We start from the raw sequence: 57,236 nt of genomic DNA, 5'->3' as shown, positions 1-57,236 counted from the left end.
ACGAGGTAATGACCATCATCTACACCTCAGGATCCACCGGCAACCCCAAGGGCGCGGTGATGACCTTCGGCGCCTTCAGTTGGGCTGCCGACCGACTCACCCAGCACCTGGGCGGCACCCCCAAGGACCGGGTGATCTCCTACCTGCCCCTGGCCCACATCACCGAGCGCGCCTACATCTTCGGCAGCTCCATCGCCGGCGGCTGTACCGTCTATTTCGTCGAGAGCCTGGATACCTTCGTCGAGGATGTGCAGGTGGCCAACCCGGACTTCTTCCTGTCGGTGCCACGGCTGTGGACCCTGTTCCAGAAGAACATCATCGCCAAAGTGGGGGAGAGCAAGCTCAACCTGCTGTTGAACATTCCCGTGGTCAATGTCCTGATCGCCAGGAAGATTCGCAAGCAGTTGGGGCTGAATAACGCCCGCATCCTAGGCTGCGGCTCCGCCCCGGTCTCCCCGTCCCTGCTCAACTGGTACCGCCGCCTCGGCATGAACATCACCGAGGCCTGGGGGATGACCGAAAACGGCGCCTACGCCACCCTCAACTACCCCTTCAGGGCAGACAAGATCGGCACCGTCGGCGCCCCAGGGGTGGATTGCGAAGTGAAGCTGGGCGACGACCATGAGTTGCTGTTCAAGAGTCCGGGGCTGTTCCGCGAGTACTACAGGCAACCTGAGGCCAGCGCCGAGGCGTTCGACCAGCAGGGCTTCTTCCGCACCGGCGATCTGGCCGAGATCGACGATGACGGTTACGTCACCATCACCGGCCGGGTCAAGGACAACTTCAAGACCGCCAAGGGTAAGTTCGTCGCCCCGGTTCCCCTGGAGCGCAAACTGGCCCAGGAGAGCCGCATCGAGTTGCTGTGCGTCATCGGCTCCGGCCAGCCCTACCCGGTGGCCCTGGTGCAGCTCTCCGAAGCCGCCAGGAGTGAGTCCCGCACCGAGGTGGAGATCGCCCTGCGCAGCCTCTCCCGCCAGGTTAGCGGCACCATGGAGAGCCACTCCACCCTGGGCGGCATCCTGATCGTCGACGAACCCTGGACGGTGGAGAACGACGTGCTCACCCCCACCCTGAAGATCAAACGCCACGTGCTGGAGAAGCGCTATGGCCCGCTGATCGGCCACATGCGTGACGACATGGTGGTGTGGGAAGACCAGCTGGCCAAGGCCGCCAAGGCCAGCTAGGACACCGACTGCACCGCGGGGGCCCTATGGGCCCCCGCCTGTTTGCGTCGCCTAAGGGGCTGATTCCCTGAGGCAGGGCTGCTATTATCTGATCATATTTACAGTATTGATGGATCACTGAGTGACGGATCTGGCGGCACTGCCGGTGACCTCCCTCAAGGGAGTGGGCAGCAAAGTAGCGGAGAAACTGGCCAAGCTTGGCCTCGAATCGGTGCAGGACCTGCTGTTCCACCTGCCCCTGCGCTACGAGGACCGTACCCGGCTGTGGGCCATTGCCGAGCTGATGCCCGGCATCCATGGCACGGTGGAGGGCGAGATCCTCTCCAGCCAGGTGACCTACGGCCGCAAGCGGATGATGACCGTCAAGATGATGGACGCCAGCGGCAGCCTCACCCTGAGGTTTTTCAACTTCGCCATGGCCCAGAAGAACAGCCTGCAAAACGGCAAACGCATTCGTGCCTTCGGCGAGATCCGTCGCGGACTGCATGGGCTGGAGATCATCCACCCGGAGTACAGCCTCTCCGACGAGGCGGACGCACTGGCACTGCAGGAGCGGCTCACCCCCATCTACCCCACCACCGAAGGGCTGAAGCAGCTGAGCCTGCGCAAACTGGCCGAGCAGGCGGTGGATAAGCTGCGCTCCGCCCGGGTGCCGGAACTGCTGCCCGAGGGCCTCTACGACCAACAGGTGAGCATGGCCCAGGCTCTGGAGTATGTCCATCGTCCCCCCGCCGACGCCGACGTGGAGCTGCTGGCCCAGGGGCAGCACCCCAACCAGCAACGTCTGGCGATGGAGGAGCTGCTGGCCCAGAACCTCTCCATGCTGCAGCTGCGCCAGAGCGCCGACCAGCACCGTGCCCAGCCCCTGGCCCTGGATCCCTCCCTGGAGCAGGATTTCCTGGCCCGGCTGCCCTTCGAACCCACCGCCGCCCAGAAGCGGGTGGTGGCCGAGATCCGCGCCGACCTGGCCGCCCCGCAGCCGATGATGCGCCTGGTTCAGGGTGACGTAGGCTCCGGCAAGACCCTGGTGGCCGCGCTGGCGGCCCTGACCGCCTTGGGACAGGGACGCCAGGTGGCGTTGATGGCCCCCACCGAACTGCTGGCCGAGCAACATGCCCTGGCCTTCGCCAACTGGCTGGAGCCCCTGGGTTATCCGGTGGCCTGGCTGGCGGGTAAGCTCAAGGGCAAGGCCAGGGAGCAGACCCTGGCCCGGGTGGCCGATGGCACCGCCAGGATGATCGTTGGCACCCATGCCATCTTCCAGGACCAGGTCAGCTTCGACCACCTGGCGCTGATCATCATCGATGAGCAGCACCGCTTCGGGGTGCACCAGCGACTGGAGCTGCGGGAGAAGGGGCTCAAGGAGGGGAACTACCCCCACCAGTTGATCATGACCGCCACCCCCATCCCCCGCACCCTGGCGATGACCGCCTACGCCGATCTCGACACCTCGGTCATCGACGAGCTGCCCCCGGGACGCACCCCGGTGACCACAGTGGCCATCGGCGACAACCGCCGCCACCAGGTGGTGCAGCGGGTTCGCCAGGCCTGCAAGAAGCAGGGACGTCAGGCCTACTGGGTGTGCACCCTGATCGATGAGTCCGAGGTGCTCCAGTGCCAGGCCGCCGAGGACACCGCCCGGGAGCTGGGGGAACAACTGGCGGATTTGCGAGTCGGACTGGTACATGGACGGATGAAGCCGGCGGACAAACAGCAGGTGATGGAGCAGTTCAAGGGGGGAGAGCTGGATCTGCTGGTGGCCACCACGGTGATCGAGGTGGGGGTGGACGTGCCCAACGCCAGCCTGATGATCATCGAAAATCCGGAGCGGCTGGGCCTGGCCCAGTTGCACCAGCTTCGGGGCCGGGTGGGCCGGGGCAGCACCGCCAGCCACTGCGTGCTGCTGTATCATCCCCCGCTGTCCAAGACCGCCCAGGCGCGCATCGGCGTGCTGAGGGAGAGCAATGATGGCTTTGTCATCGCCCAGAAGGATCTGGAGATTCGTGGCCCCGGCGAAGTACTGGGCACCAAGCAGACCGGCTTGGCGGATCTGAAGATCGCCGACCTGGTTCGGGATGGCGCCCTCATCCCCCAGGTGAAGCGGCTGGCGGAGCACCTGATGCGGAATCACCCCCAAAATGTGCAGCCGCTTATAGATAGGTGGTTAAAAGGGCGAGAGATTTACAGCCAAGCCTAGACAGCCCGGAGTAATTTTGCACAATGGGAAACCGGGTCGGCAGAGGAGCAGAGACACCAGATGAATTCCAACGAACGCGACACCTCCAGTTCCAGCAACAACACCCTCGTCATGGGCGCGGTGGCGCTGGTGATCCTGCTCAGCATCGGCGCCTGGGTCTACCTGGCGGGCGAGCCTGAGTCCCCCAAGGTGACCGCCGATCCCATTGAGCCGGTGATCGAGCCTGCGGTGGAGGTCCCCACCGAGCCGCTGCCGACGGAACCTGTGGTGGAACCGGAGCCGCAGCCCGAGCCCGAACCTGAGCCGGCAGAGCCGGAACCCCAGCCGGAACCCCAGCCGGAACCCCAGGTGGTGCTGCCCAGCCTGGCCGAATCCGACGATTTCGCCAAGGGCGAACTGAACAAGCTGGCCGATGGCATGCAGCTGGGGCAGCTGCTGGTGTCCGACAGCCTGGTGCGCCGCTTTGTCAGCCTGGTGGATAACCTGGCCCAGGGCAATGTGCTGCGTACCCAGGGGCCGTTCAAGAAGCTCACCGAACAGTTCAAGGCGGTGGACGTGAACGGCCAACTCTACCTGGATCCCGATGGCTTCCACCGATTCGATGCCTACACCAGCTTCCTCTACCGCCTGGATGAGCAGGCGCTGCGGGACAGCTACCTGCTGATGGAGCCCCTGTTCGAGCAGGCCTACGCCGAACTAGGCTACGAGGACGGCTTCCGGGCACGGATGATGGAGGCGATCAACCTGATGCTGGCGGCCCCGGAGATCGACACCGCCATCGCCCTGGAGAGTCACTCGGTGAACTACACCTTCCAGGATGACAAGCTGGAGGGACTCAGCGATGCCGCCAAGCTGATGCTGCGCATGGGCCCGGACAACGCCGGCAAGCTCAAGTCCACCCTGCGCCGATTCAAGGCCGCCATGAACGACTGAGTCTCCCAACAACAGCAAAAAGCCCCGCTTTGCGGGGCTTTCTTTTGGTCACGCACCGGGCCCGGGCGGCAACACCGCAAACAGCGCCTCCAGGGTCAGGCCGTCGGCCAGCTGAACCGTCAACGGCACCTTGGCGTTGCGCCCCTGGCTCAGGGGGGAGAGATCCAGCTCCCCGGCCTCGACCCAGGCATGGGGAGAGTGGCGCACCGGCCTGCTGTAGTTGACCTCGGCCCTGGCCAGCACGATCTCCCCCTCGACGCCCTGGAGCTGCAGCTCCAGCCACACCCGCCCCCAGCCGGTCAGAGTGGCCTGGCTGTAGCCCGCCCCGGCAAACAGGGTGCCATGCAGGTTGCGGCCACGCTCGAAGCTGGCGCGGGTCTCGAACCGGTGTCCGTCAAAGCCGTGCGCCTCCACCTGCATGAACTCGGACAGGGGGATGGTGGCATGCCAGGTATCGGTGAGCCGCGTCACCGCCGCCGGCAACAGCTTGGCCATGCGGCGGTGGGGCACGGCACCGAACAGGGTGTGCCCCTGCCCCAAATCGCGGTAGCCCCTGGCCAGATAGAAAGGCGCCTGCTCCTCCCTGGCCTGCAGCTCGATCGCCTCCAGGCCCGAGGCCTGTGCCGCCTGCTCCAGCGCGTGCAGCAGACGGCCGCCCAGGCCACGGCCCTGCCACTCAGGCTCCACCGCCATAAAGCGGATCTGGCCACGCCGGCACGACAGGGGGTGCAACCGGCCGGTGGCCAGGATGCGGCCGGATTGATCCGACAGTGCCCGATGCACCGCCTCCCCTTCGAGCTCATCCTGCTCACTGCCCCTGGGCTGATCCCAGGGGGCGCGCAAGACGCGATATCTCAGGTCGAACACCTGGGACAACTGCTGGTGGCTGGGGGCGAAGATCTTCATGGCTGGGTCCATAACCTGTTCCAGAACAAATTAGCGATGAGAATATCATAGATAGGCTGGACACCCCGGCCCGACCAAGGCATCTTGGGCGGACCGCGGGCTCAAGCCTGGGCCGCGTTGGTCGATATAGAGTTAAGTCTGTCGTCAGTTGGGATTTTTGGGATGACTCAAGAGAACAATCGCCAGGAGTTTCTGGTTTTTACCCTGGGCCCTAAACGTGCTTTCGCCATCACCACCCTGAAAGTGAGGGAGATCGTCACCACTCGCCAGTTCAACCAGATCCCCGGCAGCCATCCCTGCGTGGTGGGCACCATGCCCCTGCGCGGCCACACCCTGACGGTGATCGATCTGGCCAGCGCCATCGGCATGCGATCGGACGAGTGCCGGCAGGTGGTGGTGTGCGAGGTCCAGGGCAAGCTGTTTGGCCTGCTGGTCACCGGCATCGACACCATCCACTATTGCAACAGCAACGATGTAGCCGCCATGCCCAGCAGACTGGGGGACTCCAGCTACAGCTCCGGCGTGATTCGCCGCGACCACGACCTGGTGCAGGTGCTGGATCTGGAGCGCATCCTCAACGAGACCGTCGGCCTCAATGCCAACCGGCAGGTGGAGGATTTCATCCTCACTCCGGAGACCCTGTCGGAGATTCGCGGTCAACGCATCCTCATCTGTGACGACTCCCGCTTCGCCCGCCGTCAGTTGGCGATGGTGCTGGAGCAGCACGGCATCGACTACCACAGCGCCCCCAACGGCCGGGCCGCCCTGGAGACCCTGCAGCGTCAGGCCAACGCCGGTGTACCGATCCAGATCCTGGTGTCGGACATCGAGATGCCGGAGCTGGACGGCTACCAGCTGGCCACCACGGTGCGCGGCGAAGAGTGCCTCAAGGAGACCTACATCATCCTGCACACCTCCCTCAACAGCGATGTTTGCCGCCGCTACACCGAAAGCAGCGGCGCCAACGAGGGGCTCTGCAAGTTCGATCCGGAAGCGCTGCTGGCCGCCATCGCCCGGGGCGCCCACCACGACTGATCCGGCTCGGCCGGAAACAACAACGCCGCGGAGTCCGCGGCGTTGTCCGTTGGGGTCCAGGGCCCGTCTGCCCCCTAGACCTGCAGGTGAAAGGTCACCGGGCCGTCGTTGGTCAGGGACACCTGCATGTCGGCGGCAAACTCACCGGTCTCCACCTCCATGCCGCTGCTGCGGCAGTAGGCGACGAACTCCTGGTACAGGGCCTGGGCCTGGTCCGGTTTGCCGGCGCCAGAGAAGCTGGGACGCAGCCCCTTGCCGGTGTCCGCCGCCAGGGTGAACTGGCTCACCACCAGCAGCTTGCCGCCCGCCTGACGCACGTTGAGGTTCATCTTGCCCTCATCGTCACTGAAGATACGGTATTTCATCACCTTGTCCGCCAGCTTGCGCATCCGCTCACCGTCGTCCTGCCGCTCTACCCCCAGGAGCACCAGCAGCCCCCGGTCGATCTCGCCGGTGACCCGCCCCTCCACCTCCACTTTGGCGGTGGAGACCCGCTGCACTAATGCGATCATCTGTTACCTCGTCTGATTCAGCGCAACAGTTTGGCGAACCGCGCCGGTGAACTCAAGGCGATCTTTGCTCCCTAGAGATCGACCAACGTCACCTCAGGTCATGGGCTTGCCTGAGGAAACGACTGACGCAGCAACAACGCCTCCAGTTTTATGACTCCGCGTCCTTTTGTGGTTCGGTCACGGCGAAAAACTCCGGCAGGGACGCGGTGACCTCGGCCCCCAGCAGCAGGATCATCCAGGACAGATAGACCCAAACGAACAGAATGGGGATCACCGCCAGGGCGCCATAGATCGCCTCGTAGGAGGGGAAGGTGGTGATGTACCAGGCGAAACCGCGCTTGCCCGCCTCAAACAGCAGGGCCGCCACCACCGCCCCGGCCAGGGCATGATGGAAACGCACCCGGGTGTTGGGCACCAGGGAGTAGATCAGCACAAAGGCCAGCACCGACAGCAGGAAGGGCAGCTTGGCCATAAAAAAGGGCAGCATCCCCGACAGCCCCACATCAGACAACAGCTTCAGGGAGACCAGGTAGGAGGTCATTGCAATGCTGGCGCCCATCAGGATCGGTCCCAGGGTGAGGATCATCCAGTACATGGAGAAGGAGTAGACCCAGCGGCGCCGTTGGCGGATACGCCAGATCTGATTCAGCGCCTTGTCGATGGCGGAGATCAGCGCCAGCGCCACCACCGCCAGGAACACCACCCCCACTGCGGTCATCCGCGAGGCGTTGGCCACAAACTCGGTCAGATACTGCTGCACCACGCCGCTGGCGGTGGGGACAAAGTTGGTGTAGATGAACTGCTCCACCTGCTCCTTGACCCCCACAAACCCCGGAAAGGCGGAGAAGATGGAGAGCACCACCGCCATCAGCGGCACCAGGGAGAGCAGGGTCATGTAGGCCAGGTAGCCGGAGGTCACCTGAAGCCGGTTCTCCATGCTACGCCGGAACAGGAAGCGAAAGTAGGCGGGGATGCGCCGCCAGGGAAAGCTCTGCCACTGCAGCCGCGCCCGGGTGATGATATTCATAGTAATCCTGTGTTTATACCAAGTGCATTAAATATCTGGTCATTCATCTGAAATTTAACGGGCTTTAGGCAAGGCAGACAAGCGAAGCTCTAGTGGCTCTAAAGTAAGATTGCCTAACGCAGCATAAAGCCCGTTAAAATCCTCCCGGAGGGAACGCCTCTCTGCCACTGACTCGTTGTTTTATCCACTCGAAAGAGGCCCACTATGCCATAGCGGTTGCGCCTAGATTCTGTGGCAGAGAGACGTTCTGAATGGAGCAAATGCCTAATGCACTTGGTATTATCTCTATAAATGGATCATAACACCGGCTGAGGTGCTGTACAGTGCTGTCTCGGTTGACCCGGGTCAGGCCAGCTCCTATAGTGCGCCTCTCATCTCTCCAGGGAATCTTCGGCAAATGCCCAGCACCCGTGCCACTCCTCAGACCCACGCCGTCTATTATGCCCTGCTGTCCGCCCTGGGGTTCGCCCTGATGTCCGCCTGCGTCAAGCTGGCCAGCGCCCGCGGAGTCCCGGTGCTGGAGATCGTCGCCGCCCGGGCCCTGGTGTCGGTGTTGCTCAGCTACCTGGATATCCGTCGCAAGGGGATCGCACCACTGGGTCACAACAAGCCGTTGCTGCTGGCGCGGGGCGCCACCGGCGCCCTGGCGCTGATCTGCGTCTACTACGCGGTCACCACCCTGCCCCTGGCCGAAGCCACCCTGCTGCAATACCTGCATCCGGTGTTCACCGCCCTGCTGGCGTTTCACTTCCTGGGAGAGCGGATCCACCGCTTTACCCTGATCTGCATTGCCCTCTCCCTGACGGGCCTGGCCACCATGATGGTACCGGTGTGGTCCAGCACCGACACCCCCCTGCCCCTGCTGAGCCTGACCGCCGGCCTGGCGGGCGCCGGTGGCAGTGCCATCGCCTACATCCTGGTGAAAACACTGAGCAAGACCGAGGACAGCTCGGTGATCATCCTCTACTTCCCGATGCTGGCCCTGCCCCTGTCCCTGCTGTTACTGGGGGATGATCTGGTGATTCCTGAACCGGAGACGCTGGGGCTGCTGCTGCTGGTGGGGGTGTTCACCCAGGTGGGCCAGGTGGGGCTGACCAAGGCACTGCAGGGAGAGGTGGCCAACCGGGTGGTGGCCTACTCCTATGTGCAGGTGCTGTTCTCCCTCGCCCTGGGGTGGCTGGTGTTCGCCGAGCTCCCCTCCCTGTGGACCCTGGCCGGTGGTGGCCTGATCCTCAGCGGCGCCCTGTTCAACCTGCTGGCGCGCCGTGGCTGACACAGCCGTCTTGCTCATGGTGGCTCTGGTGGTAACATGGCAATCTAAACGACTGAGTTATCAATGCCCTCACTCAGCAATCCGGACGAGGGAAGCAAGGAGGTTCACATGTCCCGACAGGGTTCCGCCGGCAACGTCATCGCCGCCATCTGCAGTTTCTTCATTCCCGGACTGGGACAGCTGGTACAGGGGCGAATCCTGCCGGCGCTGCTGTTCTTTGTCTTCGTCAGCTCAGGCTACTTCTTCTATTTCCTCATCGTTCCCGCGGTGATCGCCGCACTGCTGCACCTCTGGTGCATCATCGACGCCGCCCGCTTTCGCAGCTAAGGAGCCCCCATGCGCTTTGTTGTTCTCACCCTGGCCCTGCTGCTGACCGGCTGCCAGTCCGCCTACTACGCCGCCGCCGAACAGGTGGGCTACCACAAGCGGGAGATCCTCACCGACCGGGTGGAGAGTGCCCAGGAGAGCCAGCAAGAGGCCCAGAAGCAGTTTAGCTCCGCCCTGGAGCAGCTGAAGACCCTGGTGGATTTCGACGGCGGCGATCTGGAATCGGTCTACGATCAGGTGCGGGACGAGTACCTGGCCTCGGAGAAGGCCGCCGACCAGGTGTCGCAGCGCATCGACGCCATCGACCATGTGGCCGGCGCCATGTTCGACGAGTGGCAGGATGAGCTTGAGCAGTACAGCTCCGCCAGCCTGCGTCGCACCAGCGAGAAACAGCTGCAGTCCACCCGCCGTCAGTACGACAAGATGCTCAGGAGCATGCGCCGGGCGGAGGAGAAGATGGTGCCGGTGCTGGCTCGCCTCAAAGACAACGAGCTCTACCTCAAGCACAACCTCAATGCCCGGGCGGTGACCGCCATCGGCAGCGAGTTCGGCAGTCTCAAGCGGGAGATCCAGTCTCTTATAACCGAGATGAATCGTGCCATTGCTGAATCTGATCAGTTCATTCAGACCCTGGGACAATAGAGTTTTGGTTTCGGCGCCAAACTGTTAAATGGGTCTAAAATCCACAACTCAGCCCCTGCTTTAACCGGCGAGGGCTGAGATACTGATGGCCATCTGAATCTGTATGGATGGCCCATGTCCTTTCTCGAGTCCCTTCTGTTGCTCACCGGCTGCACTGTGGCCCTGGGCATTCTCATCACCCTGAGCCGCACGCTCGGGGCGGTCGCCACTGTGTTGACCGCGGGACTGGGGTTGTTCATGGCCAGGGACGCCCTGCTACTGCTGGCGGCGCTGTGCTTCCTGATGACCCTGGGCGCCGGACGTCAGCTGATGCCCAACCGCCGCCCCTCCCGCACCCTGGATCACTTCGATCGACTGCGACAAATGACCCAGAACGCCTTTGCGGTGGCCATGGTGGTGATCGCCGTGCAGTACGGCCTGTACGCCATGCAGATGGAAGCCGGCAGCGTGTGGCTGACCCGCCCCAGTGTGGTGGACATCTACCTGCCGGTGACCGCCGGCATCTCCCTGCGCGCCTGGATAGAGCAGGGGGTGCTGGACCATCAGCACCCCGCCGCCCTGGTGATGTTCCTGGCCCTGATGGCCTCGGCCCTGGTGACCAAGCGGGCCTTCTGCAGCTGGATCTGCGCCGTCGGCTTCATCTCCGAGGTGATCTACCGTCGCGGCCACGACGCGGTCAAGCACGGCATCCGGGTGCCCAACTGGCTGGACAGCGGCCTGAGGATGACCAAATACGGCGTGCTGATCTGGCTGCTGACCCTGGTGCTGGAGCAGCCCTCGGCGGAGCTGGTCTCCTACCTGGACAGCGACACGCACCTGATGGCGGACCTCTCCCAATGGCAACAGTTTACCCACCCCAATGTGGTGGTGATGGTGCTGCTGGCGATGCTGCTGTTGCTGTCGGTGGTCAAGCGCAACGCCTTCTGCCGCTACTTCTGCCCCTATGGCGCCCTGATGGGGGTGCTGTCACTGTTGAGCCCCTTCAAGATCCGCCGTGACCGTGCCACCTGCTTGCGGGAGAGCGAGGGCAAGGACTGCAGCAAATGCCACCAGGCCTGCCCGTCGCAGATCCCGGTGCACCGGCTGGACACCGTCAACGTCGATGAGTGCCATGCCTGCCACCGCTGCGCCCAGGCCTGCCCGCAGAAGGGCGCCCTGACCCTGTCCCTGCCGGGGCGTTACCTGCCGCTGAAACCCTCGGTGATCCTGTTTATGCTGCTGATGTTTGTCGCCGTGGTACCCCTGCTCAGCTACCTGAGCGGCTACTGGCAGAGCAGCACTCCGGAGCAGGTCCGTCAGTCCATTCTGCCCCAGCTGGAGCAGATGCGGGTGCTGCCCCAGGCGGAGTAGCCAGCTTCAGCCACCGACAAAAAAGGGCCGCAGAGGCGGCCCTTTCTGATTCCTTGAGAGGAATTACTTCTTCGCTTCCCGGGAAGCGCGCTTGCGATCGGACTCGGTCAGCAGCTTCTTGCGGATGCGGATGCTCTCAGGGGTCACCTCGACCAGCTCGTCGTTGTCGATGAACTCCAGAGCCTGCTCCAGGGTCATCTTGATGGGCGGAGTCAGTACCTGGGCGTCGTCAGTGCCGGACGCACGGACGTTGGTCAGCTGCTTGCCCTTGAGCACGTTGACGGTCAGGTCGTTGTCGCGGCTGTGGATACCCACCACCATCCCTTCGTACACCTCGACACCGTGGCCGATCATCAGGCGACCGCGCTCCTGCAGATTGAACAGGGCGTTGGTCAGGGCCTTACCGGTGGCGTTGGCGATCAGCACGCCGTTGATGCGCTGGCCGATCTCGCCGCCCTTGTGGGGGCCGTACTTGAAGAAGGTGTGGTAGATCAGGCCGGTACCAGAGGTCAGAGTCATAAACTCGGTCTGGAAGCCGATCAGGCCACGGGAGGGCATGATGAAGTCCATGCGGATGCGACCCTTGCCGTCAGGGGCCATGTCGGTCAGCTCAGCCTTGCGCAGACCCAGCTTCTCCATGATGCTGCCCTGGTGCTCCTCCTCCACGTCCACGGTGACGGTCTCGTAGGGCTCCTCCAGCACACCGTCAACGGTACGCAGGATCACCTCGGGACGGGATACCGCCAGCTCGTAACCTTCACGGCGCATGTTCTCGATCAGCACACCCAGGTGCAATTCACCCCGGCCGGAGACGCGGAACTTGTCCGGATCGTCGGTCTCCTCCACGCGCAGGGCCACGTTGTGCACCAGCTCCTTCTGCAGACGCTCGAGGATGTTACGCGAGGTCACGTACTTGCCTTCCTGGCCGGAGAACGGGGAGGTGTTCACCTGGAAGGTCATGGTCACGGTGGGCTCATCCACGGACAGGGCCGGCAGGGCCTCCACCTCGGAGGGGCAGCACACGGTGTCGGAGATCTTCAGCTCACCCAGGCCGGAGATGGCGATGATGTCGCCCGCCTGAGCCTCTTCAACTTCGTGACGCTCCAAGCCCAGGTAACCCAGCACCTGGCCAACCTTGCCGTTGCGGATGGTGCCGTTGGCGCAGTGAATGGTCACCTGCTGGCCCACCTTGACCTTACCGCGGCTGACGCGGCCGACGCCGATAACGCCCACGTAGGAGTTGTAGTCCAGCTGGGAGATCTGCATCTGGAACGGACCGTCAACGTTGCCCTTGGGCGCTTCCACCTGCTCGATGATGGTTTCGAATAGGGGAGTCATGTCGGTACCGGCCTCTTCGGAGTCCTTGGAGGCCCAACCGTTCAGGGCGGAGGCGTACACCACCTGGAAGTCCAGCTGGTCGTCGGTGGCACCCAGGTTGTCAAACAGGTCGAACACCTGGTCCATCACCCAGTCGGGGCGGGCACCGGGCTTGTCGATCTTGTTGATCACCACGATGGGCTTCAGTCCCTGGGCAAACGCCTTCTGGGTCACGAAGCGGGTCTGGGGCATGGGACCCTCTTGGGCGTCCACCAGCAGCAGAACGCTGTCCACCATGGACATCACCCGCTCCACCTCGCCGCCAAAGTCGGCGTGTCCGGGGGTGTCCACGATGTTGATGCGATAGTCGTTCCACTTGATGGCAGTGTTCTTAGCCAGAATGGTGATACCGCGCTCTTTTTCCAGATCGTTGGAGTCCATCACCCGCTCATCCAGCTCGGTGCGGCTCTCCAGGGTTCCGGATTGCTGCAGCAGCTTGTCCACCAGGGTGGTCTTACCGTGGTCGACGTGCGCAATGATCGCAATATTTCGTAATTTATCCAGCACTGTTCTGCCTGGCTCCATATTAGGTTGCATCAAAAAGGCGGCCATTCTACTCTGTCATCACGCATCAGGACAGTGCTTTTTTTCACCAACGGACCCAAGCCATGGACGCCGCTGCCTTATCCCGAGTGCAATGCACCAAAAACGACCACCGGCCGCACCAAAATGGTGCATTTGTTCGTCCCCTGGCCCAGCCACCCCTCAACAATCTCTTTATAATCAGCCACTTAATTTTTTGGCACAGCTCTGGCATAAGAGGTGACAGAAACTTAGGGGCGCAAACGCCATTTGGAGGTAAATCGGATGTCTGTCGAACACGTATTGGAACTGATTAAAGAAAATGATGTGAAGTTTGTCGATCTGCGCTTCACCGATACTAAGGGTAAAGAGCAACACGTCTCCCTGCCCACCCACCAGGTTGGTGCCGACTTCTTCGAAGAGGGCAAGATGTTCGACGGTTCCTCCATCGCTGGCTGGAAGGGGATCAACGAGTCCGACATGGTTCTGATGCCCGACCCGGCCACCGCTGTTCTGGATCCCTTCACCGAGGAGGCGACCCTGAATCTCCGCTGTGACGTCATCGAACCCACCACCATGCAGGGTTACGATCGCGACCCCCGCTCCATCGCCAAGCGCGCCGAAGCCTACATGCGCTCAGCCGGCTTCGCCGACCAGGTCTTCTTCGGCCCCGAGCCGGAGTTCTTCCTGTTTGACGACGTGAAGTTCCACACCGACATGTCCGGCTCCATGTACCGCATCGACGCCGAAGAGGCCAGCTGGAACTCCGCCAAGGAGTATGAAGGCGGCAACATGGGTCACCGTCCAGGCGTCAAGGGCGGCTACTTCCCGGTGGCCCCCGTTGACTCCTCCCAGGACCTGCGCTCCGCCATGTGTCTGGTGATGGAGGAGATGGGCCTGACCGTCGAGGCGCACCACCACGAGGTGGCCACTGCCGGTCAAAACGAGATCGCCACCATGTTCAACAGCATTGTTGAAAAGGCGGACGAAATTCAGATCTACAAGTACGTGGTACACAACGTGGCCCACGCCTATGGCAAGTCAGCCACCTTTATGCCCAAGCCCGTGGTGGGCGACAACGGCTCCGGCATGCACTGCCACCAGTCCCTCTCCAAGGACGGTGTCAACCTGTTTGCCGGCGACAAGTACGGCGGCCTGTCCGAAACCGCCCTGTACTACATCGGCGGCATCATCAAGCACGCCCGCGCCATCAACGCCTTTGCCAACGCCTCCACCAACTCTTACAAGCGTCTGGTGCCCGGCTTCGAGGCCCCGGTGATGCTGGCCTACTCCGCCCGTAACCGCTCCGCGTCCATCCGTATCCCCGTGGTCCCCAGCCCCAAGGGTCGCCGCATCGAAGTGCGCTTCCCCGATCCGACCGCCAACCCCTACCTGGCGTTCGCAGCCATGCTGATGGCTGGCCTGGACGGAATCAAGAACAAGATTCACCCCGGCGAAGCGATGGACAAAGATCTGTACGACCTGCCCGCCGAGGAAGCGGCCGAGATCCCGACCGTGGCCGCCTCCCTGGAGCAGGCCCTGGAGTGCCTGGACGCAGACCGCGAGTTCCTGACCACCGGCGGCGTCTTCTCCGATGATTACATCGACTCCTACCTGGAGCTGAAGCGCGCCGAAGTCGAGCGCCTGAACATGACCACTCACCCCGTTGAGTTTGAGATGTACTACAGCTGCTAAGCCTGATCTCTGACAAAGCCCGCCCTCCGGCGGGCTTTTTTGTGGCCGCGCCACTGCTACACTGAATGGATGATCGCAAGGAGGAGACAGGGATGAGAACCCTCTTGCTGTTGCTGCTGCTGTGTGCCCAGGGTCAGGCCGCCATCTATCGGTGGGTGGACGACCGTGGCGTGATTCACTATGGCGATCTGCCCCCACCCGGACAGGCAGAGCCGGTCACCCTCACCCCGGGCAATCGGGTGACCCTGCACGCGCCGATTCTCCCCACTGTCAGCCCGCCCCCAGTCGAGACCGCGGCCCACTACACCCTGGCGATCATCAACCCGGCTCCGGACGCCACCCTACGCAGCAACCAGGGTCGGCTGGCGGTCAGGGTAACCACAGACCCCAAACCCGCTCCGGACCACAGCCTGCAACTGCTGGTGGACGACCGGCTCCACCCCCTGAAGGGCGGCCGGATCACCCTGGAGAATGTGGACAGGGGTTCCCATCGGCTGCAGGCGTTGATGGTGGACGCCGAGGGTGCACTGCTGGCAGAGAGCCAGGCGATCACCGTCCACCTGCACCGCCAGTCCAGGCTGTTCGGCAACCCCCGCCATCAGCAGCCCCCGGCCGAGAACACCCCACCCTGACCGACGACTTGGCAGGGCTCTTGCAACAGATCTGACCATCAGTGGAAAAACCACCATCATGGGCCCTGCCGGGCGGTCGCTCACCAGATTGAGGCAACCGCCCACCCCATGTTTGCACCATGTTGGTGCAGTGGTATCTTAGTAGAGGATGCCCCGAGGAGCTTCACCGACCATGGCCGACATACAGGAAATCAATCTGCTCAACCATCTCAACGCCGCCCTGCTGGTGGTGAACCGCACCCTGGGGGTGGAGTTCGCCAACCAGGCCAGTGAGCAGCTGTTCGGCCTCAGCCAGCGCCGCCTGGGAGAGCTGACCCTGACCGAGTGCATCTCCCACCTGGGAGTCAAGCCGGCCCAGCTGAAGGAGAACCTGGCGGACAGCCAGGCCGCCGCCTTCTACGCCATGAGCCTGGCCACCCTGGAGGGGCAGCACCACACGGTGGACCTGTTCCTGACCCCACTGTCACCGGGCCGGGGACTGCTGGAGATCCGGGTGATCGACCAGCAGCAGCGGATCAGCCAGGAGCTGCACCAGTACGCTCAGCACCACGCGGCCCAGCTGCTGGTGCGAGGCCTGGCCCATGAGATCAAAAACCCCCTTGGGGGACTGAGAGGCGCCGCCCAACTGCTGGAGCGGCAGCTGGAGGAGGCAAGGCTCAAGGAATTTACCGGGATCATCATCGAGCAGGCGGACCGCTTACGCAGCCTGGTCGATAAGCTGCTAGGTCCGCAGAAGCCGGGACAGAGGGAACCCGGCAACATCCACCGCATCCTCGAGCAGGTCGCCCGCCTCTGTGGCCTGGAGTTTTCCGAACAGCTCACGTTTGTCCGGGATTACGATCCCTCCATCCCAGATTTCGACATGGACCGGGATCTGCTGCAGCAGGCGGTACTCAACATCGTCCGCAACGCCGCCCAGGCGCTGGAGGGGCGGGGCACCATCACCCTGAAAACCCGGGCCTGCAGCCAGATCACCATCGCCGGCAAACGCCACCGCATGGCGGTGGCGGTAAGCGTCATCGACGACGGGCCCGGCATCGATGAGAAACTGAAAGACACCCTGTTCTACCCCATGGTGACCGGACGCCAGGAGGGATCCGGCCTGGGCCTCTCCATCGCCCAGAACGCCGTTGCCCAGCACCAGGGGCGCATCGACCTGGACAGCTGGCCGGGGCACACCGCCTTTACCCTGGTGCTGCCGCTGATTCCCAACAAGGAGGAGAAATGACCGAGCAACTCTGGATTCTGGATGACGACAGCTCAATCCGCTGGGTACTGGAACAGGCGATGCGAGCCGAAGGGATCAGCTGCGCCAGTTTCTCCAGCGCCGATTCCCTGTGGGAAGCCCTGGGTGACGCCCAGCCCAGTGCCATCATCAGCGACATTCGCATGCCGGGTACCGATGGGCTGACCCTGCTGGAGAAGGTGCAGAGGCAGTTCCCGGAACTGCCGGTGATCATCATGACCGCCCACTCGGATCTGGACAGCGCCGTCGGCGCCTATCAGGCCGGCGCCTTCGAGTACCTGCCCAAACCCTTTGACATCGACGAGGCAGTCTCCCTGGTGCAGCGAGCCCTGGAACAAGCCGCCAGCCGCAAGCCCTCGGCCGACGAGGAGGCGCTGCCGGTACCCGAGATAATCGGCGAAGCCCCGGCGATGCAGGAGGTGTTCCGGGCCATCGGCCGCCTGTCGCGCTCCACCATCAGCGTGCTGATCAACGGCCAGTCCGGTACCGGCAAGGAGCTGGTGGCTCATGCCCTGCACAAGCACAGTCCGAGGGCCAGCCGCCCCTTTATCGCCCTGAATATGGCCGCCATCCCCAAGGATCTCATCGAGTCGGAGCTGTTCGGCCATGAAAAGGGGGCCTTTACCGGGGCCGCCGGCGTCCGCCAGGGACGCTTCGAACAGGCCGATGGCGGCACCCTGTTTCTGGACGAGATCGGCGACATGCCGCTGGATGTGCAGACCCGGCTGCTGAGGGTGCTGGCGGACGGCCAGTTCTACCGCGTCGGCGGCCACCAGCCGGTGACCGTGGATGTGCGCATCATCGCCGCCACCCACCAGGATCTGGAGAGCCGGGTGGCCGCCGGGGAGTTTCGTGAGGACCTGTTCCACCGCCTCAACGTCATCCGGGTACACCTGCCCTCCCTCAAGGATCGCCGTGAAGACATTCCGGCGCTGACCCGCCACTTCCTGGCCCGAGCCGCCTCGGAGCTGGGAGTGGATCCCAAGCGGCTGCACCGCGATACCCTGGAGCGGCTGGTGGCCCTGCCCTGGCCCGGTAACGTCCGCCAGCTGGAAAACAGCTGCCGCTGGCTGACGGTGATGGCGTCTGGCCAGGAGATCCTGCCCGCCGATCTGCCCCCCGAGCTGCAACCCGGCGGAGAAGCGGCCCCGCTGCCGGGGGGCGAGGATTGGCAGAGCGGCCTGGCCAGATGGGCCAGCGAAGCGTTGGCCTCGGGCCAGCGGGAGCTGCTGGCCACCGCCCTGCCCCAGTTTGAGAAGATCATGCTGGAGACCGCCCTGGCGCACAGCGGCGGCCACAAGCAGGAAGCGGCCAAGCTGCTGGGGTGGGGGCGCAACACCCTCACCCGCAAGCTGAAGGAGCTGGGCGTCTAGCCCGGGCTGCCCGCCTCGGGCTGAAATCCGGGCACCACCTCCTGGGGATCCTGGTGGACGATCACATCGCTGTCCGGGTAAAAGGTGCGAATGCGATCCTCCACCGACTCGGCGATGTCGTGTGCCTCTCTCAGCGACAGGTCACTGTCCAGTTCGATGTGCAACTGGACAAACAGCATATGGCCGGCGCGGCGTGTGCGCATGTCGTGCAGGCCCAACACCCGCTGATCCTCCCGGGCCAGCTGGACAATCTGCTCCTGTACCTCGGGCTCCGCCTCCCGATCCAGCAGCAGCTGCACCGCTTCGTATCCCAGGGTCACCGCCCCGTAGCCGATGTAGAGGGCGATCAGCACCGAGAACACCCCGTCCGCCCACAGCATCCCCTGGGCTGAGAGCACCAGGGCCACCAGTACCGCCAGGTTCAGCAGCAGATCGGAGCGGTAGTGCAGGGCATCGGCGGCGATGGCAGTAGACCCGGTCACCTTGACCGCATGGCGCTGCACCGCCAGCAGCGCCAGGGTCAGGGCGATGGCAAACAATGACACCCCGATCCCGACATTGCCGTGGGTCAGTGCCGCCGGCTTGAGGATGCGGTCGATGCCATGGAACACCAGCAGGAAACTGGATCCCAGGATAAAGCCCGCCTGTGCCAGGGTAGCCAGGGGCTCCGCCTTGCCGTGACCAAACTTGTGGTTGTCGTCGGCGGGCTGGATCGCCAGCCTCAGGGCCATCAGGTTGATCAGCGAGGCGGCGGCATCCATCAGGGAATCGGTGAGTGACGCCAGCATGCTGGCGGAGCCGGAGTAGAACCAGGCAGTAAGCTTGGCCACGATAAGTACGGTGGCGGTGGCCACCGAGGCACGGCTGGCCCAGGTCACCCAGAACTTGTAGTCGGCACTGACGGGTTGAGGCATATCTATCCAATCCGAATTTATGAAACAGCAGCCAGTGTACCAGCTGCGACGGCAGCACCAATGAAAAAAGGCGGCATCTGCCACCCTTTTAATTGATTCTTAATGAGAATCAGAAACGGTCGTCCAGTCGCTTCATCCTGTTGGCGCGCCGCTCCTGCAGCTGCTGCTTCTGTTCGGCGGTCAGCAGCTGCATGATCTCGTGCTTAACTCTCATCTGCTTGAGCCGCATCTCCGCCATCCTGGCCTGACCCGCCGCGATCATCTCACGGGCCGCCTGCTCATCGAACTCCGCCGCCTTCATCAGCTGATGGTGGCGCTCCATCTGCGCCCTCTTCGCCTCCGGATCGCGCCCGGGACGCTCCGCCTCGGCCCGGGCCAGGATCGCCTTCACCTGCTGCTTCTGGGCATCGGACAGATCCAGGTGGCGCAGCATCCGTGTCAGCTGCTTGCCACCCTGGTTCCCCCCATAAAAGCCGCCGCCCCGCTCTTGGCAGGGGCCCTGACCGGGGTGGTTGGCGGAGGCGGTGGAAACGACGGTCATGGAGAGCAGCAGACCCGCCGCGGCGGCCAGCGCCCATCTCTTGGTTGCTTTCATATCGTCAGTCCTTCTGTAGTTTCGAGAGTCGGTCATTTCGGTACGATTCCAGTCTATCCCTCCGCACGTCAGGCAACTGCAGCCGCGAGTAAAACTGTGTAAAGTAGAGTCAGACCGACTCCCGGGCCACGGTAGGCTTACGGCATCAAGGGTTTTTGGAGGGCCAAAATGGGCAAGATTCTTCTCGTTGAAGACGATCTGGAACTGTGCGAGCTGCTCACCGAGCTGTTGCAGATGGAGGGATACCACCTCGCCTGCTGCCAGAACGGTCGGGAGGGGCTGGCACTGGCACAGAGCGGCGGCTTCGACCTGCTGCTGCTGGACGTGATGCTGCCGGAGATGAACGGTTTCGAAATCCTCAGGGAGCTGCGCAAGCAGAGCCGCCTGCCGGTACTGATGCTGACCGCCCGCGGCGACGACATCGACCGGGTTGTCGGGCTGGAGATCGGCGCCGACGACTACCTGCCCAAGCCGTTCAACGACCGCGAGCTGGTGGCCCGAATCCGCGCCATCCTGCGCCGCACCCAGGAGTGGGATCCCTCGGATCAGATCACCGACAACGACCTGGTGGTCAGCCCGGGCCGCCAGGAGGTGTGGTACCGCGAGGAGCTGCTACCGCTCACCTCCACCGAATTTTCCCTGCTTCAGGCCCTGCTGGATCACACCGGAGAGGTGGTGGCCAAGGAGGATCTCAGCGTCAGCGTCCTCGGTAAGAAGCTGATGCCCTTCGATCGCAGCCTGGACATGCACCTGTCCAACCTGAGGCGCAAGCTGCCCGAACGCCAGGACGGCCGTCCCCGCATCAAGACCGTCAGGGGCAAAGGCTACATATGGCTCGAATAGAGGTCGCCCTTCCCAACCGACTCTTTCTCAAGCTGTTGCTGGCATTCTGGATCACCACCAGCCTGATCGTCGGCTCGGTGATCCTGATCCCCAAGGTGCTGCAACCCCAGGACCTGCAGCCGCTGAAGTCGTGGCAACAGGAGTTCCTGCTCAAGGCCGCCCGCCGTCTCGAGACCCTGCCAATCCGCGACCTCGACCGCTTCGCCGACATGATGCGCCATCGCATTCATCCCGCCGAGGACAAAGGCAAGCGTCCCCCCGGGCCGGGCATGGGCCCGCTGCGGGATGATCGCTTCCGCTTCCACCTGCTGACCCTGGATGGCCGGCCCCTGGGGCACGAAGCCAAGCGCCTGCCCCGGGCGGCGCGCCGCTTCCTGCTGGAAAACGAAGCCCTGACCCCCATGGCGTTCTACAGCATCCGCTCGGTGATCTTCGGCCCCGAACCCCTGACCCTGAATGGCCAGCCCACCCTGCTGCTGGTGGAGATGAAAGCCTCCCACTCCAGGAGCTGGATCCTCTACCTTCAGGAGAACCCATTGATGTTCGTGCTGCTGGTGGCCCTGGTGTCCGGGGTGATCTTTGGCCTGGTGGCCTGGCACTTTGGCCGGCCGCTGAACGCCCTGCGGCTGACCGCCCTGCAGCTGGGCCACGGGGACCTGGATGCCAGGGTGGAACCCAGGATCCTGGCCAGGCGGGACGAGGTGGGGCAGTTGGCCCGCAGCTTCGACACCATGGCCCACTCGGTCAGCACCCTGGTCCGGGAGCAGCAGCGGCTGATCTCCGACATCTCCCACGAGCTGCGCACTCCGCTGACCCGGATCCAGCTGGCCCTGGCCCTGGCCAAGCGCAAGGGCCAGGCGAGCAACGAGCTGACTCGGCTGGAGCAGCAGGCCGCCCAGATGGAGGGAATGATCCAGGAGCTGTTGCAGCTCTCCCGTCTCAACAGCCAGGTGACCGACACCAAGCAGCGGCTCAACCTGGGAGACACCCTGGAGCGGGTGATCGACGGCGCCGCCTTCGAGGCCGAGCAGGCGGGTAAGAGGCTGGAGGTGACCCTGCCACAAGGGCTGACCCTCAATGGCTGCGAAACCCTGCTGCAACGGGCGGTGGAGAACCTGCTGCGCAACGCCATCCGCTACGGCAACCAGCAGATCAGGCTAAGCGCCTGGCGCCGGGGAGAGCGGCTCAACCTGCGGGTGGAGGACGACGGTCCGGGCGTGCCGCCAGAGCAGCTGGAGGCCATCTTCAAGCCGTTCCACCGGGTCTCCAAGGCCCGGGATCGCCAGAGTGGCGGCTGGGGCCTGGGCCTGGCGATCGTCCAGGGGGCGGTCACCGCCCACCAGGGGCAGATCAGGGCGGAGATTGGCGTGCTGGGCGGCCTCTGCGTCACCCTGACCCTGCCCATCGAGTGACTTGCAGCCCCCCGGCCCCGCTGTCATACTGACCCGCCCTGACCATCAGCCAGCCCACACCATGTTTGAGATCGCCCTGTTTGAGCCGGAGATCGCCCCCAATACCGGCAACATCATCCGCCTCTGTGCCAACAACGGCTGCCATCTGCACCTGATTGAGCCTCTGGGGTTTGATCTGGAGGAGAAGAAGCTGCGCCGTGCCGGGCTGGACTATGGCGATCTGACCCGGGTCACCCGCTACCCGGACTACCCGGCCTTCCTTGAGGCGATGGCGGGCCGGCGTGTCTTCGCCCTCACCACCAAGGGGAGCCGCCCCCATACCGAGCCCGACTACCGGCCCGGGGACGTGCTGCTGTTTGGCCCGGAGACCCGGGGACTGCCGGCGCCGGTGCGCAACGCCATCCCCGCAACCCGGCGCATCCGCATCCCTATGCAGGGCAGCAGCCGCAGCCTGAACCTCTCCAACGCCGTGGCCATCGTCAGCTACGAGGCCTGGCGTCAGCAGGGGTTTGAGGGCGCCCTCTAGGGCTTCGCGGGGCTGAGGCCTCAGGCCAGCAGCAGCGCCTGCAGCTCCGCCAGATGACGCACCTGAAAATCCGGGGTAATCCCCTCCGGGCAGGGGGTGTCGTGATGGTTCAGCCAGCAGGTGTGGAAACCGGCGCGGTTGCCACCGAGGATATCCGAGTGGGGGTTGTCCCCCACCATCAACACCCGCTCCGCCCTCGGGTGGTCCATCAACTTCATGGCGTGATCGAAGATGCGCGGATCCGGTTTGGCCACCCCCACCTGTTCGGAGATCACCACCAGGGAAAACACCTGATCCAGGTGGTTGCGCTCCAGTCGCACCCGCTGCAGGTCGGTAAAGCCATTGGTGATGATCCCCAGCCTGGCCCGGCTCTGCAGAGCCGTCAGCAGCTCACGGGCTCCCGGAAGGGGACAGCACACCTCGGCCATCGCCCCGAGGAAGGCGGCATTGATCTCACCAGCACTCATGGCCAGCAGTTCCCGCCAGGGTTCGAAGCGGATCTGCTGCACCTCCCGGGCGCCAATCTCTCCGTTCTGGTAGGCGACCCACAACGGCCGGTTTCTCTGCTGATAGGCCTGGTAGGCCTCCCGGTCGAAGGCCAGTCCGCGGTCGGCGAACAGTCGGGACAGCCCGGCGAAATCGTCGAAGTGGAACAGGGTGTCGTCGGCATCAAACAGGATCCAGTCGTAATTCAAAGGGACTCTCCGCAATAGGATTTGCCCTCCACTCTACACAAGCCGCAGCGGGTATATAATGGCAAATTTGGAACAACTGAATGTCCTCTCAGGAACAAATTTGAACAGAGATCTCTTCGCCGCCATCCCCGTCCTCGTGGCGGTGGTGGCGACCGGCAGCTTTACCGCCGCCGCCCGACGTCTGGAAATGACTCCTTCGGCGGTCAGCAAGCGGATCCAGGCCCTGGAGCAAACCCTGGGCAGCCCTTTGCTGCTGCGCACCACCCGCAGCCTGAGCCTGACCCGGGAGGGCCGGGAGTTCTATGAGGATGCCCGCAAGGCGTGGGAGTTGGTGCAGCGGGGGCAAAACCGGCTGGAGCTGAGCCGGAACCAGCCTCGAGGCACCCTCAGCCTCAGCCTGCCGATGGTGTTTGGCCGTCGCTACGTGGCACCGCTGATCCCCCGCTTCCTGGCAGACCACCCCGGCGTGAAGGTGGATCTCCACCTGGATGATCGCATGGTGGACCTGGTGGCCGACGGCATCGACCTAGCGATCCGCATCGGCCACCTGCCCGACTCTCAGCAGGTGGCGGTCCCCATCGCCCCCTGCCGATCGGTGCTGTGCGCCAGCCCGGGCTATCTGGAACGCCATGGTGTGCCCAGCTCCCCCTCGGCGCTGGCCGAGCACAACTGCCTAGAGTACAGCTACTTCCGTGGCGGTCGCCACTGGCAGCTGGGAGAGGAACAGATTCAGCCCGAAGGCAACTATCGGGCCAACAACTCGGAGGCCCTGCTCGACGCCCTGGTGGCGGGGATCGGCATCGCACAGATGCCCACCTTCATCGTCGCCCCCCAACTGAGGGACAACACCCTGGTGTCCCTGTTGCCGTCCTGGCCCCTGCCCAGTCATACCATCTACGCACTGCTGCCGGGCCGAGAGGGACTTCCGGCAAAAACCACTGCCTTTCTGAAACTCATCCAGGATGAGCTGGGCGTCACGCCACCGCCGTGGGAGTGACGCCAGCCGCCGGATCACGCAGAGGGATCCCCCCAGACCCCGGCAAAATAGGCAGCTTTACCTTGGCCAATTAGAGACTCAGGTGGGTTATGCCGAACAATAATCAACCGCAAAAAGCGTGACCTTGGTCAATAATTACCACCTGTTTGCTACCTATACTCGGAATGGACTGCCGGATTCAACAAAGATAAAGGAGGCAACTATGCCTAAGTATCGTACCGCGCAGATAAGGAACCTGGCCCTGATGGGCCATACCGGAAGCGGTAAATCCTCGTTGATCGAGGCCCTCTTGTTCCGGGCTCATGCCATCAATGACCGTGGCAGGGTCGACAAGGGCACAAATCACGCCGATTTCACTGCCCAGGAACAAGCCCATCACCACAGCCTGGAACCCTCCTTCCTCTCCCTCGATTATCAGCATCACCACATCAACCTCATCGACACCCCCGGACTGGCCGACTTCTTTGGCCGGGCCCTGTTGCCGCTGCCGGCGGTCGAATCGGTGATGCTGGTGATCCATGCCGAACATGGCATCGAAGCGGTTACCCAGCGCGCCTTCGAAGCCGCCCGCCACCAGGGCAAGGCGATCGTCATCGTGATCAACCACATCGACGACAACCTGGACCGACTCGAAGCCCTGGTGGATCAGATCCAGACCCGATTCGGTCCCGGCTGTCTGCCCATCAACCTGCCCACAGCCGAGGGTGACGGCGTAGTGGATTGCTACTTCCAGCCGGAGCAGACCCCCACCCTGTTCAGCGACACCGCCAGCGTCCACGACGAACTGGTGGACACCGTCCTCGAGGAGGATGAGGCCCTGATGGAGCTCTATCTGGAGCAGGGGGAGTCCCTCGATCCCAAGCAGCTGCATGAACCCCTGGAGACCGCTCTGCGGGCGGGCCACTTGGTGCCCATCTGCTTTACCAGTGCCGAGAGGGACATCGGCCTCTCCGCCCTGCTCAGAGTGGTGTGCGAGGTGATGCCCAACCCGCTGGAAGCCACCCCGCCCGCCTTCCTCAAGGGCTGGGGCGACGAGGAGCAGGCCATCACCATCACCCAGAATGCCGATGACCACGTGTTGGCCCACGTGTTCCGGGTGGGCATCGACCCCTTCGTCGGTCGCATGGGCGTGCTGCGCCTGCACCAGGGCACCCTGACCCAGGGTATGCGCCTGCTGATCGGTGATGGCCGCAAACCCTTCAAGGTCAACCACCTGTTCAAGCTGCAGGGCGCCAAGCAGATCGAGGTCGAAGAAGCGGTCCCCGGTGACATCCTGGCCCTGGCCAAGATCGATGGCCTGGAGGTGGACGCCATCCTCCACGACAGCCACGATGAAGACCTCTACCACATGCCCAAGCTGGATATGCCTCAACCCATCTTCGGGCTGGCGGTGAAACCGAAGAAGCGGGGGGATGAGCAGAAGATCGCCGAGGTACTGCACAAGCTGGTGGCCGAGGATCCCAGCCTGCATATCGAGCATCAGGAGAACCAGAACGAAACGGTTCTCCAGGGCCTGGGCGATATGCATGTGCAGATCGCCCTGGAGAAGGCCAACGAGGTGTTCAACGTGGATATGGAGACCGCCAAGCCGACGGTGGCCTATCGCGAGACCATCACCACCGGCGCCGACGGGCAGCACAGGCACAAGAAGCAGACCGGCGGTGCCGGCCAGTTTGGCGAGGTGTCCCTGCGCATCGAGCCGCTGGAGCGGGGGGCCGGCTTCCACTTCGAAAGCCAGGTGGTCGGCGGCGCCATTCCCGGCCAATTCATCCCGGCGGTGGAGAAGGGGGTGCGCGAGGCGATGAATCAGGGCTTCCTGGCCGGCTACCCCATGCAGGATATCAAGGTGATCGTCCTGGATGGCAAGCACCACTCGGTGGACTCCAAGGAGATCGCCTTCGTCGCCGCCGGCAAGAAGGCGTTCCTCGACGCCGTTGCCAAGGCGGGTCCGGTGATCCTCGAGCCTCTGGTGGACATGCACGTGCAGGTGCCCCAGGAGAAGATGGGGGACATCACCGGGGATCTCAGCGCCCTGCGCGCCATGGTGTGTGGTACCGAAGCCCTGGCCAACGCCCAGGTGGACATCAATGTGGAGGCGCCCCTGGCGGCCCTCGACGACTACGCCACCCGCCTCAAGGCGATGACCGGTGGCGAGGGCCAGTACTCCATGACCTTCAGCCGCTACGAGATCGCCCCGCCCAATGTACAGCAGTCGCTGATGCATTGACCCGGCTCACCGAAATGTAAGGCGCCTGCGGGCGCCTTTTCTTTTCTTCGGTGGCCTCTGCTAAGCTGCATCCCTGGCATCATGAGCTATTGAGCTGATCAGTAAGAGATAGTCACCAAAGTCATACCACAAAGGACCATCATGAAACACTGGGCAATTGCGGCGCTATGGGCGCTGCTGGGAGGCACCGCCATGGCCGACGACTACCAGACCGACGCCATCTTCGGCATCAAGGGACTGGCCATCGGCCAGGTGTCCGACAGCAAGGGACTGACCGGGGTCACCGTGCTGCGCTTCGACCAGGGCGCCACCGCCGGGGTGGACGTGCGCGGCGCCGCCCCCGGCACCCGGGAAACCGACCTGCTGAGGCCGGAGAACCTGGTGGACAAAGTCCACGCCATCGTCCTCTCCGGCGGCAGCGCCTTCGGCCTGGACAGCATGAGCGGCGTGGCCCGCTGCCTGGAGGAGCAGCGGATCGGCTTCGACACCGGCGTAGCCCAGGTCCCGATCGTGACCGGGGCCGTGCTGTTTGACCTGGCCCTGGGGGACGCCAAGGCCCGCCCCGACGCCGAGATGGGCTACCGGGCGGCCAGGGCCGCCCAGCGCATCAGTTTTGCCGAGGGCAGCGTCGGTGCCGGCACCGGCGCCAGTGTCGGCAAGATCGCCGGCATGAGCCGGGCCACCAAGAGTGGCATCGGCAGCTACAGCATCACCCTGAACGGCGGCCTGATCGTCGGAGCCGTGGTGGCGGTCAACGCCTGGGGAGACGTGATGGAGGGCAACACCCTGCTGGCGGCCACCCGCAACGAGGCCGGTACCGGCTTTGTCTCCGGCACCGAGTTGATCCTGGCCGGGGCCAACGCCCAGGGGTTTGCCGGTCGCAACACCACCATCGGCGCCATCGTCACCAACGCCAGGCTGACCAAGTCCCAGGCATTGAAGCTGGCCCAGATGGGCCACGATGGCTATGCTCGGGCGATCCGTCCGGTGCACTCCCTGTACGATGGCGACACCCTGTTTGCCGCCGGCACCGGAGAGGTGACCGTCAGCGACATCAACGCCGTCGGGGTGATCGCCGCCGAAGTGGTGGAGGAGGCGATCCACCGGGCGGTCAAAGCCGCCACCGCTGCCGGAGGCCTGCCCGCCAGCCGCGACCTGCAACCGGGCAGCCAGCCCTAACAAAACGGAGCCATCAGGCTCCGTTTTTTCTCTATCCTCGGCCACCGTGGCCGGGGCCGCCGCCACCCTGACCACCACAGCGGTGCTGATTTTGATAGCCGCCGGACTCACCGGCGTCAATGGCCACCGTCCCACCGTCGCCATAGAAGGCAAAACCGGATTCGGCCCCCTCGTTGGTTTCCGGCTGATCCAGGTGTCCCAGGCAGCTGTAGCCCACCCGGTACTCCCCCTCGGGCAGGAAGCCCATGCCAAAGCCCCAACTGCCGTCATACAGCTGGTGTACATAGGCGGTGGCGATGGGCAGCACCTTGCCGGACTCCGCCTCCAGGGCCATGTCGTCCATCCCCTCGAACGCGGTGGTGGCGGGATAGAGGTAGGCAACGTGGTAGAAGACCCCGCCCTCGGCGGCCAGATCGGCGTTGTCCGCCTCACACCCCTGAATCCAGGTTTCGTCCACGCTGGCCATCAGGTGACCCATGCTCTGGTTGTCCACCCAGCGCCAACCATGCTGACCATAGCCGTAACCCTGCTCGGGATCATGGTAGAGCCCCTGGCGCAGATCCATCTCCAGGGTAAATCCGTGGTGCTGACCTGAGCCCAGATCCAGCTCCCCCAGATCCAGCTCGCTCCTGCCCATACCCAAGGCATGACGGCCCTGATGGTCATCCACATAGGAGCCCTGATCGCCGCTGCCCGGCTCCATCTCCAGTCTCAGGTGGTAGCGGCCGGCGGGCAGGGGGTGGTCCTCCAGCAGCCAATAGGCCTGGTCCTGCTGGTAGTCCAGCATGTTCACCCGGTGCCGGGACAGATCGATGCTGTGCGCCTCATCGCCGTTCACCGGGGTCAACACCATCCGCCGAAACGCCACCATCACCGACTGGACACCATCCATGGGGGCATCGGAGACGGCGACGCTGAGGGTGGCCCCGGGCAGATCCGGCGTCTTCGGGGCGGGGTTGGAATCACTGCCACCGCAGCCAGAGAGCAGCGGTAACAAAAACAGGCATCTTGGATTCATATTCATTCATCCCTGCTACATTAGACGACTCTACAATGTACAAAAAATAACCTGACATTGTTTTGATTCAGTCAGGGTAAACAGGCAAAAAAAACCAAAAAAGGGGCCCAACCTGGCCCCTTTTCATGATAGGGAGCCAGAGGTTAGAAGCGGAAACCTTCGCCCTGAATGCTCACCTCTTTCACCTGCCCGTACTGACCGGCCACAGAGCGGATATCCTCCGCCTTGCCGATCATCACAAACTGCAAGTTGTTCCTGGGGAAGGCCTTGGTCACCAGGGCCCGGGCTTTCTCCAGGGTCAGGCTGTCCACCTGCTGCTGGAAGCCGTCGATGAACTCAGGGCCGAAGCCGTAGAGGTACATCTGCCCCAGCAGAGACGCCAGTTGACCGGAGGTCTCGTACTTGGGTGGGAACTGCCCCTTTACGTAGGCCTTGGCGGAATCCAGGGTCGCCTGATCCAGTCCCTGTTCCCACAGACGGGCATAGGTCTTCAGTGCCAGATCTACCGCCGCCTGGGTGTTCTTGGTGGCAGTAAAGGTGCTGATGACAAAGCTGCCGCTTTCGGAGTAGGTGGTAAAGCGGGAACGGGCACCATAGGTCAGGCCAGCGTTCACCCGCAGCTCATCGTTGAGCCAGGAGGTGAAGCGACCGCCCAGGATGGTGTTGATCACCTGCAGGGACACATAGTCAGGATCGTCGCGGGAGATACCAGGGCCTCCGATGATGAAGGTAGTCTCGATGGCATCCGGCTTGTCCACCAGCAACACCCGGGCCTTGGATGGCTCAGGCAGCGCCTTGTCGAGCTTCGGCATGGTCGGCGTATCGGCACCACGCCAGTCGTCGAACAGACCTTCCAGGCGCTGCTTCATCTGAGCGGCATCGAAGTCTCCCACCAGGGTGATCGCCATGTTCTGGGGCTGATACCAGCTGCCGTGGAAGATCTTCAGATCATAGTTGTCCATCCCCTCAACGGCTGCGGATTCACCGGCAGCAGCATTGGCATAGGGATGCTCCCCGTAGAGCAGGCTGTCGAAGTAGGCCCCCACCACCTGACGGGGGCTCTCCTTGCGCTGCTTCAACTGGGCGGCGTAACGGGCCTTGGCCTTATCCACCTCATCGGCGGGGAAGCTGGGCTTGCGCAGCAGCTCCGCCAGCAGCGGCAGCATCACTTCCGCGTCTTTACTCATAAAGCGCATGGAAAGGGAGGTCCCCTCCTTGCCGGCGTTGGCAGCCAGCTCGGCACCCAGGCTGTCTACCAGGGATTCCAGTTGCTGCTTGGTGCGACGCTCGGTGCCCAGCAGCAGGCCGTCGGCGGTCATAGTGGCCAGACCGGGGACGCTGTCGTTCACTGCACCGGCACGGATGGTGACGTTGGCGGTGATCAGCGGCACATTGCGCTTCTCCATCAGCTGCAGAGTCAGGCCGTTGTTCAGGGTGACCGTCTCATAGGCGGGTAGGGTGAAGGGCTTGGTTTCAGCGGCCTTGAAGCTGGGCGGGTTCACGGTTTCCACGGGTTTGACTTCCGCCTTTGGGGTGGTCTGGCTGCACCCGGTGGCCATCAGGGCGGCCAGGGACAGGGCGAGCAGGGATTGAGTCAGGGCTTTCATCAGTCTTTATCCTCCTCGGCCGCCAGCACGCCCACGGTGCGGTTGGACTTCTTCAGGTAGGTCTGGGCTACCCGCTGCACGTCTTCGCGGGTGATCTTGGCGTAAGCCTCAGGGGCGGTGTACATCTTCTTCCAGTCTCCCTGGAACAGCTCGTAGGTACCCAGGGTATTGGCACGACCGTTGATGGTCTCCAGGGTGTCATAGAAACCCATCAGCTTGCTGTTCTTAATCTTATCCAGCTCCTCCTGAGAAACCCCCTCCTGCGCCACCCGATTGATCTCGGTGATCAGCGCCTGCTCCAGGGTGGCGGCTTCCACGCCGGGCTTGGCCACGGCAAACAGATAGAACAGATTGGGGTCGAAGCTGTCCGGCACATAGCCGTCCACGCCCAGGGCAATCTGCTGCTCATCCACCAGCGCCTTGTTCAGGCGCGAGCTGTTACCGTCGATCAGCAGCGACATCAGCACGTCCAGGGCATAGCTGTCCTCATGAGAGGTCTGGGGGACGTGGTAGGCAAACATCAGGTTGGGACTGGTCACCGACTGCTTGCGTACATAGACCCGGCGCTCACCCTTCTGCTCAGGCTCCACGGTGCGCACGTCGGCAGGAGGCGTTTGTGCAGGGATGGAACCGAAGTAATACTCCGACATCTGCTTCACCTGGTCGTAATCCACCGCACCGGCGATCACCACCACGGCATTATTGGGGGCGTAGTAGGTCTTGTGGTACCGCTTCAGGTCATCCAGGGTCCAGGCATAGATGTCGGACTCATGACCGATGACGCTCCAGCTGTAGGGGTGGGCGCGGAAGGCGGTGGCTTTCACCTCCTCCTGCAGGGCACGCCAGTTGGAGTTCTCCAGACCTGTGGTTCGTTCGGACGCCACCACGTTGCGCTCGCTCTCCACCATCTTGGCATCGATGTTCAGATGGGCGATGCGATCCGACTCCAGCTTGAAGATGGTCTCCAGGGCTTCCGCCGGGAACCAGTCGGTATAGACGGTGACGTTCTCCGTGGTGTAGGCGTTGTTAGCGCCACCTGCGGCTTCCATGGTGCGGTCAAACATCTTGGGACCGTAGTTCTTGGAGCCGTTGAACATCATGTGCTCGAAGAAGTGGGAGAGGCCGGTGATGCCGGGTACCTCGTTGCGGGATCCCACCTTCCAGAACAGGTACATGTTGGCATTGGGAATGGCGTCGTCTTCCAACACCAGCACCTTCATGCCGTTATCCAGGGTAAAGCTCTTCACCTCAGACGGATCCGCCGCCTGTGTTACCACAGGGGCCATCGCCAGGGAGAGCGCCAAAGCCGGCGTGAGTAACTGTTTCACCGAACCGCTCCTTGTGACAGAAAAAATAGAGATGCATCATGCCAGCCGCGGGCCAGCAGAGCAAAAAATTAACGACTTCACAACACCTTAAACATGGGACTCCAACGAAGTGCCCAAGAGTGTCTCTTTGATTAGGGGACTGCCGGCAGCAAAAGTTCGTCGGCAAACGGGCCTAGCCACCACGCTACTGGATGACCAGCCTGGGGACAATGCTGGATAAGTTACGCTTTGTTAAAGACTTTCAAAAGGCAATGGCAGCCCATGATCATCAAAACGGCGCCGGGCCAACTGCAGCCTCTCCAGTCTGTCGACACTGCCGGTTCCCGACTCCAGGGCCGCCACCAGGGTGGGGCTGAACCGCTCGATCGCGTCCCTGAGTGTCCGGCTGCCGGCATAGTGATAAGCCGCCTGCAGCAGCGCCGCCCCCTCCACAGGATCCGCATCCGGCACCTCGTTATCGAAGATGGCCAGGCTGAATTCAAACATCGCCTCGGGCAACCCGGCGTAGCGGATCGCCTTGCGATAGAGCGCGCTGGCCCGGGCCGGATCCGCCGGCAACCGCTCACCATCGAGCAGGTGCCGGGCCAGGGCCGCCATGGCATCGGGGTAGTGCTGCGCCGCCGACTGCTGCAGCCAGTCCATCGCCTCTTCCTCTGTCCCCTGCTGATCCAGCAGCAGGGCCAGGTGGTACTGGGCCACCGGGTAGCCCGCCTGAGCCGCCTGGCGGGTGTAAGCCAGGGCCTTCGGGGGATCGGGCCGGTGATGGTGATAGAGTACCCCCAGGTTGGCCATCGCCTCCGCCTGATCCTGCTCCGCCGCCAGCAGCAGGAAATGCTCCGCCTTGAGCAGATCCTGATCGAAGGCGGTGCTGGAAGAGAGATAGAAATAGCCCAGCAGCGCCTGGGCTTCCGCCAGCCCCGACGCCGCCGCCTGCTGCACCAGAGTCTCGCCCCGGGCCCGGTCCTCCTGACTGCCGTAACCGTGGATCAACGCCACGCCAAACTCGAACCTGGCGCCGAGGTGACTGTCACTGGCCCGCTCAAACCAGTAACCCGCCTGGGCCAGCAAAGAGCGGGAGGCCTCGGTATTGATGTCGGCGCTGTCATTGGCCATGGCAAAGGAGAGCTCCCGCTCCCGCAGCATCATCCCCTTGGCCTTGAGGGAAACCCCCACCAGATACTGGGCCTCGGCGTCCTCCTCCATCACCGCCCGGTAACACAACTCCCGGCCGGCCACCTGGTCCAGGGGCTCGAACCGCCACTGGGGGCAGGGCTGCCCGCTGAGGGGGGTATAGGCGTCGGCCAGCACCCCGGCGGTCAGCTGCACCGACTTGCGGGCCAACTCCACCAACTGCTCCTGGGAGAGGCGGTACTTCTCCGGGTGGGCCCCCTTGTTGCCCCCTTCGCGCAACTTGTGCAGCCTGCGGGCCAGGCGCACATCGATGGCCCGGGCCCGGTTGAGCACCTCCACCCGGTCATAGAGGTTCCTGCTCTTGAACTTGATCTCCGCCGCCGCGGCCAGCGCCTCCACCAGCTTGTAGGCCACGGATCGCAGGTGAACCAGGGCATGGGTGGGAACATCCAGGCAGTAGTTTCGAGCCAGGCGGTAATCCTCCAGCAATGAGGGTTCCAGCCGTCGAACCAGTTCCAGATCGTTAATTGCCACTATTTTTCCTAAGCATTTGAGCTGTTTTGAGCCACCATTGTAGCGCCCAGGGCAGCGTGGGTCTTGCGGTCCAGGGGGTAGCACCACGCCAGCAGCACCATGGGTGCCAGCAACAGGCAGGGCCAGCCGGCAAAGGCCAGCTTCAGTCCAATCACCGCCGCATCGCTGAGCTCACCCACTGCACTGAAGCCAAACCAGGCGGGGATGGTGAGGCCGATGGCGCCACCGACCCCCTGGTTGAGTTTGACCACCAGCGCCTGGAAGGCAAACAGAATCCCCGCCCGGTCCCGGCCATTATGGGCCACATCGACGTCCACCAGGTCCCCCAGCATGGAGGGCAGCACCAGGGCGGACAGCCCCATCAGGGCGCCAAACAGGGTCATGGTCAGGGCCATGGGCATCAAGGCTTGAGGACCGGGCTCAATGTTGACGATCACCAGCAGCAACAGCATCATCCCCGGTGCCGACACCGCCCACAGCCGGTGCTTATCCACCCGCTTGAGCAGTTGCAACCACAGGGGCATGGAGAGGGCCATCGCCAGGGTCATGGGGACGGCAATGCGGGCGATGGCGTCCCCCAGCTGCAGGTAGTGGCTGGCGTAGATGACAAACAGGGAGGAGACCGCCCCGGTGGCCAGACCAAACAACACCTGGGTCAGCAGGAAATGGCGCAGCCAGGGGAGGCTCTTCAAAACCTGCAGCATGTCCCCCGGACGGATACGGTGCTGCCCGTGCACCCTGGGCTCGGGGATTCGCCAGCACATCAGCACCAGGGTCAGGGGCAGGGCCAGGGCGACGAACAGCGCCAGAGAGGACATCACCTCAGGGGTAAAGGCGCGCCCCACCCCCAGCAGCAAGGGCGACGCCATGAACAGCACCCCTCCGGCAAACCCGAGAATCTGTCGCCACAGCGAGATGCGGTTGCGCTGTTGGTAGTCCCGGCTTAGCTCCGCGGCCATGGCCGAGTGGGGGATCTCTACCAGGGTCCACCCCAGTGCCAGCAACAGGTACCAGCTCAACAGGTACCCCAGGCTCGCGTCGGAATGCGGCGTGAACAGCCGCCACACCGCCAGGGCACAGAGGAGACCGCCCAGCACCATCAGCGGTTTACGACTGCCGAGACGATCGGACAACAGACCGATGATGGGATCGGTCACCCCGTCAAACAGACGCGAGGTCAGGGTCACCGTGGCCATCATCCCCAGGGTCACGGCGGTGTGCTCAATGTAAAAATTAGGCAGTATCGCCGCCGTGGGCGACATCAGCATGGAGAGTGGCAGATTGACCAGCCCGAACAGGATCAGTGTCCGGGCGGGGAGAGGCTGTGACATGACGGCTCCGGGGGCCGACTCACCACCTTTGCACCGCGGTGGACGGCCAGGATCTCTGGTGGGCCTTAAGCGCCGGCGTCGGCGTCATGCATGATGCTGGCGCCCTCCTGCTGGGCCAGCTCGGCCAGCTCCTTATCGATCATGTACAGGCCCTGACCGCTGTCGCCCACCAGGGTCAGCTTATCCAGCACAGACTTGAACAGCTTCTCCTCCTCGTGCTGCTCCGCCACGTACCACTGCAGGAAGTTGAAGGTGGAGTAATCCTGGGTTGAAAAGGCGGTATGAGCCAGATCATTAATGCTGCGGGTCACCAGCTGCTCATGTTCGTAGGTCTTGGCGAAGATCTCCGCCAGGGAGTCGAAACGGTGCTCCGGCGCCTCAATCTGGCCGATCAGCGGCAGACCACCGGCTTCGCTGACGTAGGTGAACAGACGCCGCATGTGCTGCATCTCCTCATCGGCGTGTGCCCGGAGAAACTCCGCGGCTCCTTCAAACCCCTTGTCCTCGCACCAGGCACTCATCTGCAAATAGAGGTTGGAGGAGAAGAACTCCAGGTTAATCTGCTCATTGAGCTTGTCGATCATCGTTTTTGAAAGCATTGAGGCGAATCTCCGGTAAGATACAACTTGAGCCATTGTTGTAAGTTACGCTCCAAATATCAACCGGGTTCCTTCGTTTGCGCCGGCAGGGTCGGAGTGGACAGTCTCAAAGGCGGCGGCACCGCCCCCTCCGGCGCCTCCACCCGGTTGCGGCCGCACCGCTTGGCCCGGTACAGCGCCTCATCCGCCGCCTTCATCAGCGCCTCCATGGAGATGGGATCGCCATGGCTGCAACTGACCCCGGCCGACAGGGTCACCCTGCCCAGATCCTGCCCGTTGTGGCTGAACTCCAGGGCCGCCACCGAGACCACCAGCTTGTTGGCCAGATCCAGGGCACCGGCAAGGTCGGTGCCGGGGCAGATCACCACCATCTCCTCACCTCCGTAACGGCATACCAGGTCGGATTTGCGCACCAGTTCCGTCAGCTCCTTTGCCACCCGAAGAATGACGAAGTCACCGGCATCATGACCGAAGCTGTCGTTAAAGTTCTTAAAATGGTCGATATCCAGCATCAGTATCGACAGCGGCTCCTGGCGGCGCTGGCTGAGGGCAAGCTGACTCTCGAGGAACTCCATCATGTGGCGCCGGTTGAATAGGCCGGAGAGGGGGTCTCGAATCGCCTGCTCCTTGAGGTTGTCTCTGAGGCGGATATTGGCCAGGGCCAGCCCAACCTGTTCCGCCATAGATTCCGCCACCGACCTGGCGGCGAGCATCTGCCCCTCATCGGTAAACATCAGGCTGAATACGCCCAGCGCCTCGCCTTGGGCCAACAGCGGGATGCACAGCTGGCTGCCAGGCTGGGTTTGGTGGTCACACTGGATCTCCACCCCCTCGTCTCGACTCAGGTGAGTATTGCCCTTGAGCAGCGCCCAGCACTCCTCGGCCCCAAACCGAATGGCCCCCGGCCAGGATCCCCCCCACTGCGTCACCAACTCCAGCCCACGGGAGGAGCGGATCAGGGCAATACTGCCCCGAGCACCGGGCAGCAACTGCTCGGCAATGGGTTCCATCACCTTACAGGCCGACCCGACCGTGGTGCAGGCCGACATCAGACTGCCGAGGCGCTGCAGCATCGCCAGATCCCGGGTGCGCGCCACCACCTGTACCTCCTGGCTGGCCGCCGCATCCCGCCGGCCCATCTCTAGGGTGAGCCTCAGCCAGCGCCACACCCCCAGGACTATGAACAACCCCAGCATCCAGATCAACAGAGCCCAGAACCTCAGAGTCATCAGCCAGCCGGTCAGCACCGCCTCGGGTTCGGCAATGCGAATCACTCGCACCCGATCGATAAGGGGCAATGACAGTGCCAGGAAGTAGACCCTTCCGACGTTCGCCTCGCTGCGGAGATCGTAGCCGATGCCTCCGGCCAGGGCCTGGCTCACCTCGGGAGGGACGACGGAAACCGGCTGGGTGGCGACGCTGCCGTCCCTCCTCGAGTCCAGCAGCACCCGCCCGCTGTCGTCGAGGATCTGCAGCCTGGCCTGACTGCCCTCGAGCAACCGGGTGAGCAGCCCAGGTGTCGGCTCGCTGCCCGCCTGTACCGCATGGTGCACCAGCCCGGCCCCAAGCTGCGCCAGCTGTAGCAGGCGCTCACGGTGCTGCTGCCTGAGCTGGGATTCGAACACCTGGGTCAGAACCACCATCAACAGGGTCAGCAGCACCACCATCAGCGCCAGGGGTTGCCAGAGAGGAAAGGAGGATTTGAACATGAGCCATCCGTGCACTATCGCGACCATCCATAGCCAACTGTCTGTAAGTATAGAGAGTTTCCCCAAGGCTGCCCTGTAACAAGAGTGTCATCTGACGGTCGTAAAATGGCCGCGCCCCCGCATGGAAAAATCACCAATGAAAACAAAGACTCATGCTCTGGTCAGCTCCGCCCTGCTGCTGCTGACCGCCGCCACCCTGCTGGTGGCCCAGCTCTACAGCAACCAGCAGAGGGAACGCATCGATCGGCAGGCCCGGGCCAGCGCCGACCTGCACCAGGCCTTCAAGGCCCGGCTCCTGGAGCCGGTCAACCTCTACCTGTCCCAGGGCAATGCCCAGATGCTGACCGAATCCGGTCATGGCGCCCAGGCGCTGCTGGCGCGCCTCGACACCTTTCCCGAGGATCTGACTCGGGCGCCACGCGCCCGGCTGGAGGCCTTTGGCCGAAAGCTGGCCGGCAACTATCGCAGCGCCGGCAAGTTGGCCGGCGATCCTCGCGGCCTGCTCAGCAACGCCGAGCGCAACCTGCTCGCCTACGGACGCTACCTGGGGCAGTACGCCCAGCAAGGGCGAGACCAGAACCCGCAGGCCGCCGATGCCCTGCTCAGCGCCTCACTGGCGCTGCCGCAGCTGGTGTATACCCTGGCCGCCGACACCCCCCTCGACAAGCTTGCCCGGGGCGAACCGGTCAGCCCCCAGGCGCTGGCGGCGTTGGAAACCTGGGCCAACCACCTCGATACTCTACCCCTGCTGGGCCTGGCCGAGGAATCCAAACAGGATCAGGGCAGCGCCCTGCTGGATGAGGATCAGGCGGAAGATCCCGGCGAGGAGTACCGGGATGAACTGGTCAGCCTGGCCCGGCGCTACCGCCAGGAGCTGGCCAACACCGAGTCCACCCTGGCGAGCCTGCGTACCATGCGCGCCGCCCTCCATCAGGATCTGACGCAGATGCAGGGCAGCCTCGCCACCCTGGAACAGGCTCGCCTGGCCCGGGCGGCAGCAATCAAGCTGAAGCTGAACTCCCTGATGATCGGCATCAGCGTCGCCCTGGTGGTGCTGGCCCTGGCCATGGCCTGGGTGCAATACCGCATCGTGGTGCGTCCACTGGAGCAACTGTTGGCAGCCTTCTCCCGTCTGGTACAGAGCGGCCGGCGGGATGCCATGACCACCACCGACAGCTCGGCAGAGACCAACCAGGTGGCGATCCAGTTCAACCAACTGCTGCAACAGATGGCCCATCGTGACCGCCAGGCCCAGCGGCAGATGACGGAGGTGTCCGGCCGCCTGCAGTCCCTGGTGGAGGAGATCACCGCCGTCGCCACCATGGCCTCGGAACAGCAGGCCGACGTCCAGCAGGCCCGCGAGTCCTCCCGGGTTCTGGAACGCCTGGCCGGTGAGGTGGACGCCGCCTCCGGCGCCGTAGCCGAAGGAGCCAGGGAGACCGACCTGGCCATGACCCAGGGGCTGAAGCAACTGGGTAGCCTCAGCCAGCTCTCTCAGCAGACCAGCCGGGAGATCGACGTCAGCCAACAGGCCCTGTCCAACCTGAGCAGTTCGGTCACCGATGTCACCGCCATCCTGGACACCATCAGCGGCATTGCCGAACAGACCAACCTTCTGGCACTGAACGCCGCCATCGAGGCGGCCCGGGCCGGGGAGCAGGGGCGGGGGTTCGCGGTGGTGGCCGACGAAGTTCGCAACCTCTCCACCCGCACCCAGAGCTCCCTGCAGGAGATCCTGGGCATCCTTAACCAGCTCGGCGGCGCCAAAGACAGCCTGCAGGGCCATATGACCCGGATCCGCCAGGCCGCCACCCACCAGCTCGGCCAGACCGAACTGCTGAAGAGCGAGCTGGAAAAGGCCCGAACCCAGGCGGAGCAGGCCGCGGTGGCGTCGCGACAATCCTCGGTTAGCGCCCACCAACAGGCGGAACAGCTCAAGGCGTTCGACGGCCAGATGTCCTCCCTCAACCGCCAAAGCCAGGCGTCCCTGGAGCGGAACCGGGCCATCGCCGAGGCCGTGGCCCACCAGGCCAGTAGCATCGAGGCGATCCTCGGGGCTCAGGGGTAGCGCAGCGCCTCTAGCCTGGGGCTGCCGCGACGGTAGGCGACCAGCATGGCGGCCTGCGCCTCGGGCAGTGTGTCAACCAGGCAAAACCCGAACGACAGGTACCAGCGGATCAGACCCGGCAGGGCAAAACACCACACCGGTTCGCCGGCCTCCGCCAGCATCCGGCGCACCAGGGCAGCCCCGGCGCCGTGGCGCCGATGCTCGGGCGAGACCCAGACCCCACGCAACTGCAGGGCCCCACCCTGGGGAGATAACCGGGCCACGCCGATGATCCTGCCCCGAGACCGCGCCAGCCACACCCTGTCGTGGCTGCGGCAGCGATCCTTCTCACCCTGCTCTCGGTAGAAACGGTCTGCCAGGGGCAACGCCTGAGGCGGCAGGGCTTCAAGGATCAAGGAAGCGGGCATGGGCTCTCCAGGTTGTGTGACGGGTAAAAGCAGCTATATCTATAGTTACGGCGCTCAAGCCCAGGCTGTGGAGGTGCCATGAACAGCTACCCCTTTGACCGGCGACGGGAGGACCGCCGCCAGAACCCGGATCGCCGCGCATTGCCCAGGGAGGGAGAGGAGAGCGACGATCGACGTCGCATGCTGGGACGCAGGGTATACGACAAACTGCCCACCAGCCCGAGATAGGGCCGGTGAACGGTGTGGACCGCCGGGGGTCACCCCCCCTGGGGCAGGGCCGCCTTAACATAGACGTCGAATCGGTTTTTCTTGGTCTCGATGGTCATAGTGGGCGCCTGCCCCGCCAGGGGTTCGGCGTAGTCGGGCCGTTTCACCACCACCCGTTTATGGGCCAGGGCCAGGGCCGGCGCCAGCAGGGCATCGGCGTCCTCGTCGCTGCCCACCAGCTGCTGGAACACCCGCATCTCCTTCTTTACCAAGGCGGACTTGGCCCGGTGGGGATACATGGGGTCCAGGTAGACCACCTCCACCTGCTGGTCGATACCGGCCAAGGTGTCGATGCTGTTGCCCGGAGCCAGGGTCAGCCTCTGGGACACCCAGTCACCGATCTCACCATCCTCGCAGGCCCGGCGCAAGCCATCCTCCAGCAGGGCCGCCACCACAGGATGACGCTCCACCATGATCACCCGGCACCCCAGGCTGGCCAGGACGAAGCTGTCACGGCCCAGGCCGGCGGTACCATCCACCACCAGCGGAGTGACCCCACCCTTGAGCCCCACCGCCTTGGCGATCGCCTGACCTCGGCCCCCACCGAACTTGCGCCTGTGGGCCGAGGCGCCCCCCGCCAGGTCCACACAGATGGCGCCGGTCTTGGGCTCATCCCTGAGCCTCAGACAGAGGCGCGCCTCCTCAAACCCCAGGGAGAAGGGGGAGGTGTCGCTGTGCTGGAGCTGCCAGCGCTTGGCGATGTCGGGCAGCCGCTGGGCATCGTCGCCCTGTTGATCCAGGTAAAGGGAGTACATGGTGAGTCCGGGGAGTTGCAATGGCCGGAGTATACCAGTCCCTTCAGCCACAAAAAAAGCGCGCCCAAGGGGCGCGCCTTTGCGGCACTCTGTCGGATCAGGCGGCGACCTGGCCCAGAACGGGCTGCTCGATCATTTCACGACCCAACGCCAGGGCGCTCTGGCACTTGGCCAGCCACTCGTTGCCATCCAATACCGGGCCGTTGCCGCAGCGAACGATGTCGGCCAGCACATTGAAGAACTCGCCTTCGCCAGCCATGACACCACAGGGCATCAGGGTCTGACGGGAGGTCTGCAGCTGGCTGCCGAGGACGGCAGCGCGGCCACGGGCCACCAGGCGAGATCGCTGCTCCTCGTCGAGACGATAGCCCTCCTGCTCGGCAACCATCAAGGCCTCCTCCAGCTGGCGATCAAACTCTTCGGAGGCATCGCGCAGGGCGGCCACCCGCTTGTCGGCGGCACGGCGCCACAGATCGCTGTAGCACACCAGCAGTTCCAGCTGGGCCAGGATGTCGTCATGGGCCAGGCGCTGCTGCTCCAGCACCAGCAAGCTGACGAACCTTTCCATGCCACTCAGCTCCTGGGAAGCCAGGCGCTTGGCGAACTCGGTACGACGGCCCAGGCCAACCTGCACCAAGGCGGCCATCATATCCTCTTTGCTGATGAAGTGGCCGTAGAGGGTGCCAACGGAGCACTCGGCGGCGCGAGCGACATCGGCCATACGAAAGTCGAGAGCGCCTTTGCTGCTCGCGGTGTTCAGGGCAGCCAACAGAATGCGGGTTTCCCTAACCTTGTATAAATCTGATTTACTCATCGTCCTTTTACTCCTGTTTGCCTGGGGGCACGGCACTCTACCGGCACAATGCGGATATATAACCAGATTCCAGATACCCCTTCCGAGATACAGATCCCACTTACAGAAGCATTCCCATAAGAAACAAAGAGTTGCGAAACTTTCTCGGCAAAAACTGACGCAGGTCAAAATATCATTCGAACTGCACCTTTCGCCCTGCCATCTGCATCAAAAAAATACAAGCGAGACAGCTTGTGCCATCTGGGTTACAGCGGCGTTAATCGTGCATAAATTAAATTAGGGTGGTAAAAGTTTGACCGGGATCGAATAATATTCAACCAGCATCAAACAGCTCTTTAATCCCGCACCAAGATCGGGTACTCAATGGGTCACACCCGAAGAGGAGTCCACTGTGATCCGTGCCACCCCACTGCTGCTTGCCCTGATCCCCACTCCAAGCTGGGCCCTGTGCGGCGACCTGTGCCAGTGGCTGGGCAACTGGTTCGACGATTACCTGACCCCGGTGGACTACAACTACGCCCACGCCTCCCTGGCGAAGATCAACGCCGCCGATGACACCGGCATGCAGCTCTCTGCCGGCGCCCTGGCCCAGCTCAACCAGCATTGGCTGCTGGACATCAGCGCCGAGATGAACTGGCAGGAGGAGGGGATGCAGTATCAGCACGCCGGCCTCAACCGCTTTCAGGGGCGGCTGGATTACCGGGTGGCGGGGACCGAACGCTGGGACCTGCTGGTCGGTCTGGGCACCAGCGTCGCCAGCTGGAGCCAGGGACCGGTCACCGAGTACTCCATCTCCCCGGTGGTGGCCTTCCAGATCCGAGGCAAGCTCACCAGCCAGCTGGACCTGGAGATCCGCCACCAGGTATCCAAGGAGTTCGACCGACAATGGAACCACTCCAGCGTCGGCCTGGTGTTCTACCCCACCCCGCAGATCGCCCTCAACCTGAGGGCGGAGCACAACCAGGTGTCCAACAGCCTGCTGCTGGAAACCCGCTTCTACTTCTAGCTCCCCAACGCAGGAGAGGCCCGGTTGGGCCTCTCCTGGGAATATCCCCGCTTAAGCGGCGATGCCGCTGTGACGCAGCAGGGCATCGATCTGCGGCTCCCTGCCACGGAAGCGCTTGAACAGTTCCATCGGCTCCTCGCTGCCGCCACGCTCCAGGATACAGTCGAGGAAGTCGGCCCCCACCTGCGGATTGAAGATCCCCTCCTCCTCGAAGCGGCTGAAGGCATCGGCGGAGAGCACCTCGGCCCACTTGTAGCTGTAGTAACCCGCCGCATAGCCACCGGCAAAGATGTGGCTGAAGCCATGCTGGAAGCGGTTGAACTCCGGCGCCTTGACCACCGACACCTGGGCACGCACCTCATCCAGGGTCTGCTGGATGCGATCCCCCAGTTCCGGGCGGTACTCCAGATGCAGACGAAAATCGAACAGGGAGAACTCCAGCTGGCGCACCATCATCATGGCACTCTGGTAGTTCTTGGCCGCCATCATCTTCTCCAACATCTCATGGGGCAGAGGCTCGCCACTCTCATAGTGACCGGAGATGAAGGCCAGCGCCTCCTCCTGCCAGCACCAGTTCTCCAGGAACTGGCTGGGCAGCTCTACCGCGTCCCAGGGCACGCCGTTGATGCCGGCGACGCTGCTGGCGTCCACCTTGGTCAGCATGTGGTGGATGCCATGACCAAACTCATGGAACAGGGTCACCACCTCGTCATGGGTAAACAGGGCGGGCTTATCGCCCACAGGACCATTGAAGTTGCAGGTGAGGTAGGCCACCGGGCTCTGCAGGCCGGTGCGCCGCTGGCGCCGGCCGCGGCAGTCGTCCATCCAGGCGCCCCCCCGCTTGTTCTGGCGGGCAAAGAGGTCCAGGTAGAAGCTCCCCCTGAGCGCCCCCTGGCCATCGTGGATCTCGAAGTAGCGTACATCCGGATGCCAGACGTCCACCCCCGCCACCTCGGAGACGGTCACCCCAAACAACCTCTCCACGGTGGCGAACAGCCCGGTAAGTACCTGCTCCTGAGGGAAATAGGGGCGCAGCTGTTCGTCGGAGATACTGTAGAGGTGTTGCTTCTGTTTCTCGGAGAAGTAGGCGATGTCCCAAGCATCGAGGCTGTCCACCCCATGGTGCGCCCTGGCGTAGTCGGCCAGCTGCTTCAGCTCCTGCTGGGCCTGGGGACGGGAGCGCAGGGCCAGCTCATTGAGGAAGGCCATCACCTGGGTCGGCTCCTCCGCCATCTTGGTGGCCAGGGACATCTCGGCATAGCTGCCGAACCCCAGCAGGCCCGCCAGCTCATGCTTCAGCGCCAGCATCTCGGCCATCAGCGGCGAGTTGTCGAACTCACCGGCATTGGGCCCCTGATCGGAAGCCCGGGTACAGTAGGCGGTATAGACCTCGCGCCGCAATTCCACGTCATCGGCATAGGTCATTACCGCGATGTAGGAGGGAAATTCCAGGGTCAGCAGGTAGCCCTCCAGGCCGCGCTGCTCGGCTGTCTGGCGGGCGGCGGCGATGGCGCTGTCCGGCAGCCCCGCCAACCGGGACACATCCACCACCCGCTTGCTCCAGGCATTGGTGGCGTCCAGCACCCGGTTGGCATACTGGCTGGACAGCTCAGACAGGCGCAGGCGGATCTCACCGAATCGCTTCTGTTTGGCCTCGTCCAGGCCGATGCCGGACAGTTCGAAGTCGCGCAGGGCATTGTCGATCACCTTCTTCTGTGCCAGGGTCAGCTGCTGATAGTGGGGGGACTCGCTCAGGGACTTGTAGGCCTGATACAACCCCTCGTTCTGCCCCAACCAGGTGCCGTACTCGGACAGGGCCGGCAAACAGCTGTCGTGCGCCTCGCGCAGCGCATCATTGCTGACCACCGAGTTCATATGGCTCACCGGAGACCACACCTTGCCCAGGTGATCGTCCACCTCCTCTAAGGGCTCCACCAGGCTGTCCCAGGTATAGGGGGCACCGGACGCCACCACCTGCTCGACCTTTGCACGGCAGGCGGTCAGGGCCTGCTCCACCGCCTCCTGAACATGTTCGGGTCGAATGGAGGAGAACTGGGGCAGCTGGTCGGTGTTCATCAAGGGGTTGGTCATGGGGGCTCCTTGTAGGTCTGTGGTTCCCGCAATAAAGGGTAGTGTCTTCTCCCTACATGGGGCACCGCCGCCTTAAAAACAAGATGGAACCAGCAACTTTGATGGTTTTCCTGCGGCGACTCGCCCCGCCTCCCAGGCTGACCTGGCTCACACTCCCTCACATTACCCGAACAACAATAAGTATGAAGTATTTAAAAAAAATAATACCCAGGCATAATCCATATAGTGGGGCAAACCTCGGGCGCCATTGGAGATCCCAAGTTGAAGTGCCAAATACCATATTCGTGATTTAGACCGCGTATATGTGTGGAATTTTCACACGACTTCCACTTGAATCACGGATCAGGGTCGGCAATAGAAATAAAATCAATTCTCACTTTCGGGAAGATTTGCAACCAGGCAAGCAGATCCTCAAACAGGCAAACAAACAGGCATATCACAATGAAATCCATCCTGACCACCAGCATAGTGTTGGCGCTGGCCAGCTTCTCTGCGGCAGCAGCAGAGTATGAAGTGGACTTTGGCTACGACTCCAAGTACATCTCCGAAGGCCGTGACAACTTGGAGAAGGGCGGCATCTTCTGGCTCAACGGCGCCGCCGGCTTCGCCAACGGCATCACCCTCTCCGCCGCCTATGGCTACGCCGCCGATGTCGACTACGACGAGCTGAACGTCGGCATCGAGTATGGTTTCGAGATGGGCGACTTCAGTCTCTACGGCAGCTACACCCGCCTGGAGTTTTTCAAGGATGACGAAACAGACAACGAACTGGGCGCCGGCCTGACCTACGGCGGCCTGGCGTGGTTCGAGCCCTTCGTGGATTATGTCTACAGCAGCGAGGCCGAGGGCGGTTTCCTGGAGATCGGCATCCGGCGCGAGTTCACCATCAACGAGACACTGACCTTTACCCCCTATGTGATTGCCGCCTTCGACTACGGCTACGCCAGCCCGGAGCACGACGGAACCAACCACTCCAGTTACGGGGCCACCCTGGCCTACCGCCTCAACGACACCTGGACTATGAATGCCATTGTCGAGCATCAGGAGGGGCACAAGGACGTCAAGCTGGATGTAGGCCACCATACCGGCCACCTGTGGGGCGGCCTGCACGTCACCGCCGGTTTCTGATCCCGACTTTCCACAAGGGGGAGCCTTTCGGCTCCCCCTTTTCGTTGGTCGGCAGAGCCGGAGCATGACCCCGGCCACCATCGAAACCGATTGAGCCAATCCCTTGTTTTCGTTTGAGAGCGGCCCCAGATCGGAGTACAACTTAGGCTAGTTATGCCCATTCACGGCTCACCATCAAAGGATTCTTCCCATGGCTCAGCAATTTGACTATATCGTTCTCGGTGCCGGCAGCGGCGGCATCGCTTCCGCCAACCGGGCCGCCATGCGCGGCGCCAAGGTGCTGCTGATCGAGGCCAAGCACCTGGGCGGAACCTGCGTGAACGTCGGTTGCGTGCCCAAGAAGGTGATGTGGTTCGGCGCCCAGGTGGCCGAGGCGGTCAACCTCTACGGCCCCGACTACGGCTTCGACCTGACCCTGAACAGGTTCGACTGGGGTAAGCTGGTGGAAAGCCGTGAAGCCTACATCGAACGGATTCATGGCGGTTACAACCGCGGCCTGGACGCCAACGGCGTCACCCTGATCAACGGCTTCGGCAGGTTCGTGGATCAGCGCACCGTCGAGGTGAACGGCGAGCGCTACAGCGCCCCCCACATCCTGATCGCCACCGGCGGCCGCCCAACCATCCCCAACATTCCCGGCGCCGAGCACGGCATCGACTCCAACGGCTTCTTCGCCCTCACCGAGCAGCCCAAACGGGTGGCGGTGGTGGGCGCCGGCTACATCGCCGTGGAGCTGGCCGGGGTGCTGCACTCCCTGGGCAGCGAAACCCACCTGCTGGTGCGCAAGCACGCCCCTCTGCGCAACTTCGACCCGCTGATCACCCAGACACTGGTGGAGCTGATGGAGAAGGAGGGGCCCACCCTGCACACCCACTCCGTCCCCAGCGAGGTGGTCAAGGAGGCGGACGGCAGCCTGACCCTGAAGCTGGAGAACGGCAACAGCGTCAACGTCGACACCCTAATCTGGGCCATCGGCCGTGAGCCCGCCACCGACGTCATCAACATCGAGGCGGCCGGGATCGAGGTGAACGAGCGCGGCTTCATTCCGGTGGACGAATACCAGAACACCAATGTCCCCGGCATCCACGCCGTGGGCGACATCATGGCCGGTGGCATCGAGCTGACCCCGGTGGCGGTCAAGGCGGGCCGCCAGCTGTCCGAGCGACTGTTCGGCAACCAGCCCCACGCCAAGATGGACTACTCCCTGGTGCCCACCGTGGTGTTCAGCCACCCGGCCATCGGCACCATCGGCCTCACCGAGCCCCAGGCGATCGAGCAGTACGGCGAGGAGAACGTCAAGGTGTACACCTCCGGCTTTGCCGCCATGTACACCGCGGTCACCGCCCACCGCCAGCAGACCCAGATGAAGCTGGTGTGCGCCGGTCCCGAGGAGAGGATCGTCGGCCTGCACGGCATCGGCTTGGGCATGGATGAGATCCTCCAGGGTTTCGCCGTGGCCATCAAGATGGGTGCCACCAAGGCGGACTTCGACAGCACCGTGGCGCTGCACCCCACCAGTGCCGAGGAGTTCTGTACTATGCGCTGAGCCCCAAGGGCAGACGGCAAAAAGCCGCTCACTGAAGCGGCTTTTTGGTATCTGTCGGGAGCCCTTCAGGGAGACAGTGCCTGAATCAGCAGCCGGGGCTGGTGGCCACGAATGGCCCGGCCCCTGACCAGCACCAGGGGGATGCCGTGGCCACCGAACTGGGCAAACTCCCGGGAACCCTGGGGATCCTGCTCCATATCCAGCTCCACGAAGGGGATACGGTTGTCGGTGAGAAACTGGCGGGTGGCGGCGCAGGCGCTGCACCAGCTGGCACTGTAGAGCACCACCTCGCTGCGATGCTGCCGGTTCAGTTCAGCCGCCAGCCGGCCGCCAGCCCCCAGCTGGAACAGGGCATAGCCCATCAGGATCACCAGTGCCGCTACCGCGGCTATCCACTTGATCATTGTCTCCTCCTGACGCTTTCCCCCGTTATACCCTGTGAGCCCCGCCAGGCATAGCCCCCCCGATCCTTGCCTATACTCAAGTGTTGTTCACAGGAGGGATCATCATGGGCAATCACACCTACAAGAAGCTGGAGCTGGTCGGCTCCTCACGCACCAGCCTGGAGGATGCCATCAGCAGCGCCATCGACCGCGCCCACCAGACGGTGGCCAACCTTCGCTGGTTTGAGGTGGTGGAAACCCGGGGACAGATCGAGAATGGCAAGGTGGCCTATTGGCAGGTGACCTTGAAAGTGGGCTTTACCCTGGAGGATTAGAGCAGGCCGGGCCGGCCCCAGCCTGCTTCATGGTGCGGTGAAAGTGCGTGAAATCAGGCTTGCTCTGCCTGCTGCAGGCGGTTGTAGAGTTCGTCCTTCAGGCCAAGGCGCTTGAGTTTCAGGCTTTCGAGGTACTCGTCTGTGGTGTTTTCAAGGCCCTCCTCAATGCGTCGGACTTCGCGGTCCAGTTCATGATATTGGTTGTACAGCTTGTGGAAGGTGTCGTCGGCGAGGTTGAGTTCCTGAATCAGGTCCACCTGGTTGGGAAACTCGTTAACCAGGCTGTGGTCTTGAATTATCATCACGCAGTCCTCCTTGGGGGTGTAATCCCATAATGCTCCCCTCATTTGTGCATTTGTTTGATGCAGATCAGTAAATTATTCGTTATGAAGCTGCTTCATTTTGGTGGTTTGCGGTGGATCTCCGCAGCCAAAACCCTGGGTAAAACCCGGTCTGCCCCCAGAGGCCCGGAACCCTCGAGTCTGCCGGTGCCCCCTAGAAACTCGCCAACGGTCTCGGCCCAGGGCCGAGTCTCGCGCCGCTGGCATCACCAGACAGGAGTGGCTAGTATGAAGAAAAGCTCACTCAAGCCATTGAATTATGTCTGAATCCACCCAGTACATCGTTGCCCTTGACCAGGGCACCACCTCCAGCCGGGCCCTGCTGTTTGATCGCCAGGGACAGGTGATCGGAACCGCACAGCGAGAGTTTAACCAACACTACCCCAACCCAGGCTGGGTCGAGCACGACCCCATCGAGATCTGGGCCAGCCAGCGGGCCACCCTCACCGAGCTGCTGGCCAAGAGCCGAGTCAGCCACCACCAGGTGGCCGCCATCGGCATCACCAACCAGCGGGAAACCACTGTGGTGTGGGACCGGGAGACCGGTCAGCCGATCCACAACGCCATCGTCTGGCAGTGCCGACGCACCGCCGACCTCTGCACCCGGTTGAAGCAGGCGGGGCTGGAGCAACGGGTCAGGGACAAGACCGGGCTGGTACTGGATCCCTACTTCTCCGCCACCAAGGTCCGCTGGATTCTCGATCATGTGCCCGGCGCCAGGCAGCGGGCCGAACAGGGCAAGCTGGCCTTCGGTACCATCGACAGCTGGCTGATCTGGAACCTGACCGAGGGACAGGTGCACGCCACCGACGCCACCAACGCCAGCCGCACCATGCTATTCAACATCCACACCCTGGAGTGGGACTCGGAATTGCTTGAAGCGTTCCAGATCCCCGCCTCCATGCTCCCCGAGGTGAAGGCCAGTGGGGAGCTCTACGGCCAGGCCCAGCTTGGCAATGCCCGCGTCCCGATCAGCGGCGTGGCCGGAGACCAGCAGGCCGCCCTGTTTGGCCAACTGTGCCACAGCGCGGGCATGGCCAAGAACACCTACGGCACCGGCTGCTTCCTGCTGATGCATACCGGCAACACCCCGGTGGCTTCCCGTCACGGGCTGTTGACCACCCTGGCCTGCAACCTGCCGGGAGAGATCAACTACGCCCTGGAGGGGGCGGTGTTTATGGGGGGAGCCAGCGTCCAATGGCTCAGGGATGAACTGGGGCTGATCCGCCACGCCTCGGAGAGCGAGGCCCTGGCCCAGGAGGTGGCGGACACCCAGGGCGCCTACCTGGTCCCTGCGTTTACCGGCCTGGGTGCCCCCCACTGGGATCCCTTCGCCCGGGGCACTCTGGTGGGCATGACCCGGGGCACCAACCGCCAGCACCTGGTGCGGGCCACCCTGGAATCGATCGCCTACCAGTCCATGGATATCCTCCACGCCATGGAGCAGGATGCCGGCCAGTCACTGAGCCAGCTGCGGGTGGATGGCGGCGCCACCGCCAACCGCTTCCTGATGCAGTTCCAGGCCGACATCCTCGGCACCCCGGTCGTGCGCCCCGCCAATGTAGAGACCACCGCCGCCGGCGCCGCCTACCTGGCCGGCCTGACCTGTGGCTACTGGCCGGATCTCGACACCCTGGCCAGTGAAGTGGACGAACCCAGCCACTTCCGCCCGGCGATGAGCCAGGAGACCCAGGCCAGACTGACACGAGGCTGGCAACGGGCCCTAGCCGCCAGCCGCCACTGGTCATCCCTGACCGATGAACCAGGTTAACGGCGCAGATCGTTGCTGGTTTTTTCTGCAACCTGTGAATTACCTCGTTGGAATACCTGCGCTACATCATCGGTTTAGCGCACATTTTTGCTGCCAAATCGATGACAATTGCGGATCTTGCTTCCCAACCGGAGTACAAGAATAGGCAGACAGGACACCTGCAACGGCAACCATGATCACACTCACCCACCACTCACATCGCTGGGGGCTTACCTTGAGACCCCTGCTGCTGACCCTGGCCTGCGTCGGAGCCTTTATGCAGCAGCTTCCCTGGATGCTGGCCGCCCTGCTGGCCCTGCTCAGTTACTTGATCTGGTATCAACCCAGGCGTTATCAGCAGGGGGATCTGCCCCAGGTTCTGGCGGGGGAGTGCCGGGTGATGCTCTCTCTGCCCCTGGGGCTGCAGGGGGTGGTGATCATCGGGCTGATCGCCCTGACCTGCTCGCTGCTGTTGGTTTTCTGGCAGCAGCAGTGCCGCTCCGGGCTGGTGCTGATTGCCGTCTGTTCATTGTGTAAAACGGTATGGAACTTCCTATTTATCGGTAAGTTAGGCAGCGAAGAACTGCTCGCCACCTTGGCATCGATCATCGGAGCTGCGATACTGATGGATTGACCCCTGTACCCACGGCGGTCAATGAGTATACTAGGGCGCCAACCGGATCACGCATTGGCGACCGGCGCTTGACAGAAAACTGCTTCGAATCTTAATTTCAGCAGCTTAGAGTTCCCACACCACCTTCGGAGTCATGCGATGGATAAGCCATCAATCTCGATCGCCATCAGTCGCATGCAGACACGGCTGGCCCAGCTGGCCAACCGGCAGCCGGAGGGGGACAAGGTTCAGCTTTCCGAATCGATCCAGCCGACCCTGCTGCTACCCTGGCTGGCGGCCCAGGAGATGTGGCCCCAGATCTACTGGCGCGAATCGAACCAGGGGGAGCAGGTCGCCGCCCTGGGCGCCTGCGGCCAGCACCGGATCGACGCTCACGCTCCCCAGAAACTCTCCGAATTCTATGAACGCTGCTGCCGCAACAACCACTCGGGGCTGCGTTGGTATGGTGGCGTCGCCTTCGATACTCGCCAGCCCGCCTGGGACATCTTCGGCCAGGCCCAGTTCATCCTGCCGAGGCTGGAGATTCGCCAGGGGGAGCGGGAAGCCCAGCTGCTGCTGAATCTAAACGGTGACCCGGAGCGCTGGCTGCAGGAGCTGACCCGGGCCGCCGCCTTCCTGGAGCAGGTCAGGGCGATAAAGCCCCTGCCGCCACTGGCGCCGGGCCATATCCTGTCCCGCCAGGACACCCCCTCGGAATCACACTGGCACCAGCTGGTCACCCAGGTGACCGAGCCGGAGTTCAACCGGGACACTCCCAAGGTGGTGCTGGCCCGTCAGAGCCAGCTGCAGTTGAGCCACCAGCCCCACCCCTGGACCGTGCTGCACGCCTGGCAGCTGCTCAACCCCAACAGCTATCAGTACGGCTTCCAGCTGACCCCCAAAGACAGTTTCATCAGTTGCTCACCGGAGCGACTGTTCCAGCGAAGCCAACAGGAGCTGACCACCGAGGCCCTGGCGGGCACCACGGTTCGCGGCTTTACTCCCGAGGAGGACGACGCCCTGGCCCAGGCGTTGCTGGATGACGACAAGAACCAGCATGAAAACCAGCTGGTCCGCCTGCAGATCGAAAAACAGCTTCAGCCCCTGTGCGACTACGTTGGTACCGAGGAGAGCCCCTCCATCCTCAAGCTGAACCACATCCAGCACCTGCACCGTACCATTAAGGCGGAGGTGAAATACGGCGTGAACGATCTGCAGCTGCTGCAGGCCCTGCACCCCACCCCGGCGGTGGGTGGCTATCCCAGGGAGAGCGCCATGACCTTCATCCGTCAGCGGGAGGGGTTCAGCCGCGGCTGGTACGCCGGCGCCTGTGGCTACTTCAACTGCCTGGGCAGCGAGTTCTCCGTTGCCCTGCGCAGTGCCCGCTTCAGTGGTGATACCATCACCCTGTTTGCCGGAGCAGGCATCGTCGCCGGCTCCGACCCCGATGCCGAGTGGCAGGAGCTGGAGAACAAGCTGGCCACCATTATGGGAATTCTCAACGGTCTATGAACACCACTCCAATCGCCGATCTCAACCTGCTGTGGTCGAAACTGATGCTGGAGGAGCTGTGGCGACTGGGTGTGAAACACATCTGCCTGGCCCCTGGCTCCCGTTCCACCCCCCTGACCCTGGCGGCCGCCGAACACCCGGGCCTGACCCGGCACACCCACTTCGATGAGCGGGGCCTGGCCTTCCTGGCCATGGGCCTGGCCAAGTCCAGCCGCAGCCCGGTGGCCCTGGTGACCACCTCCGGCACCGCCCTGGCCAACCTCTATCCCGCCATCGTGGAGGCCTTCCTGACCCGGGTGCCGCTGATCCTGCTCACCGGCGACCGGCCGCCCGAGCTGATCGACTGCGGCGCCAACCAGGCGATCATCCAGCCCGGCATCTTTGCCGGTTACTGCACCCGGGTGGACCTGCCGACGCCGGATCTTGGCATTGCGCCACAGGCGCTGCTGACCCAGTTGGACCATGCCCTGGGCAGCAGCTCCGGCCCCGTCCACGTCAACTGCATGTTCCGCGAACCCCTCTACCCCAAGGCGGATCGCACCGACTTCAGCGACTACCTGGCCCCCATAGGTCACTGGCTCAGGGGCGATCAGCCCTGGAGTCCGCTGGCCAACCTCAGCAGCAAGGCCCTGCCGACCGAGGCCCAGTGCCACGCCTTCGCCAACGGCAAAGGGGTGATCGTCGCCGGCACCCTGGCCCCGGAGCAGGATCCCCAACAGCTGGTTGACCTTGCCAAGCGCCTGGGCTGGCCACTGCTGGCCGACTGCCAGTCCCAGCTGCGCCAGGCCGACGGTGTGGTGCACCATATCGATCAGCTGCTGCAGCGTGAGGATTGCCAGTCCCTGCTGGCGCAGGCGGAACACCTGCTGCTGGTGGGCGCCCGCACCCTCTCCAAGCGGATGCTTGGCTTTATCGAGGCGCATCACTGGGCCGCCCAATGGCAGTGGCTGCAGTACCCGCAGAGGCTGGATCCCAACCACAAGCCGAAGCAGGTGTGCGTCGGTGACCTGGAGGATCTGATGGCCCTGCCCTGGCCCACGAAGCGCCGAGAAACCTGGGCGCCCCAGCTTATCCAGGCCAGCGACGCCCTGGATAGGATGATGGAGCGCCTCCATGGCCATGGCGAGCTGACCGAACTCTCCGCCATACGCCACCTGAGCCAGGCCCTGCCCGACGGCGCCCAGCTGTTTATCGGTAACAGCTTGCCGGTGCGCCTGTTCGATACCCTGGCGGCCCCGGTCTCCAACCCGCCCCCGGTCTACACCAATCGCGGCGCCTCCGGCATCGACGGCCTGCTGGCCACCGCCACCGGCGTCGGCAGGGGCAGCCGCCGGCCCACCCTGCTGGCCATCGGCGACCTGTCGCTGCTGCACGATCTCAACTCCCTGGCCCTGGTGCGGGACTGCGACTTCCCCATGGTGGTGCTGGCCATCAACAACGACGGCGGCAGCATCTTCAACCTGCTGCCGGTGCCCAATGAACCGCTGCGCCAGGAGTACTACCGCCTGGGCCACGGTCTGCGGTTCCAGGGCGCAGCCCAGCAGTTTGGCCTGCCCTACCTAAACCCGGTCAGCCTGGATCAGTTCAAAGAGACGCTGGCCGGGGCGCTGGCCAGCAACGGCCCCACCCTGGTGGAGCTCAGCCTGCCTCCCAAGCAGTCAGCCGAGTTGCTGGTGGCCCTGGCCAAGGCGGTCAAAGATGTGCCCCTCGGCTGACCGCCCCACCCTGGTACTGCTGCACGGCTTCCTGGGCAGCGCCGAAGACTGGCAGCCGGTGTTGCCGGCATTGCAGCGGCACTTCCACTGCCTTGCCCTGGATCTTCCCGGCCATGGCGACAACCGCACTCCCCTGACCCGGGGCCCCGGTTTCGATGAGGTGTGCCAACAGCTGGAAGCCAGGTTGCCCAGGGGCAGGTTCCACCTGCTGGGCTACTCTCTGGGCGGGCGCATCGCCCTGCACCTGGCCCAGCGCAATCCAGGGCACCTGCTCAGCCTGACCCTGGAATCCGCCCATCCCGGCCTGACCAGCCAGCAGGAACGCCAGGCGCGGCGCCAGGCCGATGCCCGCTGGCAGCGCCTGCTGCAACACCACTCCCTGGCCGAGTTTCTTCGGCAGTGGTACCGGCAGCCAGTGTTTGCCGACCTGACCGACCAGGCCCGCCAGAGGATGATCGACGCCCGGCTGGGCAATGACCCCGACGCCCTTGGGGCGCTGTACCACAATACCGGCCTGGGGTGGCAGCAGGACCAGAGGGCGATGCTGGCCGAGTTGACGGTGCCGACTCACTACCTCTGTGGCCGCGCCGACACCAAGTTCCTGACCCTGGGCCAGGAGCTGAAACGGCAGGGGTTGGTGGATGGGTTGCACCACTTCGATTGCGGCCACAATGTCCACCGGGCCTGTCCGGGTCCCTTTGCTGATACACTGATTCAAACCCTGATCTCCTGAGGCCCAGATGAACGCCCTTGCCCTCTACCGCTACGCCATCCCCTTTCACAGTGCCATCGACTTCAATGGCCACCGGCTGAGTCAGCGGGAGGGGCTGCTGGTCAAGCTGGAGCTGGACGGCCGCATCGCCTGGGGGGAAGCCTCCCCCCTGCCGGGCTTCTCACGGGAATCCTTGGCGCAGGCCCAGGCACAGCTGCTGATGCTGATGCCACGGCTGGCCCCATCCGACAAGCTGCCCGAACCGGCCACCCTGCCCTCGGTGCGCTTTGCCCTCTCCAGTGCCCTGTGGAAACTGCGGAGAGAGCATCGGATCACCCACCAGGATCCCGCCCCGCTGCTTACCGGATCTTCACCGCAGATCATCGACAAAGCTGCCAACATCGACGCAAGATACCTCAAGTTAAAGGTGGGCAGGCAATCCGTTGAGGAGGAGATTCGCCTCATCTACCGCCTGCTGGAACAGGACCCCAAGCGCCGCTTCCGCCTGGACGCCAACCGGCGCTGGAGTGAACAGCAGGCTGCCGAGTTTGTCGCCGCCATACCGCTGAAGCAGGTGGATTACATCGAGGAGCCCACCCCCAGCCTGCAGACCAACCTGGCCCTGGCCGAGTCCCTCGGGCTGCCCCTGGCCCTGGATGAAACCACCCAGGCCGAAGGATACCGCTACCGGCCGCAGCCCGGTGTCAAAGCCCTGGTGCTCAAACCCAGCCTGATCGGCGATCTGGACACCCTGGCTGAGATGGTCGTCCAGGCGGAGCTAGACGGTGTCGCCGTGGTGCTCTCCAGTGCCTTCGAGTCCAATCTGGGGCTGGACACCCTGGCGGATCTGGCGGCCGAGCTGACGCCGGATCACCCCCCCGGCCTCGACACCCTGGAGGCGATGAAGGCGGACCTGATCATGCCGGCTCGCCCCGGAATGCCCTGCCTAACAGAGGATCAGCTGGAATGTCTATGGCGAGCCTGATCTGCCTGGCCCACAAGGGCGCCAAGGCCTTCGGTAACACCGTTGCCATCGAGGGTCCCCACGGCCGCCTCAGCTTTCGTCAATTGGATCGGCGGGTGGGCGAACTCAGCACACGGCTGGCCCAGCAGGGGGTAGGGCGGGGCGACCACCTGGCGGCGGTGGGCCCCACCAGCCTGGAACTGGTCTTGTTGCAGCTGGCCTGCATTCGCCTGGGCGCGGTGTTCGCACCGCTGTCGCCGAAGTTTCCCCAGTCACAGCTTATCCGGCTGCTTGACCAACTGGATGCCCGCCACCTCTGGCACCACCAGGCAACCCCCCTAGCCGGGTTGCCGAGCCTCAGCCTGACGGCGGGAGTGACGCCCAGCAAAAGCCCGCCCCTCTCCCCGGCGCAGCCGGTCAGCCTGATCCTCACCTCTGGCTCATCGGGCCAACCTAAGGCGGCGATGCACAGCCTGGGCAACCACCTGGCCTCCGCCGCCGGCTCCCTGGAACAGATCCCCCTGGGACCCGGCGACCGCTGGCTAGCCTCCCTGCCGATGTTCCACATCGGCGGCCTGGCGCTGATGTTCCGCTGTCTGGATGCTGGCGCCACCCTGGTACTTCCCGGGCACAAACAGCTGCTGCACAACCTGAGGCAGAGCCCGGTCAGCCACCTGTCGCTGGTGGCCACCCAGCTGGGCTGGCTGCTGGATGCCGCGGACTGCGACGCGCTGATGGCTTCCATCCGGCTGCTGCTGCTTGGGGGGGGTCCCATTTCCCAGGCGCAGCTGCGGCGCCTGGAACCCTACCCGGTTCAGGCCCTGACCAGCTACGGCATGACCGAGATGGCGTCCCAGATCACCACCGGCCCCGCCAACAGCGAAGGGCTGTCCGGCACCCTGCTGCCGGGTCGTGAGCTGCGTATCCACCGGGGGATCATCGAGGTCCGCGGCGATACCCGCTTCCTGGGTTATTACGACCGGGGCGTCCTGAGCCGCCCCTTCGACAACGAAGGCTGGTTCCACACCAAGGACAGGGGCGAGTGGGTCGACAACCGGCTTAAGCTGCTGGGGCGGGCAGACAACATGTTCATCAGTGGCGGAGAAAATGTGCAGCCGGAAGAGATCGAAGCCGCCCTGAAACAGCACCCAGATATCGACGAGGCGGTGGTGCTGCCGGTTGCCGATGACACCTTCGGCCTGTTGCCGGTGGCGGTACTCAGGGGCGGTGATCCCCTGCCGGATCAGGACGAACTGGATCGATTCCTGGCTACCAGACTGGCCAGGTTCATGCGACCCCGCCGCTATCTGAGCTGGCCGGATGGCTACGCCCCCCAGGGGCTGAAGATCAGCCGGCCCGCGCTACGGCAAGCCTTGGGCAGCAGCCTGACCCTGAAATAGGGCGTAAATTCTGTGCTTGGTCCATTCAGGACCCGGTCACTTCCCCTAGACCGTCATGCCCGCGATCTCCCTGTTCCAAGAAAAGATACACCTGTTCCCGGCCTTGCCAGGGAGACGAGAACAACAACGACCGTCATGCCGGCGAATGCCGGTATCCAGTGGTTCTGCTTGCTCTAAGGGGAAAAGCCCTGGCTCCTGGCCTGCGCCAGGAAGACGACGGGGCGTGTTGCTAGGGAAGCGCGTCGTTGCCTTGGCAGGGGTTCGCTGCACGCTCGCCATGAGGGCTACGACCGCGCACAATGGCCAATCCACCCGGCAGATCAGCAGCCATCACCATCATACCGGCGCACGCCGGACATGCGTCCGCAAACCGATCTCATCAATGTCTTGCAACTGCAGGGGCAGTCCATATACGTCTTAGCCAAGCGCACAAGCGAAAAAAGCCCGTTGCGTTAGCAACGGGCTTTTTCGTATTTGGTGCCTGACGATGACCTACTCTCACATGGGAACTCCCACACTACCATCGGCGCTACTGTGTTTCACTGCTGAGTTC

51 protein-coding genes and 1 rRNA gene (1 of these 52 running past the window's edge) are annotated in these 57,236 nt (G+C 63.5%); 31 read left to right on the top strand and 21 right to left on the bottom strand.

The features are described from left to right. The 3 genes from FCL40_RS14635 to FCL40_RS14620 form a co-directional block, all read left to right on the top strand. A protein-coding gene (locus FCL40_RS14635; RefSeq protein ID WP_136854043.1) for an AMP-binding protein crosses the window boundary here: on the top strand, positions 1–1,184 show its 3' portion. 490 nt of this gene lie to the left of the window's left edge; only the last 1,184 of its 1,674 coding nucleotides appear in the window; the start codon falls outside the window, past its left edge; it ends in the stop codon at positions 1,182–1,184. Between the two features lie 121 nt (positions 1,185–1,305). Then, a complete protein-coding gene (gene recG / locus FCL40_RS14630; RefSeq protein ID WP_136854042.1) occupies positions 1,306–3,381 on the top strand; it encodes an ATP-dependent DNA helicase RecG in 2,076 nt (691 codons plus the stop codon). A 60-nt stretch (positions 3,382–3,441) separates the two neighbouring features. Continuing rightward, positions 3,442–4,314 carry a DUF3014 domain-containing protein gene (locus FCL40_RS14620; RefSeq protein WP_169307141.1) on the top strand — a complete coding sequence of 291 codons (873 nt, stop codon included), beginning with the start codon at positions 3,442–3,444 and terminating at the stop codon, positions 4,312–4,314. 48 nt (positions 4,315–4,362) lie between these two features. On the opposite strand, the gene FCL40_RS14615 is transcribed toward FCL40_RS14620, so the two are convergent. Next, positions 4,363–5,232, bottom strand: a complete 870-nt coding sequence (locus FCL40_RS14615; RefSeq protein WP_136854040.1) for a bifunctional GNAT family N-acetyltransferase/hotdog fold thioesterase — start codon at positions 5,230–5,232, stop codon at positions 4,363–4,365. A gap of 150 nt (positions 5,233–5,382) precedes the next feature. Here FCL40_RS14615 and FCL40_RS14610 point away from each other — a divergent pair, with 150 nt between their 5' ends. Beyond that, entirely contained in the window at positions 5,383–6,255 is an 873-nt protein-coding gene (locus tag FCL40_RS14610) for a chemotaxis protein (protein ID WP_136854039.1), read from the top strand. A gap of 74 nt (positions 6,256–6,329) precedes the next feature. On the opposite strand, the gene dtd is transcribed toward FCL40_RS14610, so the two are convergent. Both dtd and FCL40_RS14600 read right to left on the bottom strand, forming a co-directional pair. Continuing rightward, entirely contained in the window at positions 6,330–6,767 is a 438-nt protein-coding gene (gene dtd, locus FCL40_RS14605) for a D-aminoacyl-tRNA deacylase (RefSeq protein WP_136854038.1), read from the bottom strand. A gap of 148 nt (positions 6,768–6,915) precedes the next feature. After that, positions 6,916–7,794 carry a virulence factor BrkB family protein gene (locus FCL40_RS14600; RefSeq protein ID WP_136854037.1) on the bottom strand — a complete coding sequence of 293 codons (879 nt, stop codon included), beginning with the start codon at positions 7,792–7,794 and terminating at the stop codon, positions 6,916–6,918. A gap of 397 nt (positions 7,795–8,191) precedes the next feature. Between FCL40_RS14600 and FCL40_RS14595 the strand changes: the two genes are divergently transcribed. The 4 genes from FCL40_RS14595 (at position 8,192) to FCL40_RS14580 (ending at position 11,386) form a co-directional block, all read left to right on the top strand. Continuing rightward, on the top strand, positions 8,192–9,067 hold the full coding sequence (locus tag FCL40_RS14595; RefSeq protein ID WP_205729143.1) for a DMT family transporter: 876 nt from the start codon (positions 8,192–8,194) through the stop codon (positions 9,065–9,067). A 108-nt stretch (positions 9,068–9,175) separates the two neighbouring features. Next, positions 9,176–9,394, top strand: coding sequence for a hypothetical protein (locus FCL40_RS14590; RefSeq protein WP_136854036.1), 219 nt, complete (start codon positions 9,176–9,178; stop codon positions 9,392–9,394). A gap of 9 nt (positions 9,395–9,403) precedes the next feature. Continuing rightward, entirely contained in the window at positions 9,404–10,036 is a 633-nt protein-coding gene (locus FCL40_RS14585) for a DUF2959 domain-containing protein (RefSeq protein ID WP_136854035.1), read from the top strand. Positions 10,037–10,150: 114 nt separating this feature from the next. Then, the gene (locus FCL40_RS14580) at positions 10,151–11,386 is read left to right on the top strand and encodes a 4Fe-4S binding protein (RefSeq protein WP_136854034.1); all 1,236 of its coding nucleotides are present in this window, start codon (positions 10,151–10,153) and stop codon (positions 11,384–11,386) included. 63 nt (positions 11,387–11,449) lie between these two features. Here FCL40_RS14580 and typA read toward each other — a convergent pair whose 3' ends face one another. Continuing rightward, on the bottom strand, positions 11,450–13,288 hold the full coding sequence (typA, locus tag FCL40_RS14575; protein ID WP_136854033.1) for a translational GTPase TypA: 1,839 nt from the start codon (positions 13,286–13,288) through the stop codon (positions 11,450–11,452). 282 nt (positions 13,289–13,570) lie between these two features. Here typA and glnA point away from each other — a divergent pair, with 282 nt between their 5' ends. The 4 genes from glnA (at position 13,571) to glnG (ending at position 18,231) form a co-directional block, all read left to right on the top strand. Then, a complete protein-coding gene (gene glnA, locus FCL40_RS14570) occupies positions 13,571–14,980 on the top strand; it encodes a glutamate--ammonia ligase (protein WP_136854032.1) in 1,410 nt (469 codons plus the stop codon). A 92-nt stretch (positions 14,981–15,072) separates the two neighbouring features. After that, on the top strand, positions 15,073–15,612 hold the full coding sequence (locus tag FCL40_RS14565; protein WP_169307140.1) for a DUF4124 domain-containing protein: 540 nt from the start codon (positions 15,073–15,075) through the stop codon (positions 15,610–15,612). A gap of 181 nt (positions 15,613–15,793) precedes the next feature. Then, a complete protein-coding gene (gene glnL / locus FCL40_RS14560; protein ID WP_205729146.1) occupies positions 15,794–16,840 on the top strand; it encodes a nitrogen regulation protein NR(II) in 1,047 nt (348 codons plus the stop codon). Next, the gene (gene glnG, locus FCL40_RS14555) at positions 16,837–18,231 is read left to right on the top strand and encodes a nitrogen regulation protein NR(I) (RefSeq protein WP_136854029.1); all 1,395 of its coding nucleotides are present in this window, start codon (positions 16,837–16,839) and stop codon (positions 18,229–18,231) included. The genes glnL and glnG overlap by 4 nt, the downstream gene beginning before the upstream one ends. Here the strand turns inward: glnG and fieF are convergent. Then, a complete protein-coding gene (gene fieF / locus FCL40_RS14550; RefSeq protein WP_136854028.1) occupies positions 18,228–19,145 on the bottom strand; it encodes a cation efflux pump FieF in 918 nt (305 codons plus the stop codon). The genes glnG and fieF overlap by 4 nt on opposite strands. 109 nt (positions 19,146–19,254) lie before the next feature. Beyond that, entirely contained in the window at positions 19,255–19,740 is a 486-nt protein-coding gene (locus tag FCL40_RS14545) for a Spy/CpxP family protein refolding chaperone (protein WP_169307139.1), read from the bottom strand. Positions 19,741–19,908: 168 nt separating this feature from the next. On the opposite strand from FCL40_RS14545, the gene FCL40_RS14540 reads away from it, so the two are divergent. The 3 genes from FCL40_RS14540 (at position 19,909) to FCL40_RS14530 (ending at position 22,521) form a co-directional block, all read left to right on the top strand. Then, positions 19,909–20,583: a response regulator gene (locus FCL40_RS14540; protein WP_136854026.1), complete on the top strand. Its 675-nt coding sequence runs from the start codon at positions 19,909–19,911 to the stop codon at positions 20,581–20,583. Next, a complete protein-coding gene (locus FCL40_RS14535; RefSeq protein WP_136854025.1) occupies positions 20,571–21,995 on the top strand; it encodes an ATP-binding protein in 1,425 nt (474 codons plus the stop codon). The genes FCL40_RS14540 and FCL40_RS14535 overlap by 13 nt, the downstream gene beginning before the upstream one ends. Positions 21,996–22,056: 61 nt before the next feature. Continuing rightward, entirely contained in the window at positions 22,057–22,521 is a 465-nt protein-coding gene (locus FCL40_RS14530) for a tRNA (cytidine(34)-2'-O)-methyltransferase (protein ID WP_136854024.1), read from the top strand. Positions 22,522–22,541: 20 nt separating this feature from the next. Here the strand turns inward: FCL40_RS14530 and yjjG are convergent, their stop codons facing one another. After that, positions 22,542–23,216 carry a pyrimidine 5'-nucleotidase gene (yjjG, locus tag FCL40_RS14525; protein WP_136854023.1) on the bottom strand — a complete coding sequence of 225 codons (675 nt, stop codon included), beginning with the start codon at positions 23,214–23,216 and terminating at the stop codon, positions 22,542–22,544. Between the two features lie 100 nt (positions 23,217–23,316). On the opposite strand from yjjG, the gene FCL40_RS14520 reads away from it, so the two are divergent. From FCL40_RS14520 to FCL40_RS14510, 3 genes are all read left to right on the top strand, one after another. Further along, entirely contained in the window at positions 23,317–24,213 is an 897-nt protein-coding gene (locus FCL40_RS14520; RefSeq protein ID WP_229360344.1) for a LysR family transcriptional regulator, read from the top strand. A 202-nt stretch (positions 24,214–24,415) separates the two neighbouring features. After that, complete coding sequence (fusA, locus tag FCL40_RS14515) at positions 24,416–26,440, top strand: elongation factor G (RefSeq protein WP_136854021.1); 2,025 nt, start codon at positions 24,416–24,418, stop codon at positions 26,438–26,440. Between the two features lie 141 nt (positions 26,441–26,581). Beyond that, positions 26,582–27,619 carry a P1 family peptidase gene (locus FCL40_RS14510; protein ID WP_229360343.1) on the top strand — a complete coding sequence of 346 codons (1,038 nt, stop codon included), beginning with the start codon at positions 26,582–26,584 and terminating at the stop codon, positions 27,617–27,619. A gap of 31 nt (positions 27,620–27,650) precedes the next feature. Here FCL40_RS14510 and FCL40_RS14505 read toward each other — a convergent pair whose 3' ends face one another. From FCL40_RS14505 to FCL40_RS14475, 7 genes are all read right to left on the bottom strand, one after another. After that, positions 27,651–28,637 (bottom strand): DUF4382 domain-containing protein, encoded by a 987-nt coding sequence (locus tag FCL40_RS14505; protein ID WP_169307138.1) that lies wholly within the window; start codon positions 28,635–28,637, stop codon positions 27,651–27,653. Between the two features lie 143 nt (positions 28,638–28,780). Further along, entirely contained in the window at positions 28,781–30,244 is a 1,464-nt protein-coding gene (locus FCL40_RS14500; protein ID WP_136854019.1) for a M16 family metallopeptidase, read from the bottom strand. Further along, on the bottom strand, positions 30,244–31,530 hold the full coding sequence (locus FCL40_RS14495; RefSeq protein ID WP_136854063.1) for a M16 family metallopeptidase: 1,287 nt from the start codon (positions 31,528–31,530) through the stop codon (positions 30,244–30,246). Before FCL40_RS14495 ends, FCL40_RS14500 begins: the two co-directional genes overlap by 1 nt. Before the next feature lie 273 nt (positions 31,531–31,803). Next, positions 31,804–33,237: a DUF4145 domain-containing protein gene (locus tag FCL40_RS14490; protein ID WP_136854018.1), complete on the bottom strand. Its 1,434-nt coding sequence runs from the start codon at positions 33,235–33,237 to the stop codon at positions 31,804–31,806. An 8-nt stretch (positions 33,238–33,245) separates the two neighbouring features. Beyond that, positions 33,246–34,568, bottom strand: a complete 1,323-nt coding sequence (locus tag FCL40_RS14485; protein WP_136854017.1) for an MFS transporter — start codon at positions 34,566–34,568, stop codon at positions 33,246–33,248. A 65-nt stretch (positions 34,569–34,633) separates the two neighbouring features. Next, on the bottom strand, positions 34,634–35,167 hold the full coding sequence (gene ftnA, locus FCL40_RS14480) for a non-heme ferritin (RefSeq protein WP_136854016.1): 534 nt from the start codon (positions 35,165–35,167) through the stop codon (positions 34,634–34,636). A 59-nt stretch (positions 35,168–35,226) separates the two neighbouring features. Beyond that, positions 35,227–36,876 (bottom strand): diguanylate cyclase, encoded by a 1,650-nt coding sequence (locus FCL40_RS14475; RefSeq protein ID WP_136854015.1) that lies wholly within the window; start codon positions 36,874–36,876, stop codon positions 35,227–35,229. 136 nt (positions 36,877–37,012) lie between these two features. Between FCL40_RS14475 and FCL40_RS14470 the strand changes: the two genes are divergently transcribed. After that, positions 37,013–38,944 carry a methyl-accepting chemotaxis protein gene (locus tag FCL40_RS14470; RefSeq protein ID WP_169307137.1) on the top strand — a complete coding sequence of 644 codons (1,932 nt, stop codon included), beginning with the start codon at positions 37,013–37,015 and terminating at the stop codon, positions 38,942–38,944. Here FCL40_RS14470 and FCL40_RS14465 read toward each other — a convergent pair. Continuing rightward, complete coding sequence (locus FCL40_RS14465; RefSeq protein WP_136854013.1) at positions 38,935–39,351, bottom strand: GNAT family N-acetyltransferase; 417 nt, start codon at positions 39,349–39,351, stop codon at positions 38,935–38,937. The genes FCL40_RS14470 and FCL40_RS14465 overlap by 10 nt on opposite strands. A gap of 78 nt (positions 39,352–39,429) precedes the next feature. Between FCL40_RS14465 and FCL40_RS18610 the strand changes: the two genes are divergently transcribed. Continuing rightward, positions 39,430–39,579: a hypothetical protein gene (locus tag FCL40_RS18610; protein WP_169307136.1), complete on the top strand. Its 150-nt coding sequence runs from the start codon at positions 39,430–39,432 to the stop codon at positions 39,577–39,579. A gap of 29 nt (positions 39,580–39,608) precedes the next feature. Here FCL40_RS18610 and FCL40_RS14460 read toward each other — a convergent pair whose 3' ends face one another. Together FCL40_RS14460 and FCL40_RS14455 are read right to left on the bottom strand one after the other, a co-directional pair. After that, on the bottom strand, positions 39,609–40,373 hold the full coding sequence (locus FCL40_RS14460) for a class I SAM-dependent methyltransferase (protein WP_136854012.1): 765 nt from the start codon (positions 40,371–40,373) through the stop codon (positions 39,609–39,611). 97 nt (positions 40,374–40,470) lie between these two features. Then, positions 40,471–41,187 (bottom strand): TetR/AcrR family transcriptional regulator, encoded by a 717-nt coding sequence (locus FCL40_RS14455; RefSeq protein ID WP_136854011.1) that lies wholly within the window; start codon positions 41,185–41,187, stop codon positions 40,471–40,473. Between the two features lie 391 nt (positions 41,188–41,578). Between FCL40_RS14455 and FCL40_RS14450 the strand changes: the two genes are divergently transcribed. Further along, the gene (locus tag FCL40_RS14450; protein ID WP_136854010.1) at positions 41,579–42,193 is read left to right on the top strand and encodes a hypothetical protein; all 615 of its coding nucleotides are present in this window, start codon (positions 41,579–41,581) and stop codon (positions 42,191–42,193) included. A gap of 51 nt (positions 42,194–42,244) precedes the next feature. Here FCL40_RS14450 and prlC read toward each other — a convergent pair whose 3' ends face one another. Next, complete coding sequence (gene prlC, locus FCL40_RS14445) at positions 42,245–44,284, bottom strand: oligopeptidase A (RefSeq protein WP_136854009.1); 2,040 nt, start codon at positions 44,282–44,284, stop codon at positions 42,245–42,247. A gap of 441 nt (positions 44,285–44,725) precedes the next feature. On the opposite strand from prlC, the gene FCL40_RS14440 reads away from it, so the two are divergent. After that, complete coding sequence (locus tag FCL40_RS14440; RefSeq protein ID WP_136854008.1) at positions 44,726–45,412, top strand: hypothetical protein; 687 nt, start codon at positions 44,726–44,728, stop codon at positions 45,410–45,412. Positions 45,413–45,602: 190 nt separating this feature from the next. Then, on the top strand, positions 45,603–46,958 hold the full coding sequence (gene gorA / locus FCL40_RS14435) for a glutathione-disulfide reductase (RefSeq protein WP_136854007.1): 1,356 nt from the start codon (positions 45,603–45,605) through the stop codon (positions 46,956–46,958). A 65-nt stretch (positions 46,959–47,023) separates the two neighbouring features. On the opposite strand, the gene FCL40_RS14430 is transcribed toward gorA, so the two are convergent. Further along, the gene (locus FCL40_RS14430) at positions 47,024–47,362 is read right to left on the bottom strand and encodes a glutaredoxin family protein (protein WP_136854006.1); all 339 of its coding nucleotides are present in this window, start codon (positions 47,360–47,362) and stop codon (positions 47,024–47,026) included. Between the two features lie 104 nt (positions 47,363–47,466). On the opposite strand from FCL40_RS14430, the gene FCL40_RS14425 reads away from it, so the two are divergent. Continuing rightward, the gene (locus FCL40_RS14425) at positions 47,467–47,676 is read left to right on the top strand and encodes a dodecin (protein WP_136854005.1); all 210 of its coding nucleotides are present in this window, start codon (positions 47,467–47,469) and stop codon (positions 47,674–47,676) included. Between the two features lie 53 nt (positions 47,677–47,729). Here FCL40_RS14425 and FCL40_RS14420 read toward each other — a convergent pair whose 3' ends face one another. Then, positions 47,730–47,978: a YdcH family protein gene (locus FCL40_RS14420; RefSeq protein ID WP_136854062.1), complete on the bottom strand. Its 249-nt coding sequence runs from the start codon at positions 47,976–47,978 to the stop codon at positions 47,730–47,732. A gap of 298 nt (positions 47,979–48,276) precedes the next feature. Between FCL40_RS14420 and glpK the strand changes: the two genes are divergently transcribed. The 7 genes from glpK (at position 48,277) to menE (ending at position 56,683) form a co-directional block, all read left to right on the top strand. Then, entirely contained in the window at positions 48,277–49,788 is a 1,512-nt protein-coding gene (gene glpK / locus FCL40_RS14415) for a glycerol kinase GlpK (RefSeq protein WP_136854004.1), read from the top strand. A 214-nt stretch (positions 49,789–50,002) separates the two neighbouring features. Further along, positions 50,003–50,401, top strand: coding sequence for a hypothetical protein (locus FCL40_RS14410; protein ID WP_136854003.1), 399 nt, complete (start codon positions 50,003–50,005; stop codon positions 50,399–50,401). Positions 50,402–50,539: 138 nt separating this feature from the next. Beyond that, a complete protein-coding gene (locus FCL40_RS14405; protein WP_136854002.1) occupies positions 50,540–51,892 on the top strand; it encodes an isochorismate synthase in 1,353 nt (450 codons plus the stop codon). After that, a complete protein-coding gene (menD, locus tag FCL40_RS14400; RefSeq protein ID WP_136854001.1) occupies positions 51,889–53,607 on the top strand; it encodes a 2-succinyl-5-enolpyruvyl-6-hydroxy-3-cyclohexene-1-carboxylic-acid synthase in 1,719 nt (572 codons plus the stop codon). The genes FCL40_RS14405 and menD overlap by 4 nt, the downstream gene beginning before the upstream one ends. Then, positions 53,591–54,340 (top strand): 2-succinyl-6-hydroxy-2,4-cyclohexadiene-1-carboxylate synthase, encoded by a 750-nt coding sequence (gene menH, locus FCL40_RS14395; RefSeq protein WP_136854000.1) that lies wholly within the window; start codon positions 53,591–53,593, stop codon positions 54,338–54,340. The genes menD and menH overlap by 17 nt, the downstream gene beginning before the upstream one ends. A gap of 7 nt (positions 54,341–54,347) precedes the next feature. Continuing rightward, positions 54,348–55,304 carry an o-succinylbenzoate synthase gene (gene menC, locus FCL40_RS14390; RefSeq protein ID WP_136853999.1) on the top strand — a complete coding sequence of 319 codons (957 nt, stop codon included), beginning with the start codon at positions 54,348–54,350 and terminating at the stop codon, positions 55,302–55,304. Then, complete coding sequence (gene menE / locus FCL40_RS14385; protein ID WP_169307135.1) at positions 55,292–56,683, top strand: o-succinylbenzoate--CoA ligase; 1,392 nt, start codon at positions 55,292–55,294, stop codon at positions 56,681–56,683. Before menC ends, menE begins: the two co-directional genes overlap by 13 nt. Before the next feature lie 479 nt (positions 56,684–57,162). On the opposite strand, the gene rrf is transcribed toward menE, so the two are convergent. Then, positions 57,163–57,236, bottom strand: a 5S ribosomal RNA gene (rrf, locus tag FCL40_RS18975); the annotation flags it as partial.

This window comes from Ferrimonas sediminicola (genome assembly GCF_005116715.1).
Taxonomy (GTDB): Bacteria; Pseudomonadota; Gammaproteobacteria; order Enterobacterales; family Shewanellaceae; genus Ferrimonas; species Ferrimonas sediminicola.
The sequence above is the reverse complement of the archived record's forward strand: the minus strand, read 5'-3'. Positions and strand labels throughout refer to the sequence as shown.

Bases quoted from the DNA above. Each gene is read 5' to 3' on its own strand.
- FCL40_RS14500 (WP_136854019.1), bottom strand. From the start codon at position 30,244: ATGAAAGCCCTGACTCAATCCCTGCTCGCCCTGTCCCTGGCCGCCCTG.
- FCL40_RS14545 (WP_169307139.1), bottom strand. From the start codon at position 19,740: ATGAAAGCAACCAAGAGATGGGCGCTGGCCGCCGCGGCGGGTCTGCTG.
- FCL40_RS14580 (WP_136854034.1), top strand. From the start codon at position 10,151: ATGTCCTTTCTCGAGTCCCTTCTGTTGCTCACCGGCTGCACTGTGGCC.
- FCL40_RS14425 (WP_136854005.1), top strand. From the start codon at position 47,467: ATGGGCAATCACACCTACAAGAAGCTGGAGCTGGTCGGCTCCTCACGC.
- glnG (WP_136854029.1), top strand. From the start codon at position 16,837: ATGACCGAGCAACTCTGGATTCTGGATGACGACAGCTCAATCCGCTGG.
- FCL40_RS14475 (WP_136854015.1), bottom strand. From the start codon at position 36,876: ATGTTCAAATCCTCCTTTCCTCTCTGGCAACCCCTGGCGCTGATGGTG.
- menH (WP_136854000.1), top strand. From the start codon at position 53,591: ATGTGCCCCTCGGCTGACCGCCCCACCCTGGTACTGCTGCACGGCTTC.
- FCL40_RS14590 (WP_136854036.1), top strand. From the start codon at position 9,176: ATGTCCCGACAGGGTTCCGCCGGCAACGTCATCGCCGCCATCTGCAGT.
- FCL40_RS18610 (WP_169307136.1), top strand. From the start codon at position 39,430: ATGAACAGCTACCCCTTTGACCGGCGACGGGAGGACCGCCGCCAGAAC.
- glnA (WP_136854032.1), top strand. From the start codon at position 13,571: ATGTCTGTCGAACACGTATTGGAACTGATTAAAGAAAATGATGTGAAG.
- FCL40_RS14430 (WP_136854006.1), bottom strand. From the start codon at position 47,362: ATGATCAAGTGGATAGCCGCGGTAGCGGCACTGGTGATCCTGATGGGC.
- FCL40_RS14495 (WP_136854063.1), bottom strand. From the start codon at position 31,530: ATGGCCCCTGTGGTAACACAGGCGGCGGATCCGTCTGAGGTGAAGAGC.
- FCL40_RS14600 (WP_136854037.1), bottom strand. From the start codon at position 7,794: ATGAATATCATCACCCGGGCGCGGCTGCAGTGGCAGAGCTTTCCCTGG.
- typA (WP_136854033.1), bottom strand. From the start codon at position 13,288: ATGGAGCCAGGCAGAACAGTGCTGGATAAATTACGAAATATTGCGATC.
- menE (WP_169307135.1), top strand. From the start codon at position 55,292: ATGGCGAGCCTGATCTGCCTGGCCCACAAGGGCGCCAAGGCCTTCGGT.
- prlC (WP_136854009.1), bottom strand. From the start codon at position 44,284: ATGACCAACCCCTTGATGAACACCGACCAGCTGCCCCAGTTCTCCTCC.
- FCL40_RS14615 (WP_136854040.1), bottom strand. From the start codon at position 5,232: ATGGACCCAGCCATGAAGATCTTCGCCCCCAGCCACCAGCAGTTGTCC.
- FCL40_RS14540 (WP_136854026.1), top strand. From the start codon at position 19,909: ATGGGCAAGATTCTTCTCGTTGAAGACGATCTGGAACTGTGCGAGCTG.
- FCL40_RS14610 (WP_136854039.1), top strand. From the start codon at position 5,383: ATGACTCAAGAGAACAATCGCCAGGAGTTTCTGGTTTTTACCCTGGGC.
- FCL40_RS14565 (WP_169307140.1), top strand. From the start codon at position 15,073: ATGAGAACCCTCTTGCTGTTGCTGCTGCTGTGTGCCCAGGGTCAGGCC.
- ftnA (WP_136854016.1), bottom strand. From the start codon at position 35,167: ATGCTTTCAAAAACGATGATCGACAAGCTCAATGAGCAGATTAACCTG.
- FCL40_RS14505 (WP_169307138.1), bottom strand. From the start codon at position 28,637: ATGAATCCAAGATGCCTGTTTTTGTTACCGCTGCTCTCTGGCTGCGGT.
- FCL40_RS14470 (WP_169307137.1), top strand. From the start codon at position 37,013: ATGAAAACAAAGACTCATGCTCTGGTCAGCTCCGCCCTGCTGCTGCTG.
- FCL40_RS14510 (WP_229360343.1), top strand. From the start codon at position 26,582: ATGAAACACTGGGCAATTGCGGCGCTATGGGCGCTGCTGGGAGGCACC.
- FCL40_RS14440 (WP_136854008.1), top strand. From the start codon at position 44,726: ATGAAATCCATCCTGACCACCAGCATAGTGTTGGCGCTGGCCAGCTTC.
- FCL40_RS14585 (WP_136854035.1), top strand. From the start codon at position 9,404: ATGCGCTTTGTTGTTCTCACCCTGGCCCTGCTGCTGACCGGCTGCCAG.
- glpK (WP_136854004.1), top strand. From the start codon at position 48,277: ATGTCTGAATCCACCCAGTACATCGTTGCCCTTGACCAGGGCACCACC.
- FCL40_RS14485 (WP_136854017.1), bottom strand. From the start codon at position 34,568: ATGTCACAGCCTCTCCCCGCCCGGACACTGATCCTGTTCGGGCTGGTC.
- fieF (WP_136854028.1), bottom strand. From the start codon at position 19,145: ATGCCTCAACCCGTCAGTGCCGACTACAAGTTCTGGGTGACCTGGGCC.
- menD (WP_136854001.1), top strand. From the start codon at position 51,889: ATGAACACCACTCCAATCGCCGATCTCAACCTGCTGTGGTCGAAACTG.
- FCL40_RS14595 (WP_205729143.1), top strand. From the start codon at position 8,192: ATGCCCAGCACCCGTGCCACTCCTCAGACCCACGCCGTCTATTATGCC.
- FCL40_RS14620 (WP_169307141.1), top strand. From the start codon at position 3,442: ATGAATTCCAACGAACGCGACACCTCCAGTTCCAGCAACAACACCCTC.
- FCL40_RS14405 (WP_136854002.1), top strand. From the start codon at position 50,540: ATGGATAAGCCATCAATCTCGATCGCCATCAGTCGCATGCAGACACGG.
- FCL40_RS14420 (WP_136854062.1), bottom strand. From the start codon at position 47,978: ATGATAATTCAAGACCACAGCCTGGTTAACGAGTTTCCCAACCAGGTG.
- FCL40_RS14465 (WP_136854013.1), bottom strand. From the start codon at position 39,351: ATGCCCGCTTCCTTGATCCTTGAAGCCCTGCCGCCTCAGGCGTTGCCC.
- fusA (WP_136854021.1), top strand. From the start codon at position 24,416: ATGCCTAAGTATCGTACCGCGCAGATAAGGAACCTGGCCCTGATGGGC.
- dtd (WP_136854038.1), bottom strand. From the start codon at position 6,767: ATGATCGCATTAGTGCAGCGGGTCTCCACCGCCAAAGTGGAGGTGGAG.
- FCL40_RS14455 (WP_136854011.1), bottom strand. From the start codon at position 41,187: ATGAGTAAATCAGATTTATACAAGGTTAGGGAAACCCGCATTCTGTTG.
- FCL40_RS14530 (WP_136854024.1), top strand. From the start codon at position 22,057: ATGTTTGAGATCGCCCTGTTTGAGCCGGAGATCGCCCCCAATACCGGC.
- FCL40_RS14460 (WP_136854012.1), bottom strand. From the start codon at position 40,373: ATGTACTCCCTTTACCTGGATCAACAGGGCGACGATGCCCAGCGGCTG.
- FCL40_RS14535 (WP_136854025.1), top strand. From the start codon at position 20,571: ATGGCTCGAATAGAGGTCGCCCTTCCCAACCGACTCTTTCTCAAGCTG.
- gorA (WP_136854007.1), top strand. From the start codon at position 45,603: ATGGCTCAGCAATTTGACTATATCGTTCTCGGTGCCGGCAGCGGCGGC.
- menC (WP_136853999.1), top strand. From the start codon at position 54,348: ATGAACGCCCTTGCCCTCTACCGCTACGCCATCCCCTTTCACAGTGCC.